Here is a 56,678-nt window from a genome sequence, read left to right as displayed (position 1 = left end):
TCAAGGCGGCGCTGGCGCTCGATCCGGACAGCCGCGACGCGCGTGCCGGGTTGGGCATGGTGGCGCAGGCGATGATCGTGCGCGCCAATGCCGCGATCGACGCCGGCGACCGCAGCCAGGCCGCCGGCTTGCTGGACCAGGCGGCCGCGCTGGCACCGCAATCGGCCGACCTGGCCGCGGCGCGGGCGCGTATCGCCACCACCGATGCCACGCCGTCCGATGCCTCGACGGCGCCAGCGACGAAAGCCGCGCCGGACGATGCGGGGCTGGTATCGCCCGCCTTGTCCGCCGCCCAACAGGCGCAAATCACCCAGCTGCTGCAGCGTGCGCAGGCGGCTGCCACGCGCGGCGACATCATGCTGCCGCCCGGCGAGAGCGCCTACGACCTGTATCGTCAGGCGCTGGCCATCGACGGCAACAACGCCGAGGCGCGGCATGGGCTGCAGGCCTTGCCGGTGCAGGTGGAAAAGCAGTTCAACGAGGCGCTGGCCGCCGGCCGGCTGGGGGCGGCCTCCGACATGCTGGCCAACCTGGCCGAACTGGCGCCGGGCGACCCCGCGCAGCGCACCTTGGGCAATCGCCTGGCCAACGCCTGGCTCGACCAGGCCGATCGCCAGCTGGCCAGCGGCGACCGCGTGGGCGCCGCGCAATCGCTCAACAGCGCCCGCAAACTGGCGCCCGACAGCGCGCGCGTGCAGGAAATGGCCATCCGTTTGCAGGGCGGTCCGTGAATCCAGCCGGCGGCATTCAATCCGCACGGGGAGCGAGCCGGCCATGACGATCCTGGTGTTTGGTGGCAGCAGCCAGATTGGCCATTTCCTGTTGCCGCGGTTGATGGATCGCGGCGAGTCGGTGATCGCCGTGAGCCGTCGGGCGCGATCGACGCCGGCCGGCGTGCGCTGGCTGCAAGGCCAGCTTCCCGAGCAGGTGCCCGCGTTGCCGCCGCTCTCGGCCGTCATCAGCTTCGGCCCGTTGCAGCCGTTCGCGGACTGGCTGGCCGCCACGTCGTTCGCGACCGCGCCCCGGGTCATTGCCACCAGCTCGATGAGTGCCGAGACCAAGCGTGATTCGGCGGTGCCGGCCGAACGCGCCATCTCGCAGCAATTGCGCGATGGCGAGTCGGCGCTGGCGGCCGCCTGCGCCCGCCACGGCTGTGCGTGGACCGTGCTGCGGCCCACGCTGATCTATGGCGCCGGCATGGACAAGAGCCTCACGCCGATCGCCCGTCGCGCGCAGCGCCTGCGGGTTTTTCCGCTGCCGGGCGGGCGCGGCCTGCGCCAGCCGGTACACGCCGACGACATCGCCCAGGCCGTGCTGGCGGCGCTGGATTGCCCGGCCGCGGCCGGCCGCATCCTGCCGATCGGCGGTGGCGAGCGCCTGCCGTTCGTCGAGATGTTCCGCCGCGTGCGCCGCAGCCAGCCCTGCGCCACCTTGCCCTTGCCGCTGCCCGGCGCCCTGTTGCGCGCCTGCGCCCGCGCACTGCCGCGGCTGCGCGGGCCGCTGAACCGGCTGGACACCGACCTGATCGCCGACAACGGCGAATTGCAGCGCCTGCTCGGCATCCATCCAGGCCCGTTCGATCCCGATCCATCGATGTGGGTACCTCCCCGGTAGGAGCGCACCCTGTGCGCGATGCTTTTGCTTTTGCGAATCCCGAATCCCGAATCCCGAATCCCGAATCCCGAATCCCGAATCCCGAATCCCGCAAGGGGCATCGCGCACAGGGTGCGCTCCTACCGGGGGCGCATTGCCTGCGTTTCGCCTCTTTCCCGGCCCGCACCATTCATATGCGCCTCGGGTAGCAGGCCCTATGATCGACGCATTTGATCGAGGACTCCCCGCCGTTGGCCTTCCTGACCCGTACCCGTTCCCTGGCGCGCCGCTCGTGGCCGTGGCTGCGCATCCCGTTCTGGATCGGCATGGGCCTGCTGGTGGGCTTCGTGCTGCCGTACATGCTGGTGTTGAACAAGCGGGTACAGGACCGCTTCAACGACCTGGTGTTCGCGGTGCCCACGCGGGTGTACGCGCGGCCGTTGCCGCTGGCCGCGGGCGTGCCGATGACGAGCGCCGCGCTGGAGCTGGAACTGACCTTTGCCGGCTACCGCCATGGCGACCGCGGCCACCTGCCCGGTAGCTGGGTCAAGGATGGCTCGCGCTACACCATCGCCTCGCGCGGCTATGCCGGCCCCGCCGGCGGCGAGTTGCCGAAGCGGATCGAGGTGACCCTGGGCAAGGGCGAGGTGCGTTCGGTGACCGACACGGCCAGCGGCAAGGCGATGACCATCGCGCACCTGGACCCGGCACGCATCGCCACGCTGTACGGCGCCAGCCAGGTGGAGCGGCGCATCGTGCACCTGGCCGACGTGCCGCCCTTGCTGGTGAGCGGCCTGCAGGCGGTGGAAGACCGCGATTTCAAGCACAACATCGGCATCGATTTCTCGGCCATCGCGCGCGCGGCGGTCGCCAACCTGCGCGCCGGCCGCACGGTGCAGGGCGCGTCCACGCTGACCCAGCAGCTGGTGCGCAACCTGTTCCTCACCCGCGAGCGCAGCTTCACCCGCAAGATCAACGAAGCGCTGATGTCGGTGCTGATCGAGATGCACTACAGCAAGGCGCGCATCCTGGAGGCGTACATCAACGAGGTGTTCCTGGGCCAGCGCGGCGACCAGGCGGTGCACGGTTTTGCGGCGGCGTCGGAGTTCTATTTCGGGCGCCGGCTGGAGGCGCTGCGGCCGCAGGAGATCGCCATGCTGGTGGGCCTGGTGAAAGGCCCCAGCTACTACGATCCGCGCCGCTATCCCGAGCGTGCGCTGGCGCGCCGCAACCTGGTGCTGCAGGAGTTCGAGACCACCGGCCTGCTGACCGGCGCGCAGGCCAATACCGCGCAGGCGGCCCCGCTGGATGTGATCAAGAACGGCCAGCTGCCGCACAACCGTTTCCCCGCCTTCATGCAACTGGTGCGCGAGCAGATCACCAGCGATTTCGACGACGAGACGTTGCGCGGCGGCAACCTGTCCATTTTCACCACGCTCGACCCGGCCGCGCAGATCTACACCGAGCAGGCGATCAGCAGCACGGTGAAAGGCCTGGGCAAGCGGGGCGAGGCGGTGCAGGCGGCGGCGGTGGTCACCGGCGCGCAAACCGGCAGCGTGCTGGCCGTGGTGGGCGACAAGCGTCCGGGGGCGCAGGGCTTCAACCGCGCGCTGGATGCGCGCCGGCCGATCGGCTCCACGATCAAGCCGTTCATCTACCTCGTGGCATTGACCCAGCCCGAGCGCTGGAACCTGGCCAGCCTGCTCGACGACGGCCCGATCTCCCTGCGCCAGCCCAACGGCAGCGTGTGGACGCCGCAGAACGACGACAACCAGAGCCACGGCATGGTGCCGATGGTGGACGCGCTGGCCAAGTCGTGGAACCTGGCCACCATCCACCTGGGGCTGGCGCTGGGCTTGCCGCGGATCAAGGCGTTCCTGCAGTCGTTCGGGCTGACCGGCGTCAATCCCAGCCCGTCCTTGCTGCTTGGCGCGCTGGATCTCTCGCCGCTGCAGGTCACCCAGCTTTACCAGTACCTGGCCGCCGACGGCCACGCGCTGCCGCTGGTTGCCGTCAGCGGCGTGCTCGATGGCAACGGCCGCACCATCAAGCGCTATCAGGTGCAGCCCGGCGACGGCGAATACCAGAGCGCGGTGCGGCTGGTTACCTGGGCGATGCAGCAGGTGGCGCTGTACGGCACCGCGCATTCGATCGGCGACTCGGGCCTGGCGTGGCTGCACGCCGCCGGCAAGACCGGCACCAGCAACGACCTGCGCGACAGCTGGTTTGCCGGCTACACCGGCGAACACCTGGCCGTGTTCTGGATGGGCCGCGACGACAACAAGCCCGCCGGCCTGTTCGGCGCCACCGGCGGCCTGCGCGCCTGGCGCGAACTGTTCGCCAAGCTGCCCACGCGGCCGTTGTCCAGCGCGCCGGGCAGCGGCCTGGAAATGGCCTGGATCAACCCCGCCACCGGCCGCCGCACCGAGCCGCAATGCAACGGTGCGCAACAGGTGCCGGTGGTGGCCGGCAGCCTGCCCGCCGAGGTCGATGGCTGCGCCTGGCAGAGCGTGCAGGGCCTGTTCGGCATCGGCCAGCCCGCCGCTACCGATGCGCCGGGCGCACCTGCCGCTCCGCCGGCTCCTGCTGCTCCGTCGAACCCCGCTGATCCGTACCGGAATTGACCATGTCGTATCTTGCAAAAGCCGCCCGTCGCGGCGCCTTGTTGCTGGCCGTAGCCTTGGTTGCCGGCTGCGCCACGCCGCCGCCACCCGCACCGTCGCGCACGGCCGTGCCCGCCCACGACATGGTGGCCGCCGTCCGCGCCGCCGGTGACCGCGAGAGCTCGGTCATCGCCGTCAACCCGCTGGGTGATCCCGGCGTCACCGGCCTGCAGGACGCCGCGCGCGCCGATGCGAACGCTGGGCGCTATGCCGACGCCGCGGCCAAGCTCGACCAGGCGTTGAAGCTCAGCCCGGATTCGCCCGCCCTGTTGCAGGATCGCGCCGAGATCGCCATCCGCCTGGGCGATTTCAGCGGCGCCGAAAAGCTGGCCCACCGCTCGTGGTCGCTGGGCCCGAAGCTGGGTCCGTTGTGCGCCCGCAACTGGCAGACGATTGTCGAGCTGCGCCAGCACGCGGACGACGAGAACGGTGCCGCCACCGCGCGCAAGTGGCTGGGCGAATGCCACAAGGCGGCCGTGCCGCGCTATTGATACGGACGTCCAGACGTCCATACGCTGAAACTTCAGCTTTCGATGGCGCCGCCGCGCTCCCAGTCCGCCACCGGTCCGGGCTCCAGCCGGAACAGCGGATGGCAGCCCGGCTTCCTGCAGGCCTTCCACTGCTGGTGCAGTTGCGGCGAGCGTTGCTGCAGCTTGGCCATCAGGTGCGCCCATTCGTGGGCCAGCTGGCCGGTGCTGGCGGCGATGGGTGCCACCGCGCAAACCGGCTCGATCTTGCTGCGGTCGAAAACGTAGCCGCGCGCCAGCGACTCGGCGTAGACGGCGCACAGGTAGGCCTCGATCGCGGCCAGCGGCGCCGGGTGGGCGCGAAAGCGCTGCAACTGCGGATGATTGCGGTAGCCGCGCGTCTCGCCGCGCAACACCGCGCGCGCCAGCAGCGCCTCGCGCCACAGCGCCAGCAGGCCTTGCCGGTCCAGGTAGCTGGGATGCAGTGTCCATAACCGCATGGGATGGATCTCCGCGCAGATGCGCGCATTGTCGCCGCAAGCGGCAGCGTCCGGAAGCGCGCGTGGTTTCGCCGCCGCGATCGCTCGGCGATACTGGCGTGATGATCGATCACGACGACCCCGCAACCACGGATGTTGCGGCGCTGCTGGGCAGCGATGGCCCGTTTGCGCGCGAGGTGCCCAGCTTCGCCCCGCGTGAGGCGCAGCAGCGGATGGCGCAGGCGGTAGCCCAGGCGATCGCCGGCCGCGAAACCCTGATCGCCGAGGCCGGCACGGGCACCGGCAAGACCTTCGCCTACCTGGTGCCGGCGTTGCTGTCGGGCGAGCGGGTGATCATTTCCACCGGCACCAAGACGCTGCAGGACCAGCTGTATTTCCGCGACCTGCCGCGCGTGCGCTCGGTGCTGGGCGCGCGATTGAAGACCGCCTTGCTGAAAGGCCGCGCCAACTACCTGTGCCTGTACCGGCTGGACCAGACGGTGCGCGAGGGCGCCACCTTCGAGCGCAGCCAGGCCGCGCAGCTGGCCACCATCCGCGCCTGGTCCGCCCGTACCCGCCGTGGCGACCGGATGGAACTGGCCGAGGTGCCGGAGGAATCGCCGCTGTGGCCGCGCGTCACCTCCACACCGGAAAACTGCCTGGGCGTGGAGTGTCCGTTCTTCGACGACTGCCACGTGGTGAAGGCGCGTCGCGAGGCGATGGAGGCCGATGTGGTGGTGGTCAATCACCACTTGCTGTTCGCGGACCTGGCGCTGAAGCAGGAAGGTTTCGGCGAGATCCTGCCCGGCGCCGCCGCCTTCATCCTGGATGAGGCGCATCAGGTGCCCGAACTGGCCGGGCAGTTCTTTTCGCAGAGCGTGAGCGCGCGCCAGCTGACCGACCTGGCGCACGATGCGCTGGCCGAATGCACGGGAGTCACCGGCGCCATCGGCCTGCTGCTGGAGCCGGTGGAGGCGTTGCAGGATTCGCTGCGCCAACTGCGCCTGGCGATGGCGCCGCTGCCGCAGCGCGGCGCCTTCCAGGCGCTGGAGGATCGCGCCGCCGTGCGCGATGCGCTGCACGGATTGCGCGAGCTGCTGGCCACGCTGGCCGAGCTGCTGGGCTCGCAGGCCGAGCGCTCGCGCGGCTTCTCCCACCTCAGCGAGCGCGCCACCGCCTTGAGCGGGCGGCTGGATCGCATCGTGGAGGATCGCAGCGAGCGCGACGTGCGCTGGTACGAAACATGGACGCGCGGTTTCGCCCTGCATGCCACGCCGCTCGACCTGGCTGCGCCGATGCGCGGCCTGCGCGAACGCACCCAGGCGGCCTGGATTCATACCTCGGCCACGCTGTCGGTGGCGGGCAATTTCGATCATTTCGCGCGCCAGCTGGGGCTGGATGACCCGCAGACCCTCAGCCTGGAAAGCCCGTTCGACTACACGCGGCAAGGCCTGTGCTACCTCCCTTCGGGACTGCCCGATCCCAATGCGCGCGACTACACCGAACAGGTGATCGAGGCCGCGTTGCCGGTGCTGCAAGCGTCCAACGGCCGCGCGTTCCTGCTGTTCACCTCGCACCGTGCGCTGCGCCGCGCCGCCGAGTTGCTGCAGGACAAGGTGCCCTGGCCGCTGTTCGTGCAGGGCACCGCACCGCGGCCCAGACTGCTGGAGGAATTTCGCGCCAGCGGCCACGGCGTGCTGCTGGGCGCGGCCAGCTTCTGGGAAGGCGTGGATGTGGCGGGCGAGGCGCTCAGCGTGGTGGTGATCGACAAGCTGCCGTTCGCCGCACCCGACGATCCGGTGCTGGTGGCGCGCCTGGCCGCGCTGGAAGCGTCCGGCATCAACCCGTTCATGGGCTGGCAGGTGCCCAGCGCGGTGATCGCGCTGAAACAGGGCGCCGGCCGCCTGATCCGCGACGTGCACGACCGCGGCGTGCTGATGCTGTGCGACCCGCGCCTCACCGGCAAGGGCTACGGCAAGCTCTTCCTCGCCAGCGTCCCGCCGATGCCCCGCACGCGCGAATTGGCCGACGTGCAGGCCTTCTTCGATGACGCGCCGGCGCCGATGTAGGAGCGCACCCTGTGCGCGATGCTTTTCGCGGGGATTCGGGATTCCTCAAAAGCATCGCGCACAGGGTGCGCTCCTACACGCTGCGGATCAGGACATCGGCTCCGGCTTCGCACCCAGCTTCGGCGGCAGCGGGATGAATTCGTCGTGGTCCAGGTCCGGCAGTTTCATGCGGCCGGCGGCCCAGTCGGCGCGCGCCTGGTCGAGCCGCTCCGGCGAGGAGGAGACGAAGTTCCAGTCGATGTAGCGCGGCCCCACCGGGTCGCCGCCCAGGCCCATGACCACCGCGCCGTCCGCGCTGGCAATGGTGGCGGGCTGGCTCGGCGCCAGCAGCGCCATGTTGCCCGCCTCGACCCGCTCGCCGTCGATCTCCACATTGCCGCTGGCCACGTAGACCGCGCGCTCGGGGTATTCGGCCGGCAGCGACACCCGCGCGCCGGCACGCAGTTGCCAGTGCACGTAGAACTGCGGCGAGTCGACCTGCACCGGCGATTGCAGCCCGGCCAGGCGGCCGGCGATCAGCCGCCCGGCGACGCCGTCATCCTCGAACACCGGCAAGTCGTGGTTGGCGTAATGCCAGAAGCCCGGGTCGATTTCCTCGCGCCCGTCAGGCAAGGCCACCCAGGCCTGGATGCCGTCCAGCGGCCCGCCGTGCGCGCGCAGCTGCTCGAAACGCTCCGAATGGGTGATGCCGCGGCCGGCAGTCATCCAGTTGACCTCGCCCGGGCGGATCGACTGCTCCGAGCCGAGGCTGTCGCGGTGCATGATCTCGCCGTCGAACAGGTAGGTGATGGTGGACAGGCCGATGTGCGGGTGCGGGCGCACGTCCGCCTCGCGCGGCAGGCCCGGCGCGATCTGCTTGGGCCCCATGCGGTCGAAAAAGATGTACGGGCCAACCATGCGGCGCTGGGCGAACGGCAGCACGCGGCCGACTTCGAAGGAGCCCAGGTCGCGGCGGCGCTGGGCGATGATGAGTTCGATCATGGAGTACCTCGCAGGTGGCAACGGGCAGCGTGGGACGCCCACTATCGCACCTTGGCTCAGGCGTGGCGTGAGCGCTCCGGCGCCGCCTCCATCGGCAGGCCGTGCGCGCGCCACGCCTCCAGCCCGCCGGCCAGCGGCCGCACCCGGGCGAAACCCAGCTGCTTGAGCTGGCTGGCCACGCGCGCGGCCGAGGCTTCGTTGGGGCAATCGCAATACACCACCACCTCGCCGGTGGCATTGGCGGCCAGCTCGGCCACGCGGGCGGCGTGCACCGCGCCGGGGATCCATCCGGTGGCGTCGCGCTCGATATCGCTGCGCACGTCGATCAGCAGCGGGCCGTCGGGCTTGTCCATCAGCGCCTGCAGTTCGGGCACGGAGATGCGCTCCATGCGCAGCTCGCGCAGAAACAGCCGGCGCTTCCAGTATTTGCGCGCGACAAACACCGCCAGCGCCACCAGCACCACGCCGATGCCGACCCGGCCCAGCGACTCCAGCGTCAGCAGCGCCTCGTTGACGGCGTCATGGAACACCACGCCCGTCGCGATCGCCGCGCCGGCCCACAGCACCGCGCCGGTGCCGTCATACGCCACGAAGCGGCGCAGCGGCGTGCGCTGGTGCCCGGCCAGGGTGGTGCCGACCGCGGCAAAGCCGGGAATGAACTTGGCCAGCACCAGCGACGGCGGCCCCCACTTCGCATAGGTCGCGCGCGTGCTGGACACGCAACTGTCCGGCGACAGCGAGATGCGACAGATCAGCCGCAACATGTGCGCGCCATGCCGGCGCCCGGCCAGGTACCACAGCGTGTCGGCCATCACGGCGGCCAGCGTGGCCACCAGCAGGATCGGCCACACCGCGTCCTGGCGCCCGACCGCCTGCGCGCTGGCCACCACCAGCGGCGGCCACGCCGGCACCGGGATGCCACCCTGGTCCAGCAGCACAACCGCGAACACGAGCCAAAGCCCGTACGTCGACAGCAATGCGTTCAGCGCTTCCATCATCCGCGTGCCACCCGGCAAACCCTGTCGAGCCGACAGACGGCCAGCTTACTTGCCCCGGATCACCGCGGCGAAGGGCATCCTTCTTCACATGACTCGGCACCTCGATCGCGCACGATGGGGTTCGCACTCGTCCCGAGGAGACTGGCATGGTTTCGACCGTCGATCGATTGCGCCCCGGCGGCGCGCATCTTTTCCATGCGGCGACCTTGGCCGGAGCGCTGGCGCTGTTCCTGGTCGCCTTGCTCACCGACTGGGCCTACTGGAGCAGTTACGAGATCCAGTGGAGCAACTTCGCGTCGTGGCTGCTGGTGGGCGCGATGGTGCTCGTTTCCGTGGCCATCATCTGCGAGATCTTCGCCCTGGTTCGCGGTGGGCGCAGCGTGGTGCACATCGTCGTGCTGGTGGCGACCTGGCTGGTCGGTTTCTTCGATGCGCTGCATCACGGCAGGGATGCGTGGGCGATCATGCCCACGGCACTGGTGCTGTCGGTGATTGCCGTCGTGCTGGCGTTCGTGGCCACCTGGTTGAGCTTCGCAAGCCTGCGCGCGGGAGGTGTCCGATGAAATGCTCCAGCCTGAACGTGCTGCCCCTGGCTGCCGCCGCCATGCTGCTGGCCGCCTGCAGCAAGGCGCCCGATCTCGACCAGTACGGCGCCAGCCCCAAGTTGCCGGAACCTTCGCGCGGCGTGATGCCCGACATGATCATCGCCAAGCCCGCCCCGTGGGATGGCCAGGTGCCGATCGCGCCGCAGGGCTACACCGTCTCGGCGATCGCCACCGACCTGGGCATCCCGCGCCAGACCCTGGTGTTGCCCAACGGCGACATCCTGGTCGCCGAAGGTCGCGGCGGTCACGCGCCCAAGCTCAAGCCCAAGGACGTGATCGCCGGCAAGATCAAGGCCAAGGGCAATACCTCGGTCAAGAGCGGCAACCGGCTGACCCTGCTGCGCGACGCCGATGGCGACGGCAAGTACGAGTTGAAGACTGTCTTTGCCGACCACCTGGATGCGCCCTACGGGCTGGCGCTGGTGGGGAACAAGCTGTACGTGGCCAACCAGGGCGAACTGGTGCGCTTCGATTACCAGCCGGGCCAGACCCACGCCAGCGGGGCGCCGGTCAAGGTCACCGACCTGCCATCGGCGATCAACCACCACTGGACCAAGGCGCTGGCGGCCAGCCCCGATGGGCGTTACCTGTACGTGGCCATCGGCTCCAACAGCAACATCACCGAGCGCGGCATGAGCGCCGAAGTCGATCGCGCGCGGATCTGGCAGGTGGACGCCGCCACCGGCGCGCACAAGGTCTACGCCACCGGCCTGCGCAACCCCACCGCGCTGGCGATCCAGCCCGGCACCGACACCTTGTGGGCCGTGGTCAACGAGCGCGACGAGATCGGCCCCAACCTGGTGCCCGACTACCTGACCTCGGTGCGCGAGGGCGGCTTCTACGGCTGGCCGTACGCGTACTGGGGCCAGCATGTGGACACCCGCGTGATGCCGCAGGACCCGGCCAAGGTCGCCGCCGCCATCGTCCCCGACTACGCGCTGGGCTCCCACGTCGCCGCGCTCGGCGTCGCCTTCTCGGCACCCACGATGGGCGGCCAGTTCGGCGATGGCGTGTTCGTGGGCGAGCACGGCAGCTGGAACCGCAATCCGCCAGTCGGCTACAAGGTGGTGTTCGTTCCGTTCCGCAACGGCCGCCCGTCCGGCGACCCGATCGACTTCCTTACCGGCTTCCGCACCAAGGACGGCAAGACCCGTGGCCGCCCGGTCGGCGTCAGCGTCGACCCGCGCGGCGCGCTGATCGTGGCCGACGATCTTTCCAACACCATCTGGCGCGTCACTCCGACGACGGCTGCCGCCGCTCCGGCCACCACGCCCCCGGCGCCGGCCGCATCGGCGCCCGCACCCGCGGCACCGTCCAGCGCGCCATGAACCGCCGGCGGCAAGGGCGCGTTCCGCGTTGGCGGAGCGCGCCCTTGCCAGCAACCCGGCGTGGCTCAGTGCCCGGGCAGGGTGTAGCTGAAGTCGTAGTGGTGCTTGCCGTCGACCTGGATGATCGCCAACGAGCCACCGATACCGGCCAGCTCGCCGCTGCCGCTGCCGGGCACCACCGCCACCGTCCACTCCTGCGGCGTGCCATCCACCATCAACGCACGGTGCACCAGCACGAAACTCCCGCTGCGACCATGCAGCGTGCCGCTGATCTTCTCCATCGCCACATACGCCCCGCACGGGCCGTCGCCGGCCGCCAGCATCTCGCCCTGGCCAGTGGCCTCCAGGTCGCCGTGAAACCGCTTGTCCAGCGACAGGCGCCCCAGCCCGGCGGCAGCCGCCTGCGGATTGTCCGCCGCCTGCGGCTGGACCTTGACCTCGAAGTTGCCGGTGGCGTGCATGGGGATGTTCCTTCGGGCGTGTTTGCGGGATTCGGCGGGAGTATTGATGGTTTGGCAGGACGAAGGGGATGACGCGGGTTTTGCGACGATGCTCGATGACGTGTCGCAAAGCTTACGGTGGAGTCAGTCGATTTTGTTGCTCTGTCAGGAGAGTCCGAAATATCGCTCGAAAAACGCCGTCAACTTGTCGAGTACCGACTGCTTCTTGGCAGCGTGGTTATTGTCTCTTGAGAACCGGGACACTGGCGGCAACACAGTGGTGATGGCGGTGCCGCTCGTAGGAATGCTGCCATCGCGGAACGCGTTCTCGATGAAGCTGCGTGCGGCTTCGGCGTTGAGGTTTTCTTCCGCGATGATGCGTTCCAGCTCCTCGCTCTTTCTTGCTGCCACGAACGCCTGCCACTGTGCATCCACTTTGGACTTGGTAGTCACCGAATCCACGAAGTCCTCGATCAGGTCCTTTTTGTTGCGCAAGGACGGGCTCGCGTTGACGGCGCGCTCGATGTTGGCGCGGATTTCCTTGTCCTCGCCCGTACCTTTTTTCTTCAGGTACCGCTCGACCAACAGCAGGATGTAGTCGACGTTTATTTCGACCTGCTTAATCAGCTCGATCTCGAATACCACATCGTCGTTGATCGACTCCTTCTCGGCCTCGGCCGTGCTGCGGAACTCGGCGTACAGATTCAGATAGATGCTCTGGTAGTCTTGGAATTCGCGCTCGGTCAGGATCTCCTGCCCCGCGAAGTCGTCAAAGGCGGTCAGGATGTTTTTCAGTCGGAGAATCGAGCCGAACAGCTTGATGAAGGCCTTCCGTGCCGCCTCGCCGATGATGGCGGTGCCCAGCGGGAAGCCGGTCACGAGTTCTGCAATCTTTTGTTCGTAGTCCTTGTAGTAGTCGGCGTACGGCTTCAGCAACACGATGCCCTTGGCATCCTTGTTGCCAAACAACGCCAGTGCATCGTTGGTGGCTTGTTCCAGATTGCGGAACGAGATGATGTTGCCGTAGGTCTTGACCGAGTTGAGGATGCGGTTGGTGCGCGAGTAGGCCTGGACCAGCCCATGGCTTTTCAGGTCCTTGTCCGCCCAAAGGGTGTTGAGCGTGGTGGCGTCGAAGCCGGTCAGGAACATGTTGACCACGATCACGAGATCCAGCTCGCGCGTTTTCAAGCGCTCCGAGAGGTCCTTGTAGTAGTTTTGGAACTTGTCGGCGCTGGTATCGAAGCTGGTGCCGAACAGGGCGTTGTAGTCGCGGATCGCAGCGTCCAGGAAATCGCGCGAGCTGGCGTCCAGCCGGTCGGTCTCGAAATCCTCCTCCCCCAGCAGGTCTTCGCTTTCTTCCTCGTTGGCGGCGAAGCTGTAGATCAGGCCCACCTTGAGCCGTTTCGCCGTTGGCAGTGCTTCCTGCTGAGTGACGAATTCCGCGTAGTAGCGCTTCGCTGCCTCGATGGATGCACAGGCAAACAGTGAATTGAATCCGGCCAGTCGTTTGCCATCATGGCGATAGGTGCTGGCACGCTTGGTCTTCTGGTCGAAATGCTCGCGGATGTACTTCACGACCTGGCTGATGCGCTCCGGCGCCAGCAGCGCCCGTTCGGTATCGATGGCCGGAACCTTCTTGTCCTTGATTCCGGCCTGGGTCTTGATCGTGTTGATGTAGTCGATGCGGAACGGCAGCACGTTCTTGTCGGTGATGGCGTCGACAATCGTGTAGGTGTGCAGCTTGTCGCCGAAGGCCTGCGCGGTGGTACGCCGCAGCGGATTGCCGGCAGTGCCGGCGTTCTCGGCGAAGATCGGTGTGCCGGTGAAGCCGAATAGATGATACCGATTGAAGCGGCGGGTGATTTCGGCATGCATGTCGCCAAACTGGCTGCGGTGGCACTCGTCGAAGATCACCACCACATGCGCGCCATACACAGGATGCTTCGCATGCTTGGCCACGAAGCGCGACAGCTTCTGGATGGTGGTGATGATGATCCGCGCACTGGGGTCTTCCAGCTGCTTCTGCAACACGGCAGTGGACGCATTTGAGTTGGCGGCACCCCTCTCGAAGCGTTCGTACTCGCGCATGGTCTGGTAATCCAGATCCTTGCGATCCACCACGAACAGTACCTTGTCGATTTCCGGCAGGCCGCGTGCCAATTGCGCCGCCTTGAAGCTGGTCAGCGTCTTGCCGCTGCCGGTGGTGTGCCAGATGTAGCCGCCAGCCGCCACGCTGCCCAGCTGCTTGTGATTGGTAGCCGTGGCGATGCGTTGCAGGATCTTTTCGGCGGCGACGATCTGGTAAGGCCGCATCACCAGCAGCTTGCGGTCCACATCGAACACGCAGTATCTGGTGAGCACGTTCAGCAGTGAGTGCTTGGCGAAAAAGGTCTTGGCGAAGCCAGTCAGCTCGGTGATGGGCTGGTTCCTGGCGTCGGCCCACCAGCTGGTGAAGGCAAAGCTGTTCGCGGTCCTGCGCTTGCCGCGCTTGCCGGCCTGCTCCTTCAGATGCCCGTCGCGCACAGTGTTGCTGTAGTACTTGGTCAGGGTGCCGTTGCTGATCACGAACAACTGCACGTACTCGAACAGGCCGGAGCCTGCCCAGAAACTGTCGCGCTGGTAGCGGTTGATCTGGTTGAAGGCCTCGCGGATGTCCACACCGCGGCGCTTCAGCTCCACGTGGACCATCGGCAGGCCATTGACCAGCACAGTCACGTCGAAACGGGTGGCGTGCGTACCGGTGGCTTCGTACTGGTTGATGACCTGCAAGGCGTTGTTGTGGATGTTCGCCTTGTCGATCAGGTAGATGTTCTTGACCGTGCCGTCGTCGCGCCTGAGCACCTGCACATGGTCTTCCTGCAGGCGCGCGGTTTTCTCCAGGATGCCGTCGCTGGCCCCGGCAATACAGGTGGCGAAGAAATGCTCCCACTCCGCATCGCTGAACGTGGTCTTGTTCAGCCGTTCCAATTGCCGACGCAGGTTGGCGATCAGATCCGCGTCCGAGGTGATCGGCAAGTAGTCGTAGGCTTGCGCCTGCAACTGCTTGATGAAGGCCTGTTCCAGCGCCGCCTCGCTCTGATAGGCAGAGTCCCGCACCGCCTCGGGCACAAACTCGGCGACGACGGTGCTTTCGTCGGAGAGTGCGATAGGTTCATACCGCAGCGGGGTTTCGCTCATGGATCGCACCTACAGCCCAAGGTTCAGAAAGATGAACATCAAATACGAATATTCTCGTAAGTTGTTGATATAAATGGCTATTTATTGCATCCCTAGATGGGCGGGCGCACTCCATCAAATGGCCAGCAAATAAAGCCCCTGGCTCATTTCGCCCACCAAGGTAGGTACTTCATGTACTTCCGACCGGCCTTGGCATCGTAAGGGACGATCACCCCGGCTTCGAGCGCTTCCCTGATGAGGCGGGACGCCGTCGCACTGTTCTTCTCGTCGATGCCGAACCTGGCACGCAGACTGGTATTCGTCATCTGATCCATCTGCACGTAGCGCAGGCAAGCATGCAGATAGCACGCTCGTACGCGATCGACCTTTTCCATCTCCTTGAGTTCGCGATGCGCGAACAAGACGGCGCGGGTATGTGTGTCCCCGGCCTCGAAAAGCGGCGCGGGCAACTGGTAAAGCTCGCTTTCGAAAACCACCTTATCCACCCCGCTGCCGCGTTCCTCGCAGATACCAACGCGGCGCATGAACGAGGCAAGCGCTTCGTTCCTGGAGCGGGGCGGACTGTCGAGGAATCGATCACTTGGTATCAGTGGCAGCCCCGGATTGGTGATCTCCATACGGCTACCGAATATCTCCACCATCGGAGATGTGCCGCTGACATGGAAATCCTGGTGGATCAGAGCATTGGCGAAAAGCTCTCGGATGGCCAATTCAGGAAACATGGGAACCTGCTTTCTCAGGGCCTTGCCGATCACCTCGTTGCCTGGCAACAAGGTGGTGACGTACTGGATCAGCCCCTGGAATCCGATGGCATAACCCTTGCTCCCCTCCTGTTCGCGCAGCGTTTCCACGCGCGCTTCGCCCTTGTACTGGACTACACGAACAGCCTTGCGCTTCAGGGTATTGAAATCGGCAAGACGCCTGGCCAACAGGACAGCACCAAGATGGGTGATGTCCCACTTTCCCGCCTTGCCACGCAGGATCATGTCGTCTGCAGCAAGCGCCGCCGCAATGCCATCACGCCCCTCGGGTAGCGGCAAGGCGAGCAGATCAAAATATGCCGGGTAGTCCAGCAGCGTCAGCACATCATGCGTGCTCACCGATTCGGCGGCGATTTCCCGTTCGAAGGGTGTGCGGTCGAACACACGCCACAACTCCCGTTCCTTCTCGGGGAAATCCTTCAGGCGCTTCTTGTATGAGCCGACCCGTATGAACTCGTTGCCCTTGAACTGCACGGGGTGCCTGAACGCCGCGCCGATCTCCAGCAGCACAAGCGGCTTTGCGTCCGCCTGCAACTGGTGAAAGCGGAAATTGATCTTGGGCGCGAGCTGCCGCAGCAACCAGCTTTCCAGCTCTTCATTGCCAACTTTTGCATGCGTCGGGTCGAATGACGTCCCGATGAGGTCATGGCTCGCATCGTCTACGCCCCATGCAAGATACCCGTGGGTCTTGCCCGCCAGGGCGGCAGCGTTGGACAGGGCCGATAGGTATTCCCCGATTTCTTCCGGATCGGCATTGTTGTGCTTGAATTCAGCCCACTCGGTTTCGGCAGGCAGCTTCCGCAGCTCGTTGAGGATGCCAAGCAGGTCGGACTCTACCCGTTGGATACTCATGCGGCTTCCCGGAAGGTGAGCAGGCGGTCGCGGTAGTGTTCGTACTGCTGGCGGCGCGCGGCGATTTCGGCTGGCAGGCCGGAGGACAGGTCGTTCACCAGGGCGTCGAACTTGTCGAGGATGGAAACCACGCGCTCTTGCTCTTCAATGGATGGCACCGGAATGCGGATCTTCGCAAGATTCTCGCCAGAGAGCCGCTTTACTTTGGCTCGCGCAACGTATTTGCTCTTCTGGGAATGGAACGACGCTGTCTGCAGGGCATAGGCCACGAACTTCGGATTCATCGCGTGGCGGTAGAAGAAGCAATCGTCGTGAATTGCGACATCATCCTTACCAAGCCAAGCAACAGCCTTACCAACATCCTCAACCGTTTCCCCAACTGCGGCGATCACGACATCTCCAGACTGCGCATATCGGAGCTGGTGAGCAATCTCAGCCCGAACTTTCGATACGGTCGATGTAGCAGAAACCCCGTAATCTGTATAAATCTCACCGTAGTGAATTGAGGGAATGCCATTCGCTACTACGTCGTCTTTAGTGAAACGTCGGCCGCGGACGAATGTTCCGACTTCACCCATGGTCATCCACCTTATGCTTTTCTTGCTTGCTTGCTTGCTTGCTTGCTTGCTTGCTTGCTTGCGCTCGCTTCGCTCGCGCAAGAGAGCTCATCGAAGGTGAGCAGCGCTTCGCGGTAGTACGCATACTGCTGGCGGCGCGCCTCCAACTCCGCCTCCAACTCGGCCTTCAGCTTCGCCTCTAGCCCCGTAAACGTGTCAAGCACTTTCATAATTTCGTGTTGGACTTCGAGTGGAGGTACGGGTATTCGGAAAGAAAAGAGTTTGCTGCTTTCAATGGACGCGACTGATCCTCCGCTCTTGCGCGCAACCCGAAGAATGGCTGGCCCACTCGAGCGCAGAACATGAGCAATGTAGCCAGGCAGGACTCCAATGCGCGCAACCACCGCCTTCATGTCTTGGTTCAACGCGACCGGCATTGGAATTAGCGCAGTTGGAAGAATGCGATCCAAAATGCTGGATCGCACGACAACTGCTACCGAATTTGCAGGTACGAGTTTTGTAGCAGAACTCTTGATGGCAGCGTCAGTGATGTAATCCTTAGTGGCATTGATGATCGGTTGCCCCATGTCTTTCGGGGAAACCCAAGGAATCGTCCCGTTCTGCCAGTACTCGCGACGATCCTTTGAAGGCGTCCCACCTCCGTACCACTCACCGATATCGGACAAGGGCTCATATCGCACGCCATTCGGTGCGTGCTCTGCAATCAACTCATCAATTCGGCTCACGGTTTTCTCTTCTCCACAATCCTCTTCTGCACCGCCTTCATGGTTTCCAGGTAGGCCGCCTCCACCTCGGACGGCTGCTCGGCCAGTTCGCCGCCAAGCCGTACATCGATGGCGGGCTCATCACCGCGCTGATATAGAATGATTTCCCCGCCGGATTTTTCACTCATGCCTGCGCCCCTTCCAGATCCGCCACGATGGCGTCGATCTGCGTACGCAGTTTCGCCTGCCGCGCCACGATGCCGGCGATGGTCGCGTTCAATGCCGTGATGTTGACCGCCTCGCGGTCGTCTTTCTGCTCGACATAGCTCGACACCGCGATGTTGTAACCGTTGACGGCGATCTCGTCGTTCTCGACCAACCGCGCAAAGTGTTCGATGCTCTCCCGCTGGGTGAAAACATCCAGCACCTTTTGTTGATGCTTAGGCGTCAGCTTGTTCTTGTTACCGCTGCGGATGAACTCAGCGCTGGCATCGATGAACAGGGTGGCGTTGTCGCGCTTGGACTTCTTCAGTACGATGATGCAGGTGGCGATGGTGGTGCCGAAGAACAGGTCAGGCGGCAACTGGATCACGGTATCCACATAGTTGTTGTCGATCAGGTACTGGCGGATCTTGGCTTCCGCGCCGCCGCGGTAGAGCACGCCGGGGAATTCGACGATCGCGGCGGTGCCGTTGACCGCCAGCCAGCTCAGGATGTGCAGGGTGAAGGCGAGGTCGGCCTTGCTCTTGGGGGCGAGCACGCCAGCGGGGGCAAATCGCGGGTCATTGATCAGCAAGGGATTGGCGTCGCCCTCCCAGCGGATCGAGTACGGCGGATTGGAAACGATGGCCTCGAACGGTTCGTCGTCCCAGTGCATTGGATCTATCAGGGTGTCGCCGTGGGCGATGTCGAACTTCTCGTAATTCACGTCGTGCAGGAACATGTTGATCCGGCACAGGTTGTAGGTGGTCAGGTTGATTTCCTGCCCGAAGTAACCTTGGCGCACGCCATTGGGCAACACCTTGGCGAATTTCAGCAGCAGTGAGCCAGACCCGCAGGCCGGGTCGTAGACCTTGTTGATCTCGGTCTTGCCCACCACGGTGATGCGGGCCAGCAGCTCGGAGACTTCCTGCGGGGTATAGAACTCGCCGCCGGACTTGCCGGCGGTCGATGCGTACATCTGCATCAGGTATTCGTAGGCGTCGCCGAACAGGTCGATGCTGTTGTCGGAGAAGCCGCCGGTCAGCGGCAGTTCGCCAATCGCATCCAGGAGCTTGACCAACTTCTCGTTGCGCTTGGCCACGGTGGGGCCGAGCTTGCTGCTGTTGACGTCCAGGTCGTCGAACAGACCCTTGAGATCGTCCTCACTGTCGCTACCGTTGGCCGAGCCTTCGATGTTGGCGAAGACGCGGGACAAGGTTTCGTTGAGATCGGCATCTTGCCGGGCACGGGCACGCACGTTGGCAAAGAGTTCCGACGGCAGGATGTAGAAGCCTTTTTCTTTCACCGTTTCGGCACGGCCGAACTCGGCATCGGCATCCGCCAACTCGGCGTAGTCGAACTTTTGATCGGCACCGGGCGCAGCACGTTCCTGCGTATTGAGGTAAATGGTGAGGTTCTCCGACACGAAGCGGTAGAACAGCATCCCGAGCACGTAGGTCTTGAAGTCCCAGCCATCCACACTGCCGCGCAGGTCGTTGGCAATGCGCCAGATGGTCTTGTGTAGTTCGGCGCGTTCGATTTCTTTGCTGTTGTTTGCCATCTGAACCTTCATCCAATCACTTTCGAAAAGTGGCGCGCCCATCGGGCCGCCGACAGGCGTGGGATGTCGCGTTGATTCCAAGATCTTAACGGTCAATGCGGGGCGACAACGAAACGATCTGGCACAAGCAGCGCTGAAGCGTCCCCCGCGGACAGCAGAAGAGTAGGAGAACCGCGCACACGGTGCGATCCTGTCGGCAAATGCTTGCGTGAGGGGTACACCGCGTGGATGCCGAGCGTCAGCGTGCCGTACCCGGCAGCAGTTCGACTAGGTCGCTGCGGCGCACAGAATCGGTAGCCGCGGATGGCGCTCCAATCCCGTCGAACTCGACGGCTTTAAATCCGGGGTTGTGAGTAGCTCTCACAGGTCCCACGAATTCGAGGGTGCTGCGTTCGCAGGCAGTTGCGCACCGGATCGTCGGTGCGGTCGGTCCTGCGAGCTGCGCCGGAGATAACGCGATCACCGCCCCACATCCCACCCCGGCGCCGCAAACGCCTCCACCAGGAAATCCACCAGCCTTCGCGTCTTGATCGGCAGATGCTTGCGCGAGGGATACACCGCGTGGATGCCGAGGGTCAGCGTGCGCCAGGTCGGCAGCAGTTCGACCAGGTCGCCGCGGCGCAGGTCGTCGGCGACGATGAAATCCGGCTGCAGGATGATGCCCTGGTGGTCGAGTGCGGCGGCGCGGCAGGTGTCGCCGTTGTTGGCGTGGATGCGGGCGTGGATGCGCACCACGACGGGTTTGCCGTCGGCGGCGGTGAAGGTCCACTCGTCGCGGCCGGCGAAGTAGCTGTAGGAAATGGCATCGTGCCGCGCCAGCTCGGCGGGATGCGTGGGCGTGCCGTGCTGCGCCAGGTAGGCCGGTGAGGCGCAGGCCACCATGCGGGTCGTCGCCAGCTGGCGGCTGACCAGTTGCGAGTTGGCGAGGTTGGTGATGCGCACGGCGAGGTCGTAGCCCTCCTCGACCAGGTCGACCACGCGATCGCTCAATTCGATGTCCAGCGAGATTTTCGGATGCCGCTGGGCGAAGCGTCCCCACAGCGGGGCCAGGTGCAGCACGCCGAAGCTGAGCGGCGCATTGATGCGCAGCCGCCCGCTGGGTTCGCCGCTGCGCGAGCTGATTTCCGACTCCGCCTCCTCGACCGCGGCCAGCATGTCCCTGGCGCGGGCGTAGAACAGCTGGCCGTCGTCGGTCAGCGACAGCCGCCGCGTGGTCCGGTGCAGCAGGCGCGCGCCCAGGCGCTGTTCGAGCTCGCCGACGTGGCGCGACACCGCGGCCTTGGACAGGCCGATCGCCTCGGCGGCGCCGACGAAGCTGCCGGCCTCGACCACGGCCACGAAGCTGGCCATTTCCTGGAATTTGTCCACGGCGCCGTCCTTTTGTCTCGTTATGCGAAACAGTAAGTCAATCCAAGCTCGGTTTATCGGCGTTCCCTTGGCGAATAGAGTAACCCCATCAACCGATCCACCCCATCAACCAAGGAATCGTCATGAACGCTTCGCTCGCACTGTCTGGCCGCATCGGCCTGTCGTTGATCTTCATCATTTCCGGCTGGGGCAAGATCGCCGCCTACGCCGGCACCCAGCAGTACATGGAATCCGCGGGTCTGCCGGGGGCGCTGCTGCCGCTGGTGATCGCGCTGGAACTCGGCGGTGGCCTGGCCATCCTCACCGGCACCTTCACCCGCTGGATCGCGCTGGCGATGGCCGCGTTCTCGCTGGCCAGTGCCGCGGTGTTCCACGCCCACTTCGGCGATGCCGCGCAGGCGATCAACTTCTGGAAGAACGTGGCGATGGCCGGCGGCTTCCTGATGCTTGCCGCGCACGGCGCCGGCACGCTGAGCCTCGACCATCTGTGGAACAAGCGCCGCCACGCCTGAGTTCCGCCATTCCGCACCTCACGCAACGGGCGCCTCGCGCCCGTTGCCCATGGAGAAAACACCATGACCTCCGCCCCCTCGCTCTTCATCTCCCACGGTTCGCCGATGTTCGCGCTGGAGCCGGGCCTGCTGGGCCCGAACCTGCGCGCCATCGGCGCATCGTTGTCCGGCATCCATGCCGTGCTGGTGGTGTCGCCGCATTGGCAGACCCGCGGCGTGCGCGTGGGCAGCAGCGCCGCGCCGGAAACGATCCACGACTTCGGCGGCTTCCCCGCGCCGCTGTACCAGCTGCATTACCCCGCGCCCGGTGCACCGGCGCTGGCGCAGGACGCCGCGCGGCTGCTCGCCTCGGCGGGCTTCGATGTGACGCTCGACGAACGCCGCGGCCTCGACCACGGCGCCTGGGTGCCGCTGCGCTACCTGTTCCCCGATGCGGACGTGCCGGTGTTCCAGGTGTCGCTGCCGCAGCACATCGATGCGGCCGGCGCCTTGCGGCTGGGCCAGGCGCTGGCGCCGCTGCGCGAGCGCGGCGTGCTGGTGGTCGGCTCCGGCAGCCTCACCCACAACCTGTACGAATTCCGCCAGCACATCCGCGACCCGGAGTACGCGCAGCAATTCGCCGACTGGGTGCGTGACGCGGTGGCCGCGCGCGATGTCGCGGCGCTGGTCGACTACCGCCGCCGCGCGCCGCACGGCGAGCGTGCGCATCCCACCGAGGAGCACTACCTGCCGCTGCTGGTGGCTTTGGGTGCAAGCACTCCGGACGATGCCGCGCAGCGGGTCGAGGGCGGCATGACCTACGGCGTGCTGTCGATGGACTCGTTCGCGTTCGGCCTGCCGGAAACGGCATGGGAGGAGGCCGCATGAACTTGTCGCCGTTGTCGAACGACCCGGCGTTTGCGCTGGCCTTCCGCACCCTGCAGCCGGCGCCGCCACGGCCGGCGTCGCTGCTGGTGCTGCTGCACGGCGTGGGCGGCAACGAGGCCAACCTCGCGGTACTCGGCGCCGAGGTCGACAGCCGCACGCTGGTGGTGCTGCCGCGCGGCCCGATCACGCTGGGGCCGACGGCGTTCGGCTGGTTCCGCGTGACCTTCACCGAGGCCGGCCCGCAGATCGTGGCCAGCGAAGCCGATGCCAGCCGCCGCGCCCTGATCGAGTTCATCGCGCAACTGCAGCAGGCCTGTGGCATCGACGCATCGCATACCGTCATCGCCGGCTTCAGCCAGGGCGGCATCCTCAGCGCCAGCGTGGCGCTGACCGCGCCCGAGCGCGTGGCCGGGTTTGCCGTGCTGGCCGGGCGCATCCTGCCGGAGATCGAACCGCAGCTCGCTGACGCCACGCGCCTGTCCGCGCTGCGCGGCTACATCGCCCACGGCATCCACGACGACAAGCTGCCGGTGAGCTGGGCGCAGCGCAGCGACGATTGGCTGACCCGGCTGGGCGTCGCGCACCAGACGAAGCTCTACCCGACCGGCCACGAACTGGCCGCCCCGATGCGCGCGGATTTCCTGGCCTGGCTGGCGCGGGGCGAGCCGCGCGCGGGCGGGGGTTAATCCGGCGGGTTGATGCCGTCTACCGAATCAGTGCAGCGCCGCGCCGAAGCGGTTTGCCCGCGGCAGGTAATGCTGCTGCGGATCGAGCGAGACGATGACGCGGTGCGCGCGGCCGACGATCTCGTTGCGGGCAAAGAAGCCGAGGTAGCGCGAGTCCATGCTGTTGTCGCGGTCGTCGCCCAGCAGCAGGTACTGGCCGGGCGGCACCCTGGTCGGGCCGAAGTTGCTGGCCGGGCTGGGGTGGCGGTTGGACAGGCGGATCGCGTGGTGCAGCGCGCCGTGGCGTTCGGTGGCGTAATGCGCCGGATCGCGCACGTCATCGTGGATGCCCTGGTAGCCGATGGCCGTGTAGCTGGCCGCCTCGCCGTTGATGTAGAGCACGTTGGCGCGCATCGCCACCTCGTCGCCGGGCAGGCCGATCACCCGCTTCACCAGCCGCTCGCGCGCGGCCGGCGAATCCAGCACCACGATGTCGCCGCGTTGCGGATCGGCCAGGCGGTACAGCGAGATGTGGGTCAGCGGCAGGCGCACGTCATAGGCCAGCTTGTCGACCAGGATGCGGTCGCCGATGCGGATGGTCGGCTGCATCGAGCCGGTCGGCACCACGCTCCAGTCCGCCACCGCGCTGCGAAAAACCACCATGCACAGCATGAAGGCAATGAAGCCGCGGTTGCGGAGCAGGAACGTCGCGATCGTGCGCATGGCTTTCCCCTGATGCGGATGGTCGGTCAGCTGCAGACCGCGCCGTTGGGCTGAAGTTTCGGTGCCGCGGGGCCGGGCAGGCTGACCGCGCCGGGATGAAACGACCGGCGCCGGGCGCGCCGACGCATGTTGCGGTGGCATAGAATGTCCGGCCCTGCAGGAGATCGCGATTCCCCATGTGAGCAGCACGATGCATCCCTGACCCTCGATGGCATGCGCAAAGGCGTGCCGTCCGGTTTCTGGCGGCGCCCGCCGAAGCGGGCGCGTTGCATGGGAGGTTCCTGCATGTCGGATGCTCGCATTCGCGTTACCCATCTCGTTTTTTCCTGGCCCGACGGCACGCCCGTGCTGGATGGCCTTTCCTTCGTGCTGGGTCCGGTTCGCACCGGCCTGGTTGCACCCAACGGGGCGGGCAAGAGCAGCTTGCTGAAGCTGCTGGCCGGCGAGTTGTTGCCGCAGTCGGGCCAGGTGACGATCGACGGTGTCGTCGGTTACCTGCCGCAAAGCCTGCCGCTCGATGGCGAGGCCACGGTGGCCGAGGTGCTGGGCATGGCGGACAAGCTGCGCGCGCTGGACGCGATCGCCGCCGGTGAGGTCGATGCCGCGCTTTTCGATGTCGTCGATGGCGATTGGGATGTGCGCGAGCGCAGCACGGCGGCGCTGGCCCGCCTGGGCTTGAACGATGTCGCGCCGGATCGTCGACTGGCCACCTTCAGCGGCGGCGAGGCGATGATGCTGGGCCTGGTCGCGCAACTGTTGCGGCGCCCTGACGTCCTGTTGCTGGACGAACCCACCAACAACCTCGACCGGGCCGCGCGTCGGCGGCTGCATGGCGTGCTGCAGGAGTGGAAGGGCTGCCTGCTGGTGGCCAGCCACGACCGCGAACTGCTCGATCGAATGGAGCAGATCGCCGAACTGACGCCTTCCGGCTTGCGCCTGTACGGTGGTGGCTACGCGTTCTATCGCGAAACCAAGGACACCGAACGCCGTGCGGCCGAACAGCAGGCGCGCAACCTGCGCAGCGAGTTCAAGCGCGAGAGGCGCGACCTGCAGCAAGCCCGCGAACGCGCCGCACGCCGCGCCGGCAACGCCGCGCGAAACCTTGCCGACGCGGGATTGCCGCGGATCGTGGCCGGCACGCGCAAAAGCGCCGCGCAGGCCACCGCCGCGAAGGCCGACGCCACGCACGCAACGCGCGTGCGGCAGGTGCGCTCGCGCCTGCACGACGCCACCCAGGCGCTGGGCGACGAGGCCGCGCTGGATCTTTCGCTGCCGGCCACGCGCGTGCCGGCCGATCGCCTGCTGTTCTCGGCCGAAGGCTTGCGCGTGCGGCGCGGTGGTCGCGACCTGTTCGGTACGCACGGCCTGGCGCTGGCCATCCGTGGCCCGCAACGCATCGCGCTGCGCGGCGCCAACGGCGCGGGCAAAAGCACGCTGTTGCGGGTTGTCGCCGGCCAATGCACGGCTGATGGAAGCGTGCGCCGGGGTACCGGTCGCGTGGCGTATCTTTCGCAGCGGCTGGACCTGCCCGATCCCGCGTGCACGGTGGCGCAGAACCTTGCGCTTGCCGCGCCCGACATGCCGGCGCAGGAGCGCGCCAACCTGCTCGCCCGGCTGCAGTTCCCGGGTGATCGCAGGGATCTGCCCCCGCAGGCGCTGTCCGGTGGCGAGCGCCTGCGCGCGGTGCTGGCCTGCGTGCTGCATGCCACGCCGCCGCCGGTGCTTTTGTTGCTGGACGAGCCGACCAACAACCTCGACCTCAACGCGGTGGATCTGCTGGTGCAGGCCTTGCGTGCCTACCAGGGCGCGCTGGTGGTGGTCAGCCATGATCCGGCGTTCCTGGCGGAAATCCATGTGGATCGCTGGCTCGAACTGGCTGATGGCCGATTGGTGGAAGACATCGGGCCCTGATGCCGGCCGCCGTCGCCTGGTGCCTTGTCCCGCGTGCTGACGAAAGTCGTGGCATCGGGCGCCGGGGTTGGTAGTGTTCAACCTCGGCGCGGTGTGGAACGGATGGGTTGCATGCCCGGGCCGACGATGCTGTTTTCGCCAACGGGTGCCGCCGTTGCGGTACCGATCATTCAACGGGGATTCTCATGCGCCTGGTCGTTCTTCTTGCCTCTGCCTGCCTGCCGTTTCTGTCGTGGGCCGGGACGACGGACGAAACGGGCGCGGTGTCCGGCGTGGCGACGCCGACCGCCGCGGCACGGGACGTGGCGACGATCCTGCCGCAGGCGGCCATCGCGCGGCGCTACTTCGGCCATGACGCGCCCTGGTACGAACGCAACATCCCGTTCTTCGATTCTCCCGATGCGAAGACCAACCAGGTCTATTACTACCGCTGGGAGGTGTTTCGCGCGCATATCCGCGCGGTGGGTGCGCAGGGGAATGTGTTCACCGAATTCCTGCAGGACATGACGTGGGATCGCGACCCGTATTCCACGCTCAACGATTCGGCCATCTTTCCGATCTACGACGGCCGCTGGCTGCGTGACCGCAGTTATCTCGATGACTGGATCAGCTACCTGTGGACCGGTGGCGGCAACAACCGGCATTTCTCCGAATCGATCGCGGACGCGACGTATCGGCGCTACGAGGTGGACGGCGATGCGGCGTTCGCCACGCGCTTCCTGCCCTCGATGGAACAGACGTACAACCTGTGGGACGACCACTACGATTTCGACAAGCACCTGTACTGGATCGAGCCCTTGCTGGATGCCACCGAGTACTCGATCGCCTCGATCGATGCCAGCGGCGGCAAGGATGGGTTTCGGGGCGGGGACGCGTTTCGCCCGTCGATCAACAGCTACATGTTCGCCAATGCCCGCGCCATCAGCCGGCTGGCGGCGCTGGCGGGCGACGAGGCCACCGCCAGCCGCTATGCGGCCAAGGCGGCGGATTTGCGCCGCCACGTCGAGCAGGATTTGTGGAGCGCGGAGCTGGGTCACTTCATCGATCGCTACAAGGTCGACAACGCGTTCGTGCATTACTGGAACCCGGTCGGCGGCCGCGAACTGGCCGGCTATACGCCGTGGACGTTCGGCCTCGTCGACGACGTGAAATACGCCACGGCCTGGGCGCACGCGCTCAAGGCCGATCAACTGCGCGGCCCCTACGGGCTGCGCACGGCCGAGCCCAGCTACAGGCACTACATGCAGCAATACCGCTACGACGAGGCCACCGGCCTGCGCGAATGCCAGTGGAACGGACCGGTGTGGCCGTTCCAGACCACGCAGGCGCTGATCGGGCTGGCCAACCTGCTCAACAACGCCGAGCAGGCCGTGATCACCCGCTCCGATTACGCCGCGCTGCTCAAGCAGTACACCGATCTGCACTACGTCGACGGCCATCCGGATATCCAGGAGGATTACGACCCGGCCACCGGCAAGCCCATCGTCGGCCTGCCGCGCAGCCACCACTATTACCACTCCGCCTACGACGACCTGATCATCACCGGCCTGGTCGGCATTCGTCCGCGCGCGGACCACGTGCTGGAGGTCAATCCGTTGCTGCCGCGCGATGCTTCCGATCCCAACGCCATGGCCTGGTTCGCGCTGGAGAACGCGCCGTATCACGGCCATCTGGTTTCGGTGCTGTACGACCGCGATGGCAGCCACTATCACCGCGGTGCAGGACTGCAGGTGTTCATCGACGGTCGCAAGGTGGCGTCATCGCCCGTGCTGGCAAGGCTGACCGCGCCGATCGAGCAGGCGCCGTTGCCGCCGGTGACGCGTGATGTCGACCTGGCGGTGAACCTCACCGGCGACGGTTTTCCGCAGCCGTCGGCGTCGGTCAATGGTGACGACAGGAAGGCCCTGCTGCACAGCATCGACGGCCGCATGTGGTTCTTCCCCGAGATCCAGGAAGGCTGGACCACGCAGGGCGCGGCGGACAAGCCGCAGTGGTACGCGCTCGATTTCGGCACGCCGACCACGATCGCTTCGTCGCAGATCCACTTCCTCGACGACGCCACGCATTTCGCCGCGCCCGCGTCCTACGCCATCCAGTATTTCAGGGACGGCGCCTGGCACGCCGTCGGCAGCGAACCGGCCGCCAAACCGCTGGCCAATGGCGTGAATGCGCTCAGTTGGACGCCGGTGACGGCACGCCGGTTCCGCGTGCTGTTCACGCCGCCGGCTCATCCACGCGCGGTTCGGCTGCTGGAGTGGAAGCTGTACGCGAGCGCGCCCGTGCATCAACGGATCGGCCCGACGCAACGCCCGTAGCTGCGTGGCGTGGTGTGAGTTGCCGCTGCGGACACGCCATCGCCGCCTGTCCGCCCGCATTTCGCCGCTGTCTGCCCGCTGCGCCGCCGTTGGCGCTGTTGTGATCGACGCTCCGATCACGGGAGTGCCGCGACATGGGCAAATGGACACAGACCGTCACCGCCAAGGTGCTGGGCATCGGCGCGCTGGCGTTGCTGATGACGATACCGCTGCTGCAGGTGCGTGAGCTGGTAAGCGAGCGCCAGCAATTGCGCAGCGATGCGATCAGTCAGATCGCACAGGGCTGGGGCGGCAAGCAGGTCATCGGCGGGCCGGTGCTGGTGGTGCCGACGCTGCGCCAGGTGGCGGTGGAAGGACGGCTGACGCCACGCTGGCAGACCGGCAGCGAAAGCGTGCTGGCCGATACGCTGAAGCAGGACGTGGCGATGGTGGTGACCACGCGCCGCTACGGCATCTACAGCGCGCCGGTGTTCGTGGCCACGGTGACACTCGCGGCGCGATTCCGCTCGCATGACATCGTCCAGTATCGCCACGCCGGCGATGCGTCGTGGCAAGACAGCAAGGCCGAGTTGCGCTTGCCGATCGGTGACCTGCGCGGCCTGCGGGAGATTTCGGAATGGCGCGTCAACGGCCAGCCGGTGCGCTTCGAATCGTCGGCCAATCGGCTGGGGCACTGGCCGACCGTGGTGGTTCCGATCGACCTCGACACGCTGGGCGACCGGCCGATCGACGTGCAGATCGTGCTGAAACTGGCCGGCACCGAAGCGCTGCAGTTGCTGCCGCTGGCACGCCGTACCGACGTGACCATGCGTGCGCCGTGGAGCGATCCCGGCTTCATCGGTGCCGCGCTGCCGCGGGAGCACACCATCGGCGCTGACGGTTTCAGCGCGCACTGGCATCTGCTGGATCTCAACCGCAGCTACGGCCAGCATTGGAGCGACGGCGATGCCAGGATGAGCGATGCCCTGCAGGCGTCGACCTTCGGCGTGCAGCTGTACCAGCCGGTCGACGTGTACCAGCGCAACGTGCGCGCGGGGAAATACGGCCTGCTGTTCATCGCGATGACCTTCGTGGCGTTCTTCCTGTTCGAGGTGCTCAAGCGATGGCGCGTGCATCCGGTGCAATACCTGCTGGTGGGCGCGGCGCTGGCCACGTTCTACGTGGTGCTGCTGGCGCTGTCCGAGCAGATCGGTTTCGGCCCGGCCTACGCGCTGGCAGCGTCCGCCGTGGTGCTGATGGTGGGCGGCTACGCCATGGCGGTACTGCGCGCGCGGCGTGCCGGCGCGTTGCTGGGCGGCGTGCTGGGCTTGATCTACGCGATGCTGTACGGGCTGATCGCCGCCGAACAATACGCGCTGCTGATCGGTGCGCTGGTGTTGCTGGCGACGGTCGCGCTGATGATGTACCTGACCCGCCGCATCGACTGGTACGCGAGCATCCCGGCGGCGGCACCTGCCTCGGCCGACGCGCCAGCCGCTATCATGGGCGGATCATGAACCTGCTCGCGATCGAAACCGCCACCGAAGCCTGCTCCGTTGCCTTGATCCACGGCCAGGAGCTGATCGCCCGCAGCGAGATTGCGCCGCGTCGCCACACCGAGCTGGTGTTGCCGATGGCCGACGAACTGCTGGCCGAGGCGGGCATCGATCGCCATGCGCTGGATGCGATCGCCGTGGGCCGCGGCCCCGGCGCGTTCACCGGCGTGCGGCTGGGCGTATCGCTGGCGCAGGGCATGGCGCTGGGGCTGGATCTGCCCGTGATCACCATTTCCTCGCTGGCGGCGCTGGCGCTGGAGGCGCCGGACGAGGGCGCGGAGGCGGCCATCCTGGCGGTGATCGATGCACGCATGGGCGAGATCTACGCGGTTAGCTACCGGCGCGATGGCCACGGTGGCCTGATCGCGCTGGACGAGGAGCGCATCTGCACCGCCGATTCGCTGCAGTTGCCCGCGGCGTCCGCGTGGCAGGTGGTCGGCACCGGTTGGGCCAGCTACGCCACCGAACTGAGCCAGCGCCTCACCGGCACCCTGCATTCGGCCGATGGCGCCCGTTACCCGCAGGCCGCGCATGTGGCCGAACTGGCACTGGCCGATTTCAACGCCGGCCGCGCGCAGCCGCCCGAGCTGGCCTTGCCCGTCTATCTGCGCGACAAGGTGGCCTTGACGCTGGCGGAGCAGGGCAAGGCCTGATACCCAGGCAGGTCTTCGCCGGCACTCGCAGACCAGGCGATCGCCATCCCCGATCCGCGCGCCAGTGGGCGATGTCCGCTGTGCCCGCGGTTTTCCGCTATCCGGAGAAGCCCAACCACCGGATGCTTCCCATGCACGCGCTACGCCATTCTTCCCTGTGCCTTGCCTTGCTCGGGCTGGTTGCCTGCGCGCCGAAGGATGGCGGGCAGGCCGCCGCACCGCCCGCCAGCCGACCTCCCACGCCGGCAGCCGCGGTCAAGGCCGAGTTCGCCCGCCTGCAGGCACAGGGCCCGCAGGCGCTGCCGCGCCAGGCGACCCGGCTGGAATACCCGCTGACCCGCGGCCTGATGAAGGCCGGCGGGCTGGATGCGGCGCTGGGCGGCGAAGCCAGGGCCGATGCGGCCTTGCGTGCCCTGTATGCCTCGTATGAGCTCAAGTCGGCCGCGTTGGCGGCGGCCTTGCCGACCCTGTTCGACAAGCACAGCGGCGGCGGTGGTGGCTATGGCAGCGGCGGTGATGCCGGCGTGGCCGGAACCGCTGCGTCCACCGCGCTTGCCGGCATCCAGGGCGCGGCGGGCGAACAGGCCTGGGAGCGCGGGCAGGAAGAGGGCCACCGCTCGGGCAGCGACACCGTGGAGACGTCCAGCGGCACGGCCACGGTCGACTGGAACGAGAACGGCTACACCACCACCACGACGTTCGAGGGCGAACTCCCCGAAGGCCTCAAGGGCAAGGTCACCACCCGGGTCAAATCCGTGGCCTGCCCCGACGCGCAGGGCAAGGTGGAGGTCGAGTTCGAATCCCTCTCCGACCTGGGTGCCGGTAACGGCAGCGCGCAGACCAAGGTCAGCTCGAAGCTGGTCGAGCATCTGGACGACGACGCCAACCTGATCGACGACGACATGGACTCGGACGTGCACGTCGAACAGAGCACCGGCGCGGGCAGCCGCGTGGACGTGACCGATACGCTCTCCACCAGCCGCAACGAAATGGGATCGACGGTGAACGGCCGCAGCCACGGCGTCACCGACGAGGACGTGCAGCTGGCGCAGGGCCTGGCCAAGGTCGGCAGGTTCGCCGCGATGAGCGCACTGGATGCGGCCAGGAAAGCCTGGGAATCCGGCAAGTGCGTGGACCTGCAGGTGCGCAGCGACCCCACCAAGCGCAAGGGCGCGCGCCCCAACACCGCCTACACGCTGTTCGCCGAGCCGCGCGCGAAAGCCGACGGCATGCCCACCGGCGGCACGATCAAGGCCAGCCTGAACGGCGCGAACCGGCTGAACCCCACCGGCAAGGTCAGGGCGGACGCGAAGTTCGACTACGCCAACCCGGAGAAAAAGGAGCAGAGCGCCAGCATCGACTTCGAGGCGCGCAGCAGGCGCGGCGTGGGCAAGGCCACGCTGGATTTCGATACGCGCAAGTCGGGCTATCGCGTGAGCGGTGGCGGCGGTGATCCGGTCGACCAGGTGGTCTGCGCCATCGACAAGCCGTTCGTGCTCAATGGCAAATTGTTCGGCGTGGAGTTCAGCGGCGGCTTGAGCGGCAGCTACCGGTTCGTGCGCACGCCGAACATCCCCGGCCTGTCCTGGAAGGCGCACGGCAGCTACGCCATCGTGTTTCCGAACGGCGAGGACAAGCCCGGCACGATGACCACCAGCGGCGGCGGCACCACCACCGCCGGCAGCCAGTCGCGCACCACCAGCGGCGGCGAGCGGTTCACCCTGACGCCGGTCGAGGACTGCGGAGGTGCGCCGTGAGCGGCCGTGCGATCGCGGGGGTGCGCCACCCGCACGCCCTGTGCCCATGGCGCGGAGCGGCGCCCCTGGCCTGCGCGCTGGCGGTTTGCGCATTCACCAGCCCTCCGGCTCCGGCGCAGAGCCTGGGCGGCCTGTTCAAGCAGACGGTGAAGCAGGCGGCGAAACAGGCCACCGAGGAGATCGAACACCGGGCGCAGGGGCGCATCGCGGAATCGGCCAACCAGCGCGGCCGCGTCGAACGCGGGGTGGCCGGCGGGGTCGTGGCCGATGACTCGCCGGCTGCCCGCGAAACCGCCCTGGCCCGGCTGCGTTCCGCGGCGCCATGGCCGGTATGCAACGGTCCCGGCGCGATGGGCAGCGTCTACGGCAGTACCTGCAACAGCCGGGAGTTTGCGGCGCCGCCGCTGCTGGTCGCGCCCAAGCTGGCGTGGGAAACCAGGCCGGGCTGGTGGGGCGCCTGGTCGCCCTTCCTGGTCGGCAACCTGATGCTGACCGGCAGCTGCAACAACGACGACAACGCCGGCATCTCGGCGCTGGACATGCGCAGCGGCAAGACGGTGTGGCGGATCGCCAGCGTCTGTGCAACCGGCAACCGGCGCGGCACCACCGGCAACGTCGGCTTTTTCGAGTTGCCGAGCGGCCAGGTGCTGCTGGTCTATCCCAGGAGCGATGGCGGTCCGGCGGACTACTACGTCCTCGACGTCAAGGCAGGACGCATCGCCGGATCGCTCAAGCCCGCGGCCAACGTCGCCCTGCGCGGACTCGGCGGCAGCTTCACCGGCGTCAACCAGTCGAAGCAGGACGGCGTGAGCAACCTGGTCGGCTTCAGCCCGACGCTGGACCGGGTGCTGTGGCGCAACCGCGGCTTCCGCCTGGCCATGGCCGAGGACGACCGGCACTACAAGCCGACCTTCAGCCCGTCCGCGCTGGTGGACGGCATCCTGCTGCTGTCGGCGCGCAGCCTGGACCAGGCCGAACCGCCGACGCGGCAACTGCATGCCATCGACCTGCGTAGCGGGCAAACGCTGTGGCGGCATGACCGCCAACCGGTGGCCGAGCGCGGCGGCGGCGGCGAGGGCTGGCGCTCCGACGATGGCACGCCGATGGTGGCCGGCGGCAAGGCGATCATCCGCGTGCAGGGCCTGCTCGGCGCCGCGGCCAACGGCACGGCGTCGGACGGCGACGCCCTGCGCGCGCTGGACCCGCGCACCGGGGCGGAGGCGTGGACCACCCGTCCGGTCGCGGGCATCGCCATCGACAACCGCGTGGCGGTTGCCGGCATGCTCGTGGCCGAAGTGCGCCGTGACGGCACGCATGAACTGTGGGGGTATCACCTTGCCGACGGCACGCTGGCGTGGCGCCGCCCGGTGTCGGCGCAGGCGCGGCTGCTGGCCTCCGCCGGCGGCGTGTTCTACGTGTCCGAACGCGTGCCCGCCGCCAGTGGCAGCGGCCAGGACTATCGCCTGCAGGGGCTCGATGGCGAATCCGGCACCTTGCTGTGGACCACCACGGTGCCCGGACACAACCTGGATCTCGACGGCGGCTGGGGCATCGAGCCCGATCCCCGCCGGCGCGGCTCGCAGGGCCCGGCCTGGCGCATCGGCAGCGACGGCGCGATCTACGGCGTGACCCTGACCGGCGCCTTCAAGCTGCAATGACCCGGCGCCCGCACGCCCCTTCCGCCACCGCTGTTCCCACCGCCGCCGCGGACAAGCCGCTCGCCGCGAATACGCACGCGCCAACGGGGACCGCGCAGCGGCGGCGGACTACCTGCCTGCCGGCGGCACCGGCTTGCGCGCCGGCCGCTGCGCCAAGGCATCGAGCTTCTGCTCGATACGCTCCCGTTCGGCCCTGGCGCCAGCGTCAGGGGCGGCGTCAAGCAGGTTCACCGCGCGCTGGTAGGCCGCGCTCGCCTGGTCCAGGTTGCCCGCTTTGGCATGGGCAATCGCGACGCTTCCCCAGTTTCTCGCCAGGTCGATGGCGCCTGCGCCCGCGTCCGCCAGCAGCGAGATGGCGTGCTGCCACGCGGCGATCGCCTCGTCGTGCCGGCCCAGTTTTTCGAGCACGCGGGCCAGCGAGTTGTACAGCGTCCCGAGCCGGTAGCCTTTGCTGATGCTTGCCTCCTGCACCGCGATGGCGTCACGGATCGGACGCTCCGCCTTCTGCGCATCGCCGCCCTCGAAATAGGCATCGCCCTGGGCCCGGAACAGGTTGACCCACAGCGGCGAGTGCCTGGGCACCGCGTGTGCCGCCGCGAAACGCAGGCCGTCCTCCGCCACCTGCCGGGCCTGGCCGGGCTGTCCGGAATCGAGCAGCACGTAGGCCAGCATCTGGCTCGAATTGATGACCACGTCTACCGGCGGCTGGCGCATGGTTCCAGCCAGCGCCAATCCTTCCCGGTAGGTTTGCGCCGCCTTCGCGTAATCGCCCAGCTTGTACTGGGCATACCCCAGCGCGTCGAGCGACAGCACCCGCAGGCCCGTGTCATCGGGAGCGAAGTGCTGGCGCAGGTCGGCGGCCCGCTGTTCCGTGGCCATGCTCTGCGCGTACAGGTCGAGGCTGCCGAGCGCGCCGGAGTAGTAATCGAGGTCGACCGCGAAGGCCAGCGCCTCGCCGCGTTCGACCGGCTCGACGTTGCTGATGCCCTGCTCGAACAGCTTCGCCGCGATCCGGGGCTCTCCCAGCGAGTAGTACAGCTGGCCCAGCATCCGCTGCACCGGCTGCTTCACCCGCGCATCCACCTGGGTGTTTTCATCCAGCTTCGCGCGCGCCGTATCCAGCAGCTGGCGTACGCTGACCTCGGTGGAAAGCGCGTTCTCGGGTGCGGCGGCGTTCAAGGTGTCGGTGAGGAACTGCATCGCGGCGCGGGCGTTGGCGCTTTGCCGCTCGGCTTCGCCGCGCCGCTGCTCGGCCATGCGCGCCTGCGCGCGGGCTTCGCCGGCCTGCCACAGCGCCACGCCGGTGCCAGCGAGCAGGGCCACCACGACCGCGGCGGTGGCGGCGGCCAGCACGCGGTTGCGGCGCAGCCACAGCCGCGTGCGCTGCATCCGCGACAGCGGCACGGCGGCGATCGGGCGGTTGTCCAGCCACGCGCGCAGGTCGCTCGCCAGCGCGTCGGCGGAGGCATAACGCTGCTCGGGGTCGCGGCGCAGGCAGGCCTGCACGATGTCGGCCAGGCTGCCGCGCAGGGCGCGCGACAGCGACGCTGGGCTCATGCCGCCACGCCGTGCCGCCTGCTCCGCCGATGCCTGCGCGGCGGCGCGGGTGAGCGGCTCGGGTTCGCGCTCGAGCTGCTGCAGCTGGCTGGCCAGCGGGGTGTCGCGGGTCAGCCCGAACGGGTGCGCGCCTGACAGCAGCCGGTGCAGGATCACGCCCAGCTGCCAGAGGTCGGTGGCGGTGGTGATGGGCGCGTCGTGCAGTTGCTCGGGGCTGGCGTATTCGAAGGTCAGCGCGCGGTCGAGGGTGGCGGTGGCGCCGCTGTCCTGCAGCTGCTTGGCGATGCCGAAGTCGAGCAGTTTCACCCGGCCGTCGGCGTCCACCAGCAGGTTGGACGGCTTGAGATCACGGTGCACCACCAGGTTGCGATGCGCGTAGCGCACCGCGTCCAGCACCTGCAGGAACAGCACGATGCGCTCGCGCAGGCCGAGCCGGCGGGCGTCGCACCAGCGGTCGATGGGCTCGCCCTCGATCCGCTCCATCACGAAATACGGCTCGCCTCCGGCGCTGAAGCCGCCGTCGAGCAGGGTGGCGATGTTGGGATGCTGCAGGCCGGCCAGGATCTGCCGCTCGCGCAGGAAGCGTTCGTGCGCGGCCGGCGTGTCCGCGCTGGCGCGGATCAGCTTGAGCGCGGCGCGCTGCGCGTAGGCGCCGTCGCTGCGTTCGACCGCGTGGACCGCGCCCATGCCGCCATGGCCGATGATGCCGACGATCTGCCACGCGCCGATGCTGCGGCCGATCTGGCGCTCGCCTTCCGTGGCGTCCGTCGCCATCGCCTCGCTCCAGCGCGGCGCATTGCCGAACGGGTCCGTTGCTTCGGCGTCCGCGGCAAGCAGGGCGCGCACCTGCGCCAGCAGCGCGGCGTCGCCTTCGCACAGTGCCGCCAGGCGCCGCTCGCGCGCCTCGCCGTCGAGGTCGGCGACGGCGTCGAAGATCGCCAGCGCACGCTGCCCGCGCACGGTGTCGTTCATGCGCCCATTTCCGCCAGCAGGAAGGCGCGCGCCTTGCGCCAGTCGCGGCGCACCGTGCGGTCGGTGATGCCGAGCATCGCCGCGATCTCGGTTTCCTCGTAGCCGCCGAAATAGCGCAGCTCCACGATTTGCGCGACGCGCGCGTCGAGCTTGTGCAATGCCGTCAGCAGTTCGTCCAGCGCCAGCACCTCGATCGCCGCGGCATCGCCGCTGCCGAGCGAGGCGGTCAGGGTCAGCGCGGCCTGTCCGCCGCCGCGCTTGTCGGCCTTGCGCGCGCGCGCATCGTCCACCAGCACCTGCCGCATCGCGCGTGCCGACAGCGCCAGCAGGTGGTTGCGGTCGACCGCCGCCAGCCGCGCGCCACCGGCCAGCTTGAGATAGGCCTCGTGCACCAGCGCTGTGGTCTGGAAGTCGTCGCGCATGCGCCGGCGTTGCAGCCGCGCGGCGCGCTTGAGCTCCTCGTACACGGCGCAGTAGGCGGCATCCAGCGCCGCCGCGTCGCCCGCGCGGGCACGGTTGAGCCATGCAGTGACCTCGGTGCCTGCGCTCGTTTCCATGGCCTGTCCCCGCCCGTGTCCGGTTTTGCGGCGGAGTTTCGCATACCTCCACCACGCCGGCAGAACCGCCGGTGACATCCAAGGGGAGCACCATGAACGCCAGTCTTCACCGCCGGCACCTGCCGGCCTTGTCCATCCTCGGCCTCGCCCTGCTCGGGGTCCTGTCGATGCCGGCACATGCCGCCGATCCCGCGTGCCAGGACAGCAGCGGCAGCCCGATCGGTGGCTCCACCGATGCCGGCAACGAGAACGGACAGGACAACGCCACCTGTACCGATATGGCCAGCGCCTATGGCGAACTCAACAACGCCAGCGCGCCCTACAGCAGCGCTTTCGGATTCTTCAACACCGCCACGGGCACCCAGAGCAGCGCCTTTGGCCAGGTCAACCTTGCCAGCGGCTATGCCAGCAGCGCCTTCGGCTTCAACGGAGCCGCCTACGGTGCCGGCAGCGTGGTGCTCTCGGGTTGGTGGGACCGCAACGGAAACGGCGGCATTGACGGTGGCGCGGGCGAGACCAGTTTCGCGGGCGCAGCCAGCAGCGTGTCGGTGGGCGCCGGGACGTCGGCCATCGACAACTCCAGCGTGGCCATGGGCGTCGGCAGCGTCGCCGGCACCAACGACGGCAATTTCGTCAGTGGCCGCAACAGCGTCGCCATCGGCAGCTGGACCGACCTCAACGGCAACGGCGTGCTGGATGCCGGCGAACGCACCACCACTGCCACCGGCACCATGAGTGCGGCCGTTGGCGTGGGCAGCCAGGCCAGCGGCGACAACAGCGCGGCCTTCGGCACGAATGCGCTGGCCGGCGGAGAGGAGGGCGCGGCGTTTGGCGTCGGCGTGGAGGCGCAGGCGGCCTTCAGCGTCGCAGTCGGCCGGGGCAATCTCGCCTCCGGCGAATTCAGTTCGGCGGTCGGCAATGGCAATACCGCATCGGCAGTCAATGCCAACGCCGCGGGCGTGGCCAATGGCGCGCTGGGCGACTGGAGCAGCGCCATCGGCATCTGGAACGTCGCGTCATCGACCAACAGCAGCGCGATCGGCCTGGCCGGCCTGGCGCTCGGCGAGGGCAGCCTGGCCCTGTCGAGCTGGGACGACCTCAACGGAGACGGCGGCCTGAACTACAACGTCGGGCCCGACGGGCTGGATACCAGTTGCGACGCGTCGCTGGGGCAATGCTCCGGAAGCACGGAAACCGCACGTGCGCTGGGTCGGTTCTCGGTGGCGATCGGCGGCGCGGTGCTGGCGCAGGGCGACCAGAGCATTGCCATCGGACTAGAGAACCATGCCGCCGGCTTCCAGAGCAGCGCCGTCGGCTTCGGCAACACCGCGGCCGGCAGCGGTAACGTCGCCTTCGGCTTTTACAACACCACCACGGGCGAAGATGCAGAGGCGTTCGGTAAGGGCAACACCGTGCAAGGCACCGGCAACAGCGCCTTCGGCATCGCCAACACCGTCACCAGCCTCAACCTGGGAAGCGCCTTTGGCTACGGCAACGCGGTCAGCGGCGACCGGGCGGGTGCTCTCGGCCTGGACAACACCGCCAGCGGCGACTACAGCATGGCCATCGGCTACCAGAGCCAGGCCCTGAACACCGGCAGCACCGCGATCGGCTACCAGGCGATGGCCGACCGCGACTACGCGGTGTCGGTGGGCAGCAGCGGTGGCGAACACCAGATCATCCACGTCGCCGCGGGCACCCAGGCGACGGATGCGGTGAACGTGGGCCAGTTGAACGCGACCATTGCCACGGCCGGTGGCTTCGCGGATTTCTCCGGCATGATGACCGCCTTCGGCGGCGGCGCGGCGTGGGCCGGCGGTACGTTCGTCGCGCCGACCTTCACCATCCAGGGCAGCGACTTCCATGACGTGGCCTCCGCGTTCGCGGCGGTGGACTCGCGCTTCACCCTGCTCGCCGGCAGCTCCGGCACGCCTGGCCCTGCCGGCCCGCCGGGCTCCTCGGCGATGGACACCGCCTACGTGGACGCGGGCGATGCGACGAGCCTGGCCTCGGCCAATGCGCATGCCGATGCCGGCGACGCCGCCACCCTGACCGCATCGCAGGCGTACACCGATACCAAGGCCAGCACGACACTGGCGTCCGCCAACGGCTATACCGACCGCAAGCTCGCGTCGTGGAGCGATACCTTCCACCAGTTCCAGCAGCAAACGGACCGCCGTTTCATCCAGACCGACCGCCGCATCGACCGGGTCGGCGCGATGGGCAGCGCCATGACGCAGATGGCCGTCAACGCAGCGATCGGCGCCAGTGCGCGCGGGCGCATCGCGGTAGGCATCGGCACGCAGGGGGGCCAGGGCGCGATGTCGATCGGCTACGGCAAGCGCATCGGCGACAGCGGCTCCTTCAGCGTGGGCGCGGCATTCGGCGGTGGCGAGTCCTCGGCAGGCGCGGGCTTCGGCTTCGACCTGTAATCCACCCGACCAGGCGTGGCGCAGCTCGACGCGCCACGCCCTACCCGTGGCGTACGCCATGCGCGTTTGTCCATACCGTTGAATTCGCGCTCATCGCCGGTCCCGAACGCGCGATGCGGCGGCAAACACCGCGCAACAAGCGCATGCGACCCAGCGAAGGCGCGGAATCAAAGCTGCCCGATGACCCACTGCATGAGCAGGCTGGCCGAGGCCACCGCGATCCACACGCCCAGGCCCAGCAGGATCGGGCGCGGGCCGCTGGCGATCATCCTGCGCAGGTTCGCCGACAGGCCGATGGCGGCCAGCGCCACCACGATCAGGAATTCCGCGGCCATGTGCAGGTCGGGCTGGATCAGGGTGGGAATCAGCCCGGCCGTGCGCACCGCCGACGCCAGCAGGAACCCCAGGATGAACCAGGGAAAGATGCGCCGCAGGCTGAACTGGCGGGTCGACCCGTCGAGCTGTCGCTGTCGCCGCGCACGAATGGCCGCCACCAGCGCCAGCACCAGGCACACCGGGATGATCAGTGTGGCGCGGGTCAGCTTCACGATGGTGGCGTAGTCGCCTGCGGCCTTGCTGAAACTGTAGCCGGCGGCCACCACCGACGAGGTGTCGTTGATCGCGGTGCCGGCCCACAACCCGAAACCGGGATCGCTCATGTGCAGCAGGTGGCCAAGCAGCGGAAACAGCAGCACCGCCACGATGTTGAACAGGAAAATGGTGGTGATCGCGTAGGCCGTGTCATGCTCGTCCGGCTGGATGATCGGCGTCACCGCGGCGATCGCCGAGGCGCCGCAGATGGCCGTGCCCACGCCGACCAGGATCTTCAGTTTGTCGTGTACGCCGAGCCAGCGACCCAGCGTCCACGCGCTGAAAAATGCGACGCTCAGCGTGACCACGGTGACCGAGAGCGAACGCAGGCCGGTCGCCACCACCTGATCGAGACTCAGGCCGAAGCCGAGCAGGATGACCGACGCCTGCAGCACGGTGGTGCTGGCAAACGCGATGCCCGGTGCAAACCGCGCGCCGGGCGCCAACACGCTGCGCAGCAGCAAGCCCAGCACCATGCCGAACACCGGCCCGCCGATCAGCGGCAGCCAGCGGCCCAGCAGCAGGGCGGCCATGGCGAGCACCGCCGCCAGCGCCAGGCCGGGCAGGACGGTACGTGGATGGGTGGGCGAAACAACGGCGGCGTGCATGGGGACTCCGTGGGGACGCGCCCATTGTGGTTGCCGTCGGCGATCAGAAAAATTTGGAATATTTGATATGCCGTATAAGATCGACTGATGATCAACATCAGCCCGCGGCAACTCGAGGTCTTCGTGCAGGTGGCCTTGCATGGCAGCGTGCGCATCGCCGCCGAACGCCTGCACCTCACCCAGCCGGCCGCCAGCATGGCGCTGGCCGAAATGGAGCGGCAGCTCGGCTCGCCCGTGTTCGCCCGCGAGCGCGGCCGCCTGCGCCTCAATGCCCGCGGCCGCGAATTGCTGCCGCTGGCGCAGGAACTGCTGGAGCGCCACGCCGAGTTCGCGCGTCGCGGCGGCGAGGGCGTGGAGCTGGGCGGCGAGTTGCGCATCGGCGCCAGCAACAGCGTGGGCAATTACCGGGTGGGCGAGCTGCTCGGCGATTTCGTGCGGGCGCATCCGCAGGTGGCCGTGCGCCTGCGCGTGGGCAACACCGCCACGATCGCCGCCGGCGTGATCGACCACAGCCTGGACGTGGGCTGCGTCGAGGGGCCGGTGACGCATCCGGCGCTGGAGATTCGCCCCTGGCGCGATGACCGCCTGGTGGTGTGCGCGTCGCCGGACCATCCACTGGCGCGCAAACGCGGGTTGAAACCCGCCGATTTCGTGGGCGCCCGCTGGGTGCTGCGTGAGCCCGGCTCGGCCACACGCGCCACCAGCGAGCGCGTGCTGTCGCAATTGCCGCCCGGTGAAACCGTGCTGGAGCTGGACCAGATCGAGGCGATCAAGCAGGCCGTGGCGGCCGGATTGGGCATTGCCTGCCTGCCCGAGGTGGCGCTGACCGATGCATTGGCCACCGGCCGGCTGAAGGCGCTGAAAACGCCGTTCCTCGACCTGCGCCGCAAGCTGTCGTTGTTGTTGCACAAGGAGAAATACCGCGGCGCCCTGCTGGATGCGTTTCTCCGCGACGCCGGCACTCACCGCTGAAAACGTCCCATTCTTTTTGTAGGAGCGACTTCAGTCGCGATGCTCTCGCTTCGGGCGCGGGGAAAAGCGTCGCGACTGAAGTCGCTCCTACAGATATCAGGCGGCGGCGTCGCTGATCTCGGCCAGCAGGGCGGCGACCTGCTCGTGCGTGTGGGCGCGCAGCAGGCGCGGCGCGTGATGGCGCAGGGCGCCGCGATCGAGCGTGGCCAGGCGGTCGCGCACCAGCAGGATCTGGCCCGGATGCATGCTGAATTCGCACAGCCCCAGCGCCAGCAGCAGCGCGGTGAAGTTCACGTCGCCGCCGATCTCGCCGCACAGGCTCACCGGTTTGCCGGCGCGCCGCCCGGCGCTGATGACGTGGGACAGCAGGCGCAGCAGCGCCGGCTGCAGCGGGCTGTAGATGTTGTCCAGCGCGTCGTTGCCGCGATCGGCGGCCAGCACGTACTGCGCCAGGTCGTTGGTGCCGATGGCGAGGAAATCGGCGTGTTCGATCAGCGCGCGCACGTTGATTGCCGCGGCCGGCACTTCGATCATCGCGCCCAGCGGCAGTTTCTCGGGCAGGTCGATGTTCTCGCGCTTCAGCTCCTGTCGCGCCAGCTTGAACAGCGTGCGCACCGCGATGAGTTCGTCCGGCTGGGTCACCATCGGCACCAGCACGCGCACGGGGCCGTAGCAGGCCGCCCGCAGGATGGCGCGGATCTGGGTGGAGAACACCGCCGGGTAGCGCAACGACAGGCGCACGCCGCGCACGCCCAGCGCGGGGTTTTCCTCGCCCTGCATCACCAGCCCGGCCGCGTCGGCCTTGTCGGCGCCCAGGTCGAGCGTGCGGATGGTGACGGGCAGGCCGCCCATGCCCAGCACCAGGTCGCGATAGGCGATGAACTGCTCGTCCTCGGAGGGCAGGTCCTTGTGCCGCAGGAACAGGAATTCGGTGCGGTAAAGCCCCACGCCATCGGCGCCGCGGGTGCGCGCCAGCGCCACGTCGGCGGGGCTTTCGGCGTTGGCCAGCAGGCGGATGTCCAGGCCGTCACGGGTGCGCGTGGGCGCGTTCGCCAGCAGGGCCAGGCGGCGGCCCTCGATCACCGCCTCGCGTTGCCAGGCGCGATAGCGGACCAGATCCTGCGCGGTGGGATGTACCACCGCCTCGCCGCGCTCGGCATCCAGCAGCAGCAGGTCGTCGTCGTGGATGTGCGACAGCGCATCGCGCGTGCCCACCAGCATCGGCAAGCCCAGACTGCGCGCCAGGATCGCGCTGTGCGAATACGCGCTGCCGGAGCTGGCGACCACGCCGAGCAGGCCGTTGCCGGCCAGCTGCGCCATGTCCGCCGGCGCGATGGAGTCGGCGACGAGGATCTCGCCCACGCGCGCGGCCAGCTTGCGCTCCTCCGGGCTGGTCTGGCGCTGCAGCGCGGCGATCACCCGGTTGATGACCTGCTCGACGTCTTCCTTGCGGCTGCGCAGGTAGGGGTCGTCCATCGCCTCGAACATCGCCGACAGCTTCTCGCGCTGCTTTTTCAGCGCGGCGCCGGGGCGGTAGTGGCCCACGCGCACCAGGTCGTCCAGCCCGCGCAGCAACTCCGCGTCATCCAGCAGCAGGCTGTGTGCGTCGATGAATTCGTTGACCTCCCGCGCCAGCGTGCCCTGCAGCTTGCCGCGAAGCTCGCGCAATTCCTGCCGCGCCATGTCCAGCGCGCGATGCAGGTTCGACAGCTCGCCCTCGATCTCGTCCTCGGCCAGCGGCCGGTTGTCGACGGCATAGCGGCTGGGCTGGACCAGCCGCGCCCGGCCCAGCGCCATGCCGCGCGCCGCGATCGTGCCGGGCAGGAGGTGTCTCAACGTTGGCTCCTGGTGGGGTGGGAAACGGGGAATGGGGAACGGGGAACATGCGGGGCCGCGGCGGCGCACCGCCGCCGTATCAGTCGCACCGCGCCTCGGCAACTTGCCGCGGCGGATGCGTTCCCCGTTCCCCGTTCCCCGTTCCCCGCCTTCATCCTCATGCCCCCTCGTCGAACTTGCGCTCGAACAACTCGACCACGGCCGCCAGCGCCAGTTCCTCGTCCGGGCCGTCGGCGCGGATGGTCAGCGGCGTGCCCATGCCGGCGGCCAGCATCATCACGCCCATGATGCTCTGGGCGTTGACCTCGCGGCCGCGGTTGACCAGCCATACGGTGGCCTTGAAGCCCTGCACCAGCTGTACCAGCTTGGCCGAGGCGCGGGCGTGCAGGCCCAGGCGGTTCGACACCACGATGTCCTGCTCAAGCATAAATGGCGCTACGCATGATCGATGAAAATTCCTCCGCGGCCGCCGCTGGCCGCGATCTCGGCCAGTTCGTCCAGCGATTTGTCCGCATAGTTGAGTACGCGCAGCAGCATCGGCAGGTTGAGGCCCGATACGCAGCGAAGGTGGACACCCAGCGCGCCCAGCGACAAGCCGATGTTGCACGGCGTGGCGCCGTAGAGGTCGGCCAGCACCAGCACGCCGTCGCCCTGGTCCAGCTCGCGGGCGTGGCGCGCGGTAAGCGTGCGCATCACGTCCGGGTCGGCCTGCGGCGGTACTTCCACCGCCAGCACCTGCAGCGGCAACTTCGGCATGACGTGGTGCGCGGCGGAGATCAGCGCATGGCCGACCGCCTCATGGGTCATCAACAGCACGCCGACGCTCATGGCGGGCTCCCCGCGAACGCGGCGCGGCCCAGGCAGGCGGGGGCAAAGAGGCGTTGCCGTGGCATCGGCGTCAATCCAGCTCGCGGTGGAAGGTGAGCACGCCTTCGCGCCGGTGACGGTAATGCGCGGCGAGTTTTTCCACCAGGTAGACCGAGCGGTGGCGCCCCCCGGTGCAGCCGATGGAGATGGTGACGTAGCTGCGATCGTCCTGCTCGAAGCGCGGCAGCCACGCATCCAGCCAGCGCGCGGTGTCGGTGAAGTATTCGCCCACCAGAGCCTCCGCCTCGAGAAACTCGCGCACCGGCGCATCCTTGCCCGACAGCGGCCGCAACTGGGGTTGCCAGTGCGGGTTGGGCAGGCAGCGCGCATCGAACACGAAATCGGAATCCAGCGGCAGCCCGCGCTTGAACGCGAACGACTGGAACATCAAGGTGAGCCCCTCGGTGGCCTGCGCATACCCGGTGGCGACCAGGCGCCGCAGCTGGTGCACGTTCAGTTCGCTGGAGTCGATCACCTTCTCGGCAATCGCCATCAGCGGGCGCAGCAGGCGGCGCTCCTCGGTGATCGCGTCGCCCAGCGAGCGCCGCCGCGAGGCCAGCGGGTGGCGCCGGCGGGTTTCCGAATAGCGCTTGATCAGCACATCGTCGCGGCAGTCGATGAAGATCAGGTGCACCTGCACGCCCGCGCCGGCCAGCTCCGACAGCACGTTCGGCATCTGCGCGAAATCGACCCCCCGGTTGCGCACGTCCACACCCACCGCGATGCGGCGATGGTTGCCGCCCTTGCCCTGGATCACCGCGTTCACCAGCGGCGCCACCAGCGCGGTGGGCAGGTTGTCGACGCAGTAGAAATCCAGATCCTCCAGTGCGCGCAACGCCACCGTCTTGCCGCCGCCGGAAACGCCGGTGAGCACGATCAGGTGGATCTCGTGCGGGTCCACGAGGGGATTGAGCAGGGGAGTGTTTTCGTCGTTCACGGGTTCACCATGGGGGCAGTCGGTGCATCTGGTGCGCCTGGCGGTCGATGAAGGTCTGTGCCGGGTCGATGCCCTTGCTTTTCAGTGCGTGGTTGCGGACCGCCGCCTCGACCAGCACCGAGAGGTTGCGGCCCGAGGCCACGGGGATGGTGATCATCGGCACCGCCACGTCGAGGATGTCGCGATGTCCGATGTCGCCGGTGATGCGCGTCATGGCGTCGGTTTCCTCGCCATCGCGCAGCGGTTTCAGGTGCACGATGAGACGAAGGTATTTGGACGTCTTTACGGCCGTATGACCAAACATCTCGCGCACGTTGAGCACGCCGAGGCCGCGCACTTCGAGCAGATCCTGCAGCAGCTCGGGGCAGGTGCCGTCGATGACGTCCGGCGCGATGAGGGTGAATTCGGTGGCGTCGTCGGCCACCAGGCGATGGCCGCGGCTGATCAGTTCCAGCGCCAGTTCGCTCTTGCCCGAGCCGGCCTCGCCGGTGATCAGCACGCCGATGGAGAAGACCTCCAGGAACACGCCGTGCAAGGTGGCCTTGGCGGCCAGCATGCGCGCCAGGTGGTATTGCAGGTAGGTCAGCAGCTCGTGGCCGCGCTTGGCGCTGCTCCACAGCGGGGTGTTGGTTTCCTCGGCCACTTCGCGCAGGTCGGAGGGTACCGACTGGTCCTTGGTGACGATCAACGCCACCGGCTGGTGCGCGGCGATCTTGTGGATCACCTCCCAGCGCTGGCGCGAGTCCAGGCTGTCGAGGAAGTTCAGCTCCTCGGTGCCGATGATCTGGATCTTGTTCGGGTAGATGACGTTGAGGTAGCCGATCAGCGAGGGTCGGCGTGCCTGCGCCACGCCGGGTTCCAGTGCGCGCGATTCGCCACGCATGCCCGACACCCAACGCAGGGCCATGCGCTCGTAGACGTTGTCGTAGAGTTGGCGGGCGCTGAGCCGATCCAAGCGTATGTCCCTCGCGATTGCCGGCCGGGCGGCATGCCGCGGCGGTGAAGGGACATTGTGCCAGCTTGGCGGAACGGGCGTCCGGACGGCGTTGGTTGTTTCGTGCTGATGCGGGCATTGCCGGAGTGGCGTTGCGGCTTCGGCGCGGGGCGCGGGCTGGCGGTTCGGTCGGCGCCGCCGCGGGCTTTCGGAAGGGGCTGGCGGCAACGCGGCGAGACTGCGCCGCGTTGCCGCCGTTGCCGGTGTCAGCCGTACTGGCGCACTTCGCGCGCCTGGCGCTGATGCTTGTCGCTGACTTTCTGGCGATGTTTGCGCAACTGGTCGACCAGCTTGTCGAACAGCACGTCGATGGAGGCATACATGTCGGCCTCGGCGGCTTCCGCGTGGAGGGTGGCGCCGGTGGTGGTGAGGGTGCCCGAGGCACGTTGTTGCAGCTTGTCCACGACCAGCACGACGGCCAGGCCGATCAGTTTTTCGTCAAGGCGGGTGAGACGGTCGAGCTTGCCGCTGACGTGATCGCGCAAGGCCGGGGTGACTTCAATCTGCTGGCCGCTGAGTTGGAGTTGCATGGGTCGCCTCCTCTGGTGCAGTGCCGCGTTGCGCGGCGGGTGGACATGCTGCGTGGGGCCGGCATGTCTGTTGAATCACACTCATGTAGTGGGGACGTTTCGGCCGCTGGCAAGTTCCTTCGGGACGCTGTCGGGCCGTTCAACCGGCGCGTTGGCGTTCGCTGGAGCTGGGTATGCGCAAGCCCTCCCGGTATTTGGCCACGGTGCGGCGCGCCACCTGGATGCCCCGGCGCTGCAGTTCTTCGGCAATGGCCTGGTCGGACAGGGGTTTGCGGCTGTCCTCGGCGTCGATCAGCTTGCGCAGCATGGCCTGGATCGCGGTGGCCGAGGCGCTGCCGCCATCCTCGGTGGAGACGCCGCTGGAGAAGAAGTATTTCAGCTCGAACGTGCCGCGCGGCGTGTGCATGTACTTGCGCGTGGTGACGCGTGAGATGGTCGATTCGTGCATGCCCACCTCCTCGGCCACCTCGCGCAGCACCAGCGGGCGCATGGCCTCGGGGCCGTACTCCAGGAAGGCGCTCTGCTGGCGCACGATGGCGTTGGCCACCTTCATCAGGGTCTCGGCGCGCGATTCCAGGCTCTTGATCAGCCAGCGGGCCTCCTGCAGCTGGCCGCGCATCCAGCTGGCGTCCTCGCCGCGGGCCTGGGCGATCAGGCCGCAATAATGCTGGTTGAGGCCCAGCCGGGGTTGCGCGTCGGCGTTCAGGCTCACGCGCCAGTGGTTGCCGTCGCGCACCGCGTAGACATCCGGCGCCACGTATTCCACCGGCGTGGTGTCCAGCGCGGCGCCGGGGCGCGGGTCCAGGCTGCGGATCAGCAGGGCCGCGGCGGCCACGTCCTCTTCGGCGGCGCGCAGGTGGCGGGCCAGCTTGGCGATGTCGTTGCGCGCCAGCAGTTCCAGCTCGCCGTCGATCAGCCGCAGCGCCAGGTCGCGGTGCGGCGTGGCCGGGTCGAACTGCTCCAGCTGCACGCGCAGGCAATCGCGCAGGTCGAGGCTGGCCACGCCGACCGGGTCGAAAACCTGCAGCTGGCGGCGCACCGCCTCGATCTCCTCCACGCTGGCGTCGAGGCTGGCGGGCAAGGCCGCCAGCACGGCGTCCAGCCCTTCGGCGAGGTAGCCGGCGGGGTTCAGCGCATCGATCAGCACCACGGCGATGGCGTGCTGGCGCGGGGTGAACGAGGACAGGTTGAGCTGCCACATCAGGTGCTGCTGCAGGGTTTCCGGCGCCGCGTTCTGCGGTTCGAAATCTTCATCCCCGCGCGGGCCCGGCGAGCTGCCGGCGCTGCTGCTGTTGCTGGAAAAGTCGATCGGCGCTTCGGCGCTGCCGCCGGTGTCGGCCCAGTCGTCGGCCGGATCGTTGACGTCGTGCTCGACGCTGGGCGCCTCGGCGACGCTTTCGGCGACGGTGTAGTCGTCCTCGTCGTCTGTCGTTTCGCTCTCGGCCTCGTCGGCGAACTCCAGCAGCGGATTGCCTTCGGCGATCTGGCGCAGCTCGGCCTCCAGTTCCAGCTGCGACAACTGCAACAGCCGGATCGCCTGCTGCAATTGCGGCGTCAGGGTCAGCTGCTGATGAAGGCGAAACTGTAATGCGGGTTTCATGCCAACGCGGTCGAGTGGGCTGGCAACCATCCTAACCGGTCGCTGGCAAGGCGGCCATAGCGCGATGGTGGTGTTTCACGCCGGGTCGACGAACGCGGCCCTCAGAGCCGGAACTCGCGTCCCAGGTAGACCTCGCGCACCTTCTCGTCGGCCAGGATGTGCGCGGGCGTGCCGCGCGACAGCACCTCGCCGTCGTTCAGGATGTAGGCGCGATCGCAGATGCCCAGCGTCTCGCGCACGTTGTGGTCGGTGATCAGCACGCCGATGCCGCGCTCCTTGAGGTGGCGCACGATGCGCTGGATCTCGCCGACCGAAATGGGATCGACGCCGGCGAACGGCTCGTCCAGCAGCATGTAGCGCGGCTTGGCCGCCAGCGCGCGGGCGATCTCCACGCGGCGCCGCTCGCCACCGGAAAGGCTGATGCCTTTCTGCCCGGCGATATGGGCGATCTTCAACTCGTCGAGCAGGTTTTCCAGTTCGGTGCCGCGCTGGTTCGCGTCCAGTCCGGCGCGCAGTTCCAGCACCGCCATGATGTTGTCCGCCACGCTGAGCCGGCGGAACACGGACGCTTCCTGCGGCAGGTAGCCGATGCCCAGCTTGGCGCGCGCGTGCATGGGCAGGCCGGTGATGTCCTGCTGGTCCAGCTTGATGCTGCCGGCATCGGCCTCGATCAGGCCCACCACCATGTAGAAGCAGGTGGTCTTGCCGGCGCCGTTGGGGCCGAGCAGGCCCACGACCTCGCCTTCACGGATCGAGAAACCGAAATCGCGCACGACCTGGCGCGCGCGAAAACTCTTTTGCAGACCTTCGGCGGACAGCATCGGTTACGGTGTTCCCGGCGTGGCGCTGCTCTGCGCCGGGGCGGGCGCGCTGGTGCCAGCTGGCGCGGGAGCGGCAGGCTTGTCCGCGGGCGTGGCCGCAGCCCGGGCCTTGGGCTGGAAAGTCATGTGCACCATGCCGTCGCCGTTGCTTTCGCCGGTCATCTGGCTGGTCATGGTGTTGTAGGTGAGGGTGTCGCCGCGCGCCTCACCGCGTCCCTTCTGTTTCACCACGGCGTTGCCGGTCAGCACCGCGTAATCCTTGTCGGCGTGGTAGTCGATGCTGGCGGCTTCGCCCTGCATCAGGTTGCCGTTGTCGTCCAGCTGTTCGATATGCGCCGGGTTGCCGGTGATGACCACGCGGTCGATCTGGCTCTCGCCATCGAAGTGGACCTTGGCCTGGGCGCCGGTGGCCTTGAGCGTGCCCTGGCGGATCACCACGCTGCCGGTCAGGGTGCTGACCGTGTTCGGCTTCTGGAAACCCTCGAATTGCTTGGCGTCGACCTGCATCGGTTGGTCGCGGTCGCTCTGTCTGGCGAAGGCCGGCGACAGCGCAAGCAGCCCCAGCACCAGCCAGGCGGCGCTAGCGCTTGCGCGGCGGGAACGTGGCGTGGACGTCATCGAGCAGCTCCAGGTGTTTGTCGTTGAGGTTGGCACGCATGCCAAGACCGGTGATTCTAGTGCCCCCTTGCACCATCTGCGCCGCTGCCGCCGTCTGCATGCGGTTGTCCTTGGGCCAGGCGGTGATGTCGGCGGTATGCAGTTCGGTGGCGGGCGTGTCGTCGTAGGCGGCCCGATGCATGTACACGGGCCCCTGCAGTTTCAGCAGCGTGCCGGCCTTGTCGACCCAGCCGTACAGCGACTCGCCCTTCCAGTCGGGCACGCCGGGCAGGTTGGAGGGCAGGTCGAAGGTGGGCGAGTTGATGTAAAGCGACTCGTCGCCTTCGCGCCGCTCGACGTGCGGCGCCACCAGGTGGAACGCGGGCTGGCCTTCGGTGTTGTACTTGGTGACGCGTGCGTCGGTAAGCGTGTAGCCGGAACGCGGCGGACCCACGAAGTCGTTGCTCTTGGGCGCCGGACCCATCCACCACAGCAGGGCCTGGGCGAGGCCGGCGGCCAGCGCCAGCCCCACGATCGCCACCGGCAGGCGGCGGTCGCGCAGGTAGCGGCGCAGGCTCACTGCCAGCGCTCCCGCTCGGCCTCGGCCTTGCCTTGCGCCAGCAGGATCAGGTCGCACACTTCGCGCACGGCGCCCTCGCCGCCGCGATGGCGGGTTTGCCAGTGCGCCTGCGCGGCCAGCCAGGGGTGCGCGTTCGCCACGGCCACCGCCAGGCCGGCCAGGCGCATCGGGGCCAGGTCGGGCAGGTCGTCGCCCACGAAGGCCGCCTGCGCGGGCGTGAGGTTCAGCGCTTCGAGCAGTTCGCGCAGGCAGGCGCGCTTGTCGCCCTGGCCCTGGTAGACGTGGGCGATGTCCAGCTCCTCGGCGCGCAGCGCCACCGGGTGGCTGATCCGCGCGGTGATGATGGCCACCTGCACGCCGTTGGCCTGCAGGCGTTTCAGGCCCAGCCCGTCGTGCACATGGAAAACCTTGGTTTCGCGGCCGTCCTCGCCGTAGTGCAGGCGGCCGTCGGTGAGCGTGCCGTCCACGTCGAATACCGCCAGGCGAATGGCGGCGGCGCGGGCGAGCAGGTCGGTGGGGAGGTTGGCGAGGTAGCTTTCAGTCATGCGTGGTGGCGGGTTGGCGAGCGCGGTCGAAGGCCCCATCAAACCACGCGGGCACGCAGCAGGTCATGAATATTCAACGCGCCGACCACGCGCTGGTCGGCGTCGACCACCAGCAGGGCGTGAATCTGGTGCTTTTCCATCAGCTGCGCCGCCTCGGCCGCCAGCTTGTCCGGGCCGATGGTCTTGGGGCCACGGGTCATCAGTTCGGTGACGGTGGCGCCGCGCAGGTCCACGCCCACGTCGTCCAGCGCGCGGCGCAGGTCGCCGTCGGTGAACACGCCCAGCAGGCGGTCGTCGGCATCCACCACGGCGGTCATGCCCAGGTGTTTGCGGGTCATCTCGACCAGCGCGGTGGTGAGGCCGACATCCGGCGCCACCCGCGGGATGTCGTCGCCGGTGTGCATCACGTCGCTGATCCGCAGCAGCAGGCGCCGCCCCAGGCTGCCGGCCGGATGCGAGCGGGCGAAATCGTCGGAGGTGAAGCCGCGCGCCTCCAGCAGGGCGATGGCCAGCGCGTCACCCAGCACCAAGGCCACAGTGGTGCTGGTGGTGGGTGCCAGGCCCAGCGGGCAGGCTTCGCAGCTGATGCTGCCGTCCAGGTGCACGTCGGCCTGCCGCGCCAGCGAGGAGCCGGGTTTGCCGGTAATGGCGATCAGCGGTATGCCCTCGCGCTTGAGCGTGGGCAGGATGAAAAGCACCTCGTCGGTTTCGCCGGAATAGGACAACGCCAGCACGACGTCCTGCGGCATGATCATGCCCAGGTCGCCGTGGCTGGCCTCGCCCGGATGCACGTAGAACGAGGGCGTGCCGGTGGACGCCAGGGTGGCGGCGATCTTGCGCGCCACGTGCCCGGACTTGCCCATGCCGGTCACCACCACGCGGCCGTGGCAGTTCAGGATCAGCCGGCATGCCTCGACGAAATCGGCCCCGATGCGCGGCTCCAGCGCGCCGATGGCCTCCGCTTCGGTCGCGATGACGGCCCGCGCATGGCGAACGATGGCATCGGGCTGCAGCGTGACGGTGGCAGGCGGGGCGATGCGTGCGTTCATGGGAGCTCGAATGGGAGAGTCATCGGGGCGTGTTGCTGATCGGCCAGGCGACGGGGCGGTGCGGCGTCGTTTCTGTGGCATGAAATTTCCACTATCATGACCGATCAGCATTTTACCGTCATAAGCCGTTGGGCAGGGTCGTGTGCCCCGGTTATGTGCCATCAGTCGTGAAGCCCATGGATTCTGACCGCATCAAATCCCTGATCGAAGCCGGGTTGCCGGGAGCGCGGGCCGAGGTCAGTGGCGCCGATGGCGTGCATTTCGAGGCCACCGTGCTTGCCGACCAGTTCGCGGGCAAACTGCCGCTGGCTCGCCACCGCATGGTTTACGCCACGCTGGGTGAGCTGATGGGTGGGGAAATTCACGCACTGGCCCTGAAAACGCTGACGTCCGAGGAAGCGGCGCGCCGCTGAAGCCGCCGCGCTTCCGACCCCTTTTTTCGAAGGACTTTCGATGGCCAAGATCCTGATCAGCGGTGGCGTACCGCTCCACGGCGACGTGGGTATTTCCGGTGCGAAGAACGCCGTGCTGCCCATCCTCGCCGCCTGCCTGTTGGCCGACGAGCCGGTCAGCGTGGGCAACGTGCCGCACCTGCACGACGTCACCACCTTCATCGAGCTGCTCGGCCAGATGGGCGTGCAGCTGGTGCTGGACGACCGCATGAAGATGCACGTCGACCCGCGCACCACCAATACCTGCGTGGCGCCGTACGACCTGGTGCGCACGATGCGCGCCTCGATCCTGGTGCTGGGCCCGCTGGTGGCGCGCTTCGGCCAGGCCGAGGTGTCGCTGCCCGGCGGCTGCGCCATCGGCTCGCGTCCGGTCGACCAGCACATCCGCGGCCTGCGGGCGCTGGGCGCCGAGATCAGCGTGGAGAACGGCTACATCAAGGCGCGCGCCAAGCGGCTCAAGGGCGCGCGCATCCTGATGGACATGGTCACCGTCACCGGTACCGAGAACATCATGATGGCCGCCACCCTGGCCCACGGCACCACGGTCATCGAGAACGCGGCGCAGGAGCCCGAGGTGGTCGACCTGGCGCATTGCCTGATCGCGATGGGTGCGCAGATCGAGGGCATCGGTTCGTCCACGCTGGTGATCCATGGCGTGGAGCGCCTGCACGGCACCGACTACCACGTGCTGCCGGACCGCATCGAAACCGGCACCTTCCTGGTCGGCGCGGCGATCACCGGCGGCAAGGTGCGCGCACGGCACGCGCGCGCCAATACGCTGGATGCAGTGCTGTCCAAGCTGGAAGAGGCCGGCGCGCACATCGCCACCGGCGACGACTGGATCGAGCTGGACATGGGCGGACGCCGGCCCAAGGCGGTCAACATCAGCACCGCGCCGTACCCCGCGTTTCCCACCGACATGCAGGCGCAGTTCACCGCGCTCAACTGCGTGGCCGAGGGCACCGGCGTGATCACCGAGACGGTGTTCGAGAACCGCTTCATGCACGCGCACGAGCTGCAGCGGCTGGGCGCGGACATCCACCTGGAAAGCAACACCGCGGTGATCAAGGGCGTGGGCCAGATGAGCGGCGCACCGATCATGGCCACCGACCTGCGCGCCTCGGCCTGCCTGGTGCTGGCCGGCCTGGTGGCCGCGGGCGACACCACCGTCGACCGCGTGTACCACATCGATCGCGGCTACGAGAACATCGAGGAGAAGCTCGGCACGCTGGGCGCAAAGATCCGCCGTCTGCCGAACTAATGGCCCTGGCCTGAGCTGGCGGCGGCCCTTCGACTTCGGCCTGCGACCTACGCTCAGGGAGATCGGTGATTCGAGGCCTTCCTCGGCCAATGGGCTCCCTCAGCCGATCACCCTGAGGGAAGCTCTGATTTTGCTCGTCATCCCAGCGAAAGCTGGGATCCAGTGTCTGCAGGTCGTTCAATGCAGAAGCACTGGATTCCTACTTGACCAGCCCTTCGGTCGTTAAAAAGCGCCTCCCAGGAATGACGAGCAAGAAGCCGATTGATCAGACTTTCCTGAGCGTAGCGCAGCGAAGTAGAAGGGCGCCCGCCGGACTCTACATGCGTCCATGCCTGTCGTGTCGCCCTATTACCGGCCGCGATTCCGGAAATGAAGTGCGAGGCCAGCCACCTTTTTGCAAGCCCCGAGAAAGCCTCAATCCGCGCGATAGCTCAGCAATTCCATTTCCACGTTGCCGCCATCGTGCTGCGAGAGCTTCACCGGCAGCGGGTAGCGGTCGGGCACATACCAGGCGCTGAAGCCGCGGTCCGCGTCGGTGCGCTCCACCCGCTCGGCGTCGAAGCTGCCGGCCGGCACCTTGACGGTTTCCTTGCCGGTCACCTTGAAGTTCTGGGTTTCCACCTGCTGTTTCACCGCGACCGGCAGCGCCACGCTGGTGCGCCCGCCGCGCAGCGCCATGCCGATCGCCAGCGCCAGCGTGTTGCGCTCCACCATGCCCGGCACGGCCGGGTAGGTTTTCGCGCCCTTGCCTTCGTCCACGCTGACCTGCTTTTTCGGCCAGTCCACGCGCAGGTGGCGCTGCTTGTTCTTGATCGCGGAGCTCAGCGCGTAGTCGTAGCTGATCGCCTCGGGCACGGCGCCTTTCCAGCGGAAGCGCGAGCTTTCCTCGAGATTGGCGGCCAGCATCGCCGCCACGCCGCCACTGCCTTTCACGGTCTTGCTGTAGATCCACTCGCCATTGCCGGCGTCACGCAGCGTGACCTCGGCGTCGCCCAGCGGCATGCCGCCCTGGGTGACGCGGTAGGTGGCGGTAAAGGCCGTGGGCGTCTTGGCGGCCACGGCGGCGCTGCCCAGCAGCAGGGCGGTGCCGATGAATGGGACGAACAGGGAGCGAATGATCATCGGCCGAGTCTGCCGCGGCCGGGCTGAACCGTGCGTCAAGGCAGGTGCAGGCCGTGCTCGCCCAGCGCCAGCGGCGCGCGCAGCGGTTGGCCATCGAGTTGCACGCCGTCGTCGCACCAGCGCAGGCGGCGGCTGGCCATCAGGCTCAGCACGGTCGGCAGCAGGCGGTGTTCCAGCGGCAGCAGGCGCTGCGCCAGGGAGTCCTCGTCGTCATCGGGATGGATGGTGATGCGCGTCTGGGCGATCAGCGGCCCACCATCGAGCTCGGCGGTGACGAAGTGCACGCTGGCGCCGTGCTCGCGGTCGCCTGCTTCCAGCGCGCGGCGGTGCGTGTGCAGGCCGCGGTACTTGGGCAGCAGCGAGGGGTGGATGTTGATCACGCGGCCGATCCAGGGCGTCAGCGCATCGCCGTCCAGGATGCGCATGAAGCCGGCCAGCACCAGTACCTCGGCGCCGCTGGCGGCGACGCGGGCGAACAGGTCCAGGTCGAAGCTTCGCCGATCCGGGTAATTGCGCGGGTTCAACGCCAGCGTGGCGATGCCGGCCGTTTCGGCCAGCTGCAGCGCCGGCGCGCTGGCCTTGTCGCTGCCCACCAGCACGAATTCCACTGGCAGTTCGCCGCGGTCGCGCGCGGCCAGCAGGGCGGCCAGGTTGCTGCCGCGGCCGGAGGCCAGCACGGCCACTTTCAATGGGGTCGCGCCTGCTCGGCCGGTGTCGGTCACATCGGTGGAGGAAAGAGTGGCGATCAAGCGTGGATACTCAGCCGATCCGCACGCGCTCGTCGCCCGCGGCGGGCACGACTTCGCCGATGACCGCGCTGGCCAGGCCGTGCGTGGCCAGCAGCTTGGATGCCGTGGCCACCGCATCGGCCGGCAGGATCACGGTGAAGCCCATGCCGCAGTTGAACGTGCGCCACATCTCCTCGCGCGCCACGTTGCCCTCGCGCATCAGCCAGTCGAACACCGGCGGCAAGGCCAGCGCCGACGCCTGCAGCGCCAACCCCAGGCCGTCGGGCACCACGCGGATGATGTTTTCCTTCAGGCCGCCGCCGGTGATGTGGGCCATGCCGTGCACCTGATCCGCCTCAGCGCGCAGCAGTTCCAGCATCGGCTTCACGTAGATCGTCGTCGGTGCCATCAACGCATCGGCCAGCTTCACGCCGCCAAGGTCCAGGTCCAGGGGATTGCCGGCGCGCTCCAGGATCTTGCGGATCAGCGAATAACCGTTGGAATGCGGGCCGGACGAGGCCACGCCCAGCACCACGTCGCCGGCCACGATGCCCGCACCGCTGAGCATTTGCGATTTTTCCACCGCGCCCACGGTGAACCCGGCCAGGTCGTATTCGCCCGGCGGGTACATGTCGGGCATTTCGGCCGTCTCGCCGCCGATCAGCGCGCAGCCGGCCAGTTCGCAGCCCCTGGCGATGCCGCCGACCACGGCCGCGGCGGTGTCCACGTCCAGTTTGCCGGTGGCGAAATAATCGAGGAAGAACAGCGGCTCGGCGCCCTGCACCAGCACGTCGTTGACGCACATGCCGACCAGGTCGATGCCGATGGTGTCGTGGCGGCCGAGCGTCTGCGCCAGCTTCAGCTTGGTGCCGACGCCGTCGGTGCCCGACACCAGCACGGGCTCCCGGTAGCGGCCGGAGAGGTCGAACAGGCCGCCGAAGCCGCCCAGTCCGCCCATCACTTCCGGGCGCAGCGTGCGCTTGACCAGCGGCTTGATGCGTTCGACCAATGCATTGCCGGCGTCGATGTCGACGCCGGCGGCGCGGTAGGTGAGGGCGTCAGACATGGCGAGGACCTTGGTCAGGATCTGCGGCTGGATGAAAACGCGCAAGTTTAGCAGTTATGTGGCGGCGGCTGGTCGCCGGCGCCGCAGCCTTTGCCGCTGTCGGGGCGCCGTCGTGGACGCTGGCGGCGCGATTGGGCAGACTTCCCTGCGTTGCCCGCCAAGAATCCACGCTTATGCGCCTGTTTCGTCTGTCGATTGTCGCCCTGTTGCTGGCGTTTGCCGCGTGGTCGCCGCTGCATGCGCAGGCGGCGGGTTCGCCGTATTCGGTCACGGTACCGGTCAGCGACACCAGCAGCGGCCAGCGCGACGAGGCGTTCGCCACGGCGCTGGGCCAGGTGCTGGTGCGCGTGGCGGGCGGGCAGGACCTGCGCGGCAAGGCCGGTTACGCCGACGCGCTGGGCAAGGCGCGATCGCTGGTGCAGCAGTTCCAGTACGCCAAGGCGGACGGCGGCGGCCTCTCGCTGCAGGTGAATTTCGAGCCCGGCGCGGTGCGGCGGCTGGTCAAGACGCTGGGCGTGTCCAGTGCCGGCGTCAAGCCGCCGGTGCTGTTGCTGGTGAAGGGCAGCGATGGGCAGTTGCTGCA

General features: G+C 67.8%; 51 protein-coding genes (2 of these 51 running past the window's edge). 21 read left to right on the top strand and 30 right to left on the bottom strand.

Annotation, left to right across the window (positions count from 1 at the left end):
• The 4 genes from ABD017_RS12235 to ABD017_RS12220 all read left to right on the top strand — a co-directional run.
• Window positions 1-731 carry the end of a tetratricopeptide repeat protein gene (locus ABD017_RS12235; RefSeq protein WP_343883027.1) on the top strand. Its footprint begins 985 nt before the window's first position, so 731 of the gene's 1,716 nt are visible here — the last part of the coding sequence; its start codon lies beyond the left edge, outside the window; the stop codon is at window positions 729-731.
• A 43-nt stretch (window positions 732-774) separates the two neighbouring features.
• Complete coding sequence (locus ABD017_RS12230) at window positions 775-1,614, top strand: SDR family oxidoreductase (protein ID WP_343883026.1); 840 nt, start codon at window positions 775-777, stop codon at window positions 1,612-1,614.
• Window positions 1,615-1,844: 230 nt separating this feature from the next.
• The gene (gene mrcB, locus ABD017_RS12225; protein ID WP_343883025.1) at window positions 1,845-4,217 is read left to right on the top strand and encodes a penicillin-binding protein 1B; all 2,373 of its coding nucleotides are present in this window, start codon (window positions 1,845-1,847) and stop codon (window positions 4,215-4,217) included.
• Between the two features lie 2 nt (window positions 4,218-4,219).
• The gene (locus ABD017_RS12220) at window positions 4,220-4,747 is read left to right on the top strand and encodes a tetratricopeptide repeat protein (protein ID WP_343883024.1); all 528 of its coding nucleotides are present in this window, start codon (window positions 4,220-4,222) and stop codon (window positions 4,745-4,747) included.
• A gap of 32 nt (window positions 4,748-4,779) precedes the next feature.
• Here ABD017_RS12220 and ABD017_RS12215 read toward each other — a convergent pair whose 3' ends face one another.
• Entirely contained in the window at window positions 4,780-5,223 is a 444-nt protein-coding gene (locus ABD017_RS12215; RefSeq protein ID WP_343883023.1) for a pyrimidine dimer DNA glycosylase/endonuclease V, read from the bottom strand.
• A gap of 101 nt (window positions 5,224-5,324) precedes the next feature.
• Here ABD017_RS12215 and yoaA point away from each other — a divergent pair, with 101 nt between their 5' ends.
• The gene (gene yoaA / locus ABD017_RS12210) at window positions 5,325-7,271 is read left to right on the top strand and encodes a DNA repair helicase YoaA (protein WP_343883022.1); all 1,947 of its coding nucleotides are present in this window, start codon (window positions 5,325-5,327) and stop codon (window positions 7,269-7,271) included.
• A gap of 87 nt (window positions 7,272-7,358) precedes the next feature.
• Here the strand turns inward: yoaA and ABD017_RS12205 are convergent, their stop codons facing one another.
• Window positions 7,359-8,252 carry a pirin family protein gene (locus ABD017_RS12205; protein ID WP_343883021.1) on the bottom strand — a complete coding sequence of 298 codons (894 nt, stop codon included), beginning with the start codon at window positions 8,250-8,252 and terminating at the stop codon, window positions 7,359-7,361.
• A 56-nt stretch (window positions 8,253-8,308) separates the two neighbouring features.
• Window positions 8,309-9,202: a rhodanese-like domain-containing protein gene (locus ABD017_RS12200; RefSeq protein WP_343883020.1), complete on the bottom strand. Its 894-nt coding sequence runs from the start codon at window positions 9,200-9,202 to the stop codon at window positions 8,309-8,311.
• A gap of 194 nt (window positions 9,203-9,396) precedes the next feature.
• Between ABD017_RS12200 and ABD017_RS12195 the strand changes: the two genes are divergently transcribed.
• Both ABD017_RS12195 and ABD017_RS12190 read left to right on the top strand, forming a co-directional pair.
• A complete protein-coding gene (locus tag ABD017_RS12195) occupies window positions 9,397-9,813 on the top strand; it encodes a hypothetical protein (RefSeq protein ID WP_343883019.1) in 417 nt (138 codons plus the stop codon).
• Entirely contained in the window at window positions 9,810-11,183 is a 1,374-nt protein-coding gene (locus tag ABD017_RS12190) for a PQQ-dependent sugar dehydrogenase (RefSeq protein WP_343883018.1), read from the top strand. Before ABD017_RS12195 ends, ABD017_RS12190 begins: the two co-directional genes overlap by 4 nt.
• Before the next feature lie 65 nt (window positions 11,184-11,248).
• Here ABD017_RS12190 and ABD017_RS12185 read toward each other — a convergent pair whose 3' ends face one another.
• The 8 genes from ABD017_RS12185 to ABD017_RS12150 all read right to left on the bottom strand — a co-directional run bounded on the left by ABD017_RS12185 (window position 11,249) and on the right by ABD017_RS12150 (window position 20,825).
• Entirely contained in the window at window positions 11,249-11,644 is a 396-nt protein-coding gene (locus tag ABD017_RS12185; protein WP_343883017.1) for a DUF3224 domain-containing protein, read from the bottom strand.
• A gap of 144 nt (window positions 11,645-11,788) precedes the next feature.
• Complete coding sequence (locus ABD017_RS12180; protein WP_343883016.1) at window positions 11,789-14,800, bottom strand: type I restriction endonuclease subunit R; 3,012 nt, start codon at window positions 14,798-14,800, stop codon at window positions 11,789-11,791.
• Window positions 14,801-14,943: 143 nt separating this feature from the next.
• Window positions 14,944-16,413: an ATP-binding protein gene (locus ABD017_RS12175; RefSeq protein WP_343883015.1), complete on the bottom strand. Its 1,470-nt coding sequence runs from the start codon at window positions 16,411-16,413 to the stop codon at window positions 14,944-14,946.
• Window positions 16,410-16,997 carry a restriction endonuclease subunit S gene (locus tag ABD017_RS12170; protein ID WP_343883014.1) on the bottom strand — a complete coding sequence of 196 codons (588 nt, stop codon included), beginning with the start codon at window positions 16,995-16,997 and terminating at the stop codon, window positions 16,410-16,412. The genes ABD017_RS12175 and ABD017_RS12170 overlap by 4 nt, the downstream gene beginning before the upstream one ends.
• A gap of 5 nt (window positions 16,998-17,002) precedes the next feature.
• A complete protein-coding gene (locus tag ABD017_RS12165; protein WP_343883013.1) occupies window positions 17,003-17,716 on the bottom strand; it encodes a restriction endonuclease subunit S in 714 nt (237 codons plus the stop codon).
• Window positions 17,713-17,883: a hypothetical protein gene (locus tag ABD017_RS12160; protein ID WP_343883012.1), complete on the bottom strand. Its 171-nt coding sequence runs from the start codon at window positions 17,881-17,883 to the stop codon at window positions 17,713-17,715. Before ABD017_RS12160 ends, ABD017_RS12165 begins: the two co-directional genes overlap by 4 nt.
• The gene (locus tag ABD017_RS12155; RefSeq protein ID WP_343883011.1) at window positions 17,880-19,457 is read right to left on the bottom strand and encodes a type I restriction-modification system subunit M; all 1,578 of its coding nucleotides are present in this window, start codon (window positions 19,455-19,457) and stop codon (window positions 17,880-17,882) included. Before ABD017_RS12155 ends, ABD017_RS12160 begins: the two co-directional genes overlap by 4 nt.
• A 459-nt stretch (window positions 19,458-19,916) precedes the next feature.
• The gene (locus tag ABD017_RS12150) at window positions 19,917-20,825 is read right to left on the bottom strand and encodes a LysR family transcriptional regulator (protein WP_343883010.1); all 909 of its coding nucleotides are present in this window, start codon (window positions 20,823-20,825) and stop codon (window positions 19,917-19,919) included.
• A gap of 122 nt (window positions 20,826-20,947) precedes the next feature.
• Here ABD017_RS12150 and ABD017_RS12145 point away from each other — a divergent pair, with 122 nt between their 5' ends.
• The 3 genes from ABD017_RS12145 to ABD017_RS12135 all read left to right on the top strand — a co-directional run bounded on the left by ABD017_RS12145 (window position 20,948) and on the right by ABD017_RS12135 (window position 22,890).
• Window positions 20,948-21,337: a DoxX family protein gene (locus ABD017_RS12145; protein ID WP_343883009.1), complete on the top strand. Its 390-nt coding sequence runs from the start codon at window positions 20,948-20,950 to the stop codon at window positions 21,335-21,337.
• A gap of 63 nt (window positions 21,338-21,400) precedes the next feature.
• On the top strand, window positions 21,401-22,204 hold the full coding sequence (locus ABD017_RS12140; RefSeq protein WP_343883008.1) for a dioxygenase family protein: 804 nt from the start codon (window positions 21,401-21,403) through the stop codon (window positions 22,202-22,204).
• Entirely contained in the window at window positions 22,201-22,890 is a 690-nt protein-coding gene (locus tag ABD017_RS12135; RefSeq protein WP_343883007.1) for an alpha/beta hydrolase, read from the top strand. The genes ABD017_RS12140 and ABD017_RS12135 overlap by 4 nt, the downstream gene beginning before the upstream one ends.
• A gap of 27 nt (window positions 22,891-22,917) precedes the next feature.
• Here ABD017_RS12135 and lepB read toward each other — a convergent pair whose 3' ends face one another.
• Complete coding sequence (lepB, locus tag ABD017_RS12130; RefSeq protein ID WP_343883006.1) at window positions 22,918-23,592, bottom strand: signal peptidase I; 675 nt, start codon at window positions 23,590-23,592, stop codon at window positions 22,918-22,920.
• Between the two features lie 285 nt (window positions 23,593-23,877).
• Between lepB and ABD017_RS12125 the strand changes: the two genes are divergently transcribed.
• From ABD017_RS12125 to ABD017_RS12100, 6 genes are all read left to right on the top strand, one after another.
• Window positions 23,878-25,503: an ABC-F family ATP-binding cassette domain-containing protein gene (locus ABD017_RS12125; protein ID WP_343883005.1), complete on the top strand. Its 1,626-nt coding sequence runs from the start codon at window positions 23,878-23,880 to the stop codon at window positions 25,501-25,503.
• Between the two features lie 185 nt (window positions 25,504-25,688).
• Window positions 25,689-27,818, top strand: coding sequence for an MGH1-like glycoside hydrolase domain-containing protein (locus ABD017_RS12120; RefSeq protein WP_343883004.1), 2,130 nt, complete (start codon window positions 25,689-25,691; stop codon window positions 27,816-27,818).
• Window positions 27,819-27,952: 134 nt separating this feature from the next.
• On the top strand, window positions 27,953-29,314 hold the full coding sequence (gene creD, locus ABD017_RS12115) for a cell envelope integrity protein CreD (protein WP_343883003.1): 1,362 nt from the start codon (window positions 27,953-27,955) through the stop codon (window positions 29,312-29,314).
• Window positions 29,311-30,006, top strand: a complete 696-nt coding sequence (tsaB, locus tag ABD017_RS12110) for a tRNA (adenosine(37)-N6)-threonylcarbamoyltransferase complex dimerization subunit type 1 TsaB (protein ID WP_343883002.1) — start codon at window positions 29,311-29,313, stop codon at window positions 30,004-30,006. The genes creD and tsaB overlap by 4 nt, the downstream gene beginning before the upstream one ends.
• A 131-nt stretch (window positions 30,007-30,137) precedes the next feature.
• On the top strand, window positions 30,138-31,763 hold the full coding sequence (locus ABD017_RS12105; protein WP_343883001.1) for a hypothetical protein: 1,626 nt from the start codon (window positions 30,138-30,140) through the stop codon (window positions 31,761-31,763).
• Complete coding sequence (locus ABD017_RS12100) at window positions 31,760-33,421, top strand: outer membrane protein assembly factor BamB family protein (RefSeq protein WP_343883000.1); 1,662 nt, start codon at window positions 31,760-31,762, stop codon at window positions 33,419-33,421. Before ABD017_RS12105 ends, ABD017_RS12100 begins: the two co-directional genes overlap by 4 nt.
• Window positions 33,422-33,529: 108 nt before the next feature.
• Here the strand turns inward: ABD017_RS12100 and ABD017_RS12095 are convergent, their stop codons facing one another.
• Together ABD017_RS12095 and ABD017_RS12090 are read right to left on the bottom strand one after the other, a co-directional pair.
• A complete protein-coding gene (locus ABD017_RS12095) occupies window positions 33,530-35,950 on the bottom strand; it encodes a protein kinase domain-containing protein (RefSeq protein ID WP_343882999.1) in 2,421 nt (806 codons plus the stop codon).
• On the bottom strand, window positions 35,947-36,507 hold the full coding sequence (locus ABD017_RS12090; protein WP_343882998.1) for an ECF-type sigma factor: 561 nt from the start codon (window positions 36,505-36,507) through the stop codon (window positions 35,947-35,949). Before ABD017_RS12090 ends, ABD017_RS12095 begins: the two co-directional genes overlap by 4 nt.
• Window positions 36,508-36,599: 92 nt before the next feature.
• Between ABD017_RS12090 and ABD017_RS12085 the strand changes: the two genes are divergently transcribed.
• A complete protein-coding gene (locus tag ABD017_RS12085) occupies window positions 36,600-38,939 on the top strand; it encodes a hypothetical protein (RefSeq protein WP_343882997.1) in 2,340 nt (779 codons plus the stop codon).
• A gap of 167 nt (window positions 38,940-39,106) precedes the next feature.
• Here ABD017_RS12085 and ABD017_RS12080 read toward each other — a convergent pair whose 3' ends face one another.
• On the bottom strand, window positions 39,107-40,138 hold the full coding sequence (locus ABD017_RS12080) for a YeiH family protein (RefSeq protein WP_343882996.1): 1,032 nt from the start codon (window positions 40,136-40,138) through the stop codon (window positions 39,107-39,109).
• Window positions 40,139-40,225: 87 nt separating this feature from the next.
• Between ABD017_RS12080 and ABD017_RS12075 the strand changes: the two genes are divergently transcribed.
• Window positions 40,226-41,110, top strand: coding sequence for a LysR family transcriptional regulator (locus ABD017_RS12075; protein WP_343882995.1), 885 nt, complete (start codon window positions 40,226-40,228; stop codon window positions 41,108-41,110).
• A 96-nt stretch (window positions 41,111-41,206) separates the two neighbouring features.
• Here ABD017_RS12075 and ptsP read toward each other — a convergent pair whose 3' ends face one another.
• The 12 genes from ptsP to ABD017_RS12015 form a co-directional block, all read right to left on the bottom strand.
• Window positions 41,207-42,946: a phosphoenolpyruvate--protein phosphotransferase gene (gene ptsP, locus ABD017_RS12070; RefSeq protein ID WP_343882994.1), complete on the bottom strand. Its 1,740-nt coding sequence runs from the start codon at window positions 42,944-42,946 to the stop codon at window positions 41,207-41,209.
• Between the two features lie 157 nt (window positions 42,947-43,103).
• Window positions 43,104-43,373, bottom strand: a complete 270-nt coding sequence (locus ABD017_RS12065; RefSeq protein WP_343882993.1) for an HPr family phosphocarrier protein — start codon at window positions 43,371-43,373, stop codon at window positions 43,104-43,106.
• Window positions 43,374-43,381: 8 nt separating this feature from the next.
• A complete protein-coding gene (locus ABD017_RS12060) occupies window positions 43,382-43,774 on the bottom strand; it encodes a PTS sugar transporter subunit IIA (RefSeq protein ID WP_343882992.1) in 393 nt (130 codons plus the stop codon).
• Between the two features lie 70 nt (window positions 43,775-43,844).
• On the bottom strand, window positions 43,845-44,750 hold the full coding sequence (rapZ, locus tag ABD017_RS12055) for an RNase adapter RapZ (RefSeq protein ID WP_343882991.1): 906 nt from the start codon (window positions 44,748-44,750) through the stop codon (window positions 43,845-43,847).
• A 4-nt stretch (window positions 44,751-44,754) separates the two neighbouring features.
• Window positions 44,755-45,705 carry an HPr(Ser) kinase/phosphatase gene (hprK, locus tag ABD017_RS12050; RefSeq protein WP_343882990.1) on the bottom strand — a complete coding sequence of 317 codons (951 nt, stop codon included), beginning with the start codon at window positions 45,703-45,705 and terminating at the stop codon, window positions 44,755-44,757.
• Window positions 45,706-45,950: 245 nt separating this feature from the next.
• A complete protein-coding gene (hpf, locus tag ABD017_RS12045; RefSeq protein WP_343882989.1) occupies window positions 45,951-46,274 on the bottom strand; it encodes a ribosome hibernation-promoting factor, HPF/YfiA family in 324 nt (107 codons plus the stop codon).
• A gap of 139 nt (window positions 46,275-46,413) precedes the next feature.
• Window positions 46,414-47,874 carry an RNA polymerase factor sigma-54 gene (locus tag ABD017_RS12040; RefSeq protein ID WP_343882988.1) on the bottom strand — a complete coding sequence of 487 codons (1,461 nt, stop codon included), beginning with the start codon at window positions 47,872-47,874 and terminating at the stop codon, window positions 46,414-46,416.
• Between the two features lie 101 nt (window positions 47,875-47,975).
• Window positions 47,976-48,695, bottom strand: a complete 720-nt coding sequence (gene lptB / locus ABD017_RS12035; protein WP_343882987.1) for an LPS export ABC transporter ATP-binding protein — start codon at window positions 48,693-48,695, stop codon at window positions 47,976-47,978.
• 3 nt (window positions 48,696-48,698) lie between these two features.
• Window positions 48,699-49,313 (bottom strand): lipopolysaccharide transport periplasmic protein LptA, encoded by a 615-nt coding sequence (lptA, locus tag ABD017_RS12030; RefSeq protein ID WP_343882986.1) that lies wholly within the window; start codon window positions 49,311-49,313, stop codon window positions 48,699-48,701.
• A complete protein-coding gene (lptC, locus tag ABD017_RS12025) occupies window positions 49,276-49,872 on the bottom strand; it encodes an LPS export ABC transporter periplasmic protein LptC (protein WP_343882985.1) in 597 nt (198 codons plus the stop codon). The genes lptA and lptC overlap by 38 nt, the downstream gene beginning before the upstream one ends.
• A complete protein-coding gene (locus ABD017_RS12020) occupies window positions 49,869-50,417 on the bottom strand; it encodes a KdsC family phosphatase (protein WP_343882984.1) in 549 nt (182 codons plus the stop codon). Before ABD017_RS12020 ends, lptC begins: the two co-directional genes overlap by 4 nt.
• A gap of 38 nt (window positions 50,418-50,455) precedes the next feature.
• Window positions 50,456-51,466, bottom strand: a complete 1,011-nt coding sequence (locus ABD017_RS12015; RefSeq protein WP_343882983.1) for a KpsF/GutQ family sugar-phosphate isomerase — start codon at window positions 51,464-51,466, stop codon at window positions 50,456-50,458.
• Between the two features lie 176 nt (window positions 51,467-51,642).
• Between ABD017_RS12015 and ABD017_RS12010 the strand changes: the two genes are divergently transcribed.
• Window positions 51,643-51,879 carry a BolA family protein gene (locus tag ABD017_RS12010; RefSeq protein WP_343882982.1) on the top strand — a complete coding sequence of 79 codons (237 nt, stop codon included), beginning with the start codon at window positions 51,643-51,645 and terminating at the stop codon, window positions 51,877-51,879.
• A gap of 40 nt (window positions 51,880-51,919) precedes the next feature.
• Window positions 51,920-53,179 carry a UDP-N-acetylglucosamine 1-carboxyvinyltransferase gene (gene murA / locus ABD017_RS12005; RefSeq protein WP_343882981.1) on the top strand — a complete coding sequence of 420 codons (1,260 nt, stop codon included), beginning with the start codon at window positions 51,920-51,922 and terminating at the stop codon, window positions 53,177-53,179.
• A gap of 414 nt (window positions 53,180-53,593) precedes the next feature.
• Here murA and ABD017_RS12000 read toward each other — a convergent pair whose 3' ends face one another.
• Genes ABD017_RS12000 through purM form a run of 3 tightly spaced genes read right to left on the bottom strand, consistent with a single transcriptional unit; the run spans window position 53,594 to window position 56,095 of the window.
• A complete protein-coding gene (locus ABD017_RS12000; protein ID WP_343882980.1) occupies window positions 53,594-54,301 on the bottom strand; it encodes a DUF3108 domain-containing protein in 708 nt (235 codons plus the stop codon).
• 35 nt (window positions 54,302-54,336) lie between these two features.
• A complete protein-coding gene (gene purN / locus ABD017_RS11995; protein WP_425543723.1) occupies window positions 54,337-55,050 on the bottom strand; it encodes a phosphoribosylglycinamide formyltransferase in 714 nt (237 codons plus the stop codon).
• Window positions 55,051-55,060: 10 nt separating this feature from the next.
• Window positions 55,061-56,095: a phosphoribosylformylglycinamidine cyclo-ligase gene (purM, locus tag ABD017_RS11990; protein ID WP_343882979.1), complete on the bottom strand. Its 1,035-nt coding sequence runs from the start codon at window positions 56,093-56,095 to the stop codon at window positions 55,061-55,063.
• 173 nt (window positions 56,096-56,268) lie between these two features.
• On the opposite strand from purM, the gene ABD017_RS11985 reads away from it, so the two are divergent.
• Window positions 56,269-56,678, top strand: the 5' portion of a protein-coding gene (locus tag ABD017_RS11985; protein ID WP_343882978.1) for a DUF2066 domain-containing protein. It continues 574 nt past the right edge of the window; the window shows 410 of its 984 coding nt (coding positions 1-410); it begins with the start codon at window positions 56,269-56,271; its stop codon lies off the right edge, out of view.

The sequence above is a fragment of the Rhodanobacter caeni genome (genome assembly GCF_039523575.1).
In the GTDB taxonomy this organism is placed as follows: Bacteria; Pseudomonadota; Gammaproteobacteria; order Xanthomonadales; family Rhodanobacteraceae; genus Rhodanobacter; species Rhodanobacter caeni.
Note: the sequence above shows the minus strand (reverse complement) of the source record. Positions and strands in the feature narration are given on the sequence as shown.

What these genes read in the sequence shown, in the direction of transcription:
- lepB (WP_343883006.1), bottom strand. Translation starts at nt 23,592, where the DNA reads ATGCGCACGATCGCGACGTTCCTGCTCCGCAACCGCGGCTTCATTGCC.
- creD (WP_343883003.1), top strand. Translation starts at nt 27,953, where the DNA reads ATGGGCAAATGGACACAGACCGTCACCGCCAAGGTGCTGGGCATCGGC.
- ABD017_RS12010 (WP_343882982.1), top strand. Translation starts at nt 51,643, where the DNA reads ATGGATTCTGACCGCATCAAATCCCTGATCGAAGCCGGGTTGCCGGGA.
- ABD017_RS12195 (WP_343883019.1), top strand. Translation starts at nt 9,397, where the DNA reads ATGGTTTCGACCGTCGATCGATTGCGCCCCGGCGGCGCGCATCTTTTC.
- tsaB (WP_343883002.1), top strand. Translation starts at nt 29,311, where the DNA reads ATGAACCTGCTCGCGATCGAAACCGCCACCGAAGCCTGCTCCGTTGCC.
- ABD017_RS12190 (WP_343883018.1), top strand. Translation starts at nt 9,810, where the DNA reads ATGAAATGCTCCAGCCTGAACGTGCTGCCCCTGGCTGCCGCCGCCATG.
- ABD017_RS12160 (WP_343883012.1), bottom strand. Translation starts at nt 17,883, where the DNA reads ATGAGTGAAAAATCCGGCGGGGAAATCATTCTATATCAGCGCGGTGAT.
- ABD017_RS12180 (WP_343883016.1), bottom strand. Translation starts at nt 14,800, where the DNA reads ATGAGCGAAACCCCGCTGCGGTATGAACCTATCGCACTCTCCGACGAA.
- ABD017_RS12145 (WP_343883009.1), top strand. Translation starts at nt 20,948, where the DNA reads ATGAACGCTTCGCTCGCACTGTCTGGCCGCATCGGCCTGTCGTTGATC.
- ABD017_RS12065 (WP_343882993.1), bottom strand. Translation starts at nt 43,373, where the DNA reads ATGCTTGAGCAGGACATCGTGGTGTCGAACCGCCTGGGCCTGCACGCC.
- ABD017_RS12125 (WP_343883005.1), top strand. Translation starts at nt 23,878, where the DNA reads ATGTCGGATGCTCGCATTCGCGTTACCCATCTCGTTTTTTCCTGGCCC.
- lptA (WP_343882986.1), bottom strand. Translation starts at nt 49,313, where the DNA reads ATGACGTCCACGCCACGTTCCCGCCGCGCAAGCGCTAGCGCCGCCTGG.
- ABD017_RS12105 (WP_343883001.1), top strand. Translation starts at nt 30,138, where the DNA reads ATGCACGCGCTACGCCATTCTTCCCTGTGCCTTGCCTTGCTCGGGCTG.
- ABD017_RS12230 (WP_343883026.1), top strand. Translation starts at nt 775, where the DNA reads ATGACGATCCTGGTGTTTGGTGGCAGCAGCCAGATTGGCCATTTCCTG.
- ABD017_RS12175 (WP_343883015.1), bottom strand. Translation starts at nt 16,413, where the DNA reads ATGAGTATCCAACGGGTAGAGTCCGACCTGCTTGGCATCCTCAACGAG.
- ABD017_RS12205 (WP_343883021.1), bottom strand. Translation starts at nt 8,252, where the DNA reads ATGATCGAACTCATCATCGCCCAGCGCCGCCGCGACCTGGGCTCCTTC.
- hpf (WP_343882989.1), bottom strand. Translation starts at nt 46,274, where the DNA reads ATGCAACTCCAACTCAGCGGCCAGCAGATTGAAGTCACCCCGGCCTTG.
- yoaA (WP_343883022.1), top strand. Translation starts at nt 5,325, where the DNA reads ATGATCGATCACGACGACCCCGCAACCACGGATGTTGCGGCGCTGCTG.
- murA (WP_343882981.1), top strand. Translation starts at nt 51,920, where the DNA reads ATGGCCAAGATCCTGATCAGCGGTGGCGTACCGCTCCACGGCGACGTG.
- ABD017_RS12170 (WP_343883014.1), bottom strand. Translation starts at nt 16,997, where the DNA reads ATGACCATGGGTGAAGTCGGAACATTCGTCCGCGGCCGACGTTTCACT.
- ABD017_RS12090 (WP_343882998.1), bottom strand. Translation starts at nt 36,507, where the DNA reads ATGGAAACGAGCGCAGGCACCGAGGTCACTGCATGGCTCAACCGTGCC.
- ABD017_RS12215 (WP_343883023.1), bottom strand. Translation starts at nt 5,223, where the DNA reads ATGCGGTTATGGACACTGCATCCCAGCTACCTGGACCGGCAAGGCCTG.
- ABD017_RS12085 (WP_343882997.1), top strand. Translation starts at nt 36,600, where the DNA reads ATGAACGCCAGTCTTCACCGCCGGCACCTGCCGGCCTTGTCCATCCTC.
- ABD017_RS12040 (WP_343882988.1), bottom strand. Translation starts at nt 47,874, where the DNA reads ATGAAACCCGCATTACAGTTTCGCCTTCATCAGCAGCTGACCCTGACG.
- ABD017_RS12000 (WP_343882980.1), bottom strand. Translation starts at nt 54,301, where the DNA reads ATGATCATTCGCTCCCTGTTCGTCCCATTCATCGGCACCGCCCTGCTG.
- ABD017_RS12015 (WP_343882983.1), bottom strand. Translation starts at nt 51,466, where the DNA reads ATGAACGCACGCATCGCCCCGCCTGCCACCGTCACGCTGCAGCCCGAT.
- purM (WP_343882979.1), bottom strand. Translation starts at nt 56,095, where the DNA reads ATGTCTGACGCCCTCACCTACCGCGCCGCCGGCGTCGACATCGACGCC.
- ABD017_RS12020 (WP_343882984.1), bottom strand. Translation starts at nt 50,417, where the DNA reads ATGACTGAAAGCTACCTCGCCAACCTCCCCACCGACCTGCTCGCCCGC.
- ABD017_RS12075 (WP_343882995.1), top strand. Translation starts at nt 40,226, where the DNA reads ATGATCAACATCAGCCCGCGGCAACTCGAGGTCTTCGTGCAGGTGGCC.
- ABD017_RS12135 (WP_343883007.1), top strand. Translation starts at nt 22,201, where the DNA reads ATGAACTTGTCGCCGTTGTCGAACGACCCGGCGTTTGCGCTGGCCTTC.
- ABD017_RS12120 (WP_343883004.1), top strand. Translation starts at nt 25,689, where the DNA reads ATGCGCCTGGTCGTTCTTCTTGCCTCTGCCTGCCTGCCGTTTCTGTCG.
- lptB (WP_343882987.1), bottom strand. Translation starts at nt 48,695, where the DNA reads ATGCTGTCCGCCGAAGGTCTGCAAAAGAGTTTTCGCGCGCGCCAGGTC.
- ABD017_RS12155 (WP_343883011.1), bottom strand. Translation starts at nt 19,457, where the DNA reads ATGGCAAACAACAGCAAAGAAATCGAACGCGCCGAACTACACAAGACC.
- ABD017_RS12220 (WP_343883024.1), top strand. Translation starts at nt 4,220, where the DNA reads ATGTCGTATCTTGCAAAAGCCGCCCGTCGCGGCGCCTTGTTGCTGGCC.
- ABD017_RS12140 (WP_343883008.1), top strand. Translation starts at nt 21,401, where the DNA reads ATGACCTCCGCCCCCTCGCTCTTCATCTCCCACGGTTCGCCGATGTTC.
- ABD017_RS12060 (WP_343882992.1), bottom strand. Translation starts at nt 43,774, where the DNA reads ATGAGCGTCGGCGTGCTGTTGATGACCCATGAGGCGGTCGGCCATGCG.
- ABD017_RS12095 (WP_343882999.1), bottom strand. Translation starts at nt 35,950, where the DNA reads ATGAACGACACCGTGCGCGGGCAGCGTGCGCTGGCGATCTTCGACGCC.
- ABD017_RS12080 (WP_343882996.1), bottom strand. Translation starts at nt 40,138, where the DNA reads ATGCACGCCGCCGTTGTTTCGCCCACCCATCCACGTACCGTCCTGCCC.
- ABD017_RS12185 (WP_343883017.1), bottom strand. Translation starts at nt 11,644, where the DNA reads ATGCACGCCACCGGCAACTTCGAGGTCAAGGTCCAGCCGCAGGCGGCG.